Genomic DNA, 57,671 nt, shown 5'->3' with positions numbered 1-57,671 from the left:
ACTCGTCATCAGTCTGATCGGAGAGCGTCCGGGTGGAGACGCCCGCGCCTCACGCAGCATGTCAGCCTACTTCGCCTACCGGCTTGCAGATGACGAGGTTCTTTCAAAAGCACGCGCTTATAGCGGCAACAGTGACATGAGCTATGAATATTCCGTCATCTCGAACATCTATGACGGCGGCCTGCCGCCTCTGGAGGCAGGAAGCGTGATTGCGGAAAAAGCCGTGCGTATCCTGAAAGCGTGCGCCGCTGGCAACCGTCTGGAAACCATGAAGACTTCAGCACCACGTGAGCCTGTCCTGTCTGAAGCATAGCCGGTCCTCTGCTGGCTGGCACAAGGAGAAAGCGTCATGGCAACGCCTTTGGAAAATGCGGGAGAAAATACAACACTTCCAGCAAGCTGGCTGGCCGCCACTGGAGATGCCGCCGCCCAGATCGGACAACCGGATTTTCACACGCAACTGCTCGGCCTGCTGGCTTCTCTCATTCCCAATCAGGCTGCATGGGTCATTGCCTATGCGCCGGGCGTGCTGCCACACGTCCTCCACACAAATGATGTCGCATCCAGCGTGACGACCGATTACAACGCCACGTTCAGATGCTTTGACCCATTCTGGCATCTCTGGCGGCGTCAGACACAGGCCCCAGCCGTTACCCTTTCCACGCTTGATTCATCCATAAAGCCGGATGAATACACAAGAATTTTCCAGAAGAAACATGAGTTCTCGGATGAGCTCGGATTGCTTCTTCCGGTACAGAACAATGCCTGTGTGATGCTGTTTCTCCAGAAAGAAGAAAATCTTTTCACAAGTGAGGAGTTGCGCCTCGCCCATCTTGTCCAGCCGCTTTTCAACGGTCTGCACCGTGCTCATGTCTCGCAGACTCTTCGTCGTTTCAGCAGCGATATTCATGAAGGTTTCAGTTCGACATGCGGCTCACTGGTCCTCGACCGGCACGGCAACCGTCTTTATGGCAATGCCGCCTGGCAGGAAGCGGAGACACGCCACGGTCCCGCTCTGCTGCACGCCATTTACAAACTGTTGGGCGCATCCGGCCAGACCAGTCATACGGAACCGGAGCAGTTTGTATTACGTCTTGTGGCGCTCCCCGAAGACTGCATGCTTGCGCCGGGAGGTCGTCTGCTGGTTTTCAGCCCAATTCACTCTCCTACAACGTCCGATGATCTGCCTCATAAGGCCCTGAATCTGACACCGCGTGAACGTGAACTTCTACAACTGATCCTTCAGGGGCGTTGCACAGGGGAAATCGCCCAGCATCTGGGGATCAGCAAGGGCACCGTCAAAAACCACCGGCTCCGCCTGTATCGCAAGGCCGGCGTGACTTCCGAACGGGCGCTTATCAATCTTTCCCGTTCCATAAACGGCTGAAAGGAAAGGCTGGATCAAAAAATTATTTGTCTACCCCACATTTCTCTCTGATCTGATAAAGTTTTGGGGTTTTTGCAAAAGAACAGGAAACATCCCTCACTGCAGCCAGATAGTTTCAGAAATGCGTAATATCGGCCAAAATCAATTCATTCTTTAAAACCCTGCATTTCATGCTATTGTTTTTCACCAGACCCTATCTCATTCAATCACAACAGCCCCTGTCGCAAACTGCCTTGCCGCCTGAAGTGTATTTTGCAAAAGACAGGCGATGGTCATCGGACCCACACCACCGGGAACCGGTGTGATCGCGGCCGCACGCGAACTCACTTCGTCGAACGCCACATCGCCCACCAGCCGTGATCCCGATCCTGTCTCCACGCGGTTGATGCCGACATCAATGACGATCGCGCCGTCCTTCACCCAGTCGCCGCGCACCAGTCCCGCGTGACCCGCAGCAACGACAATGATATCGGCCCGACGCGTTTCTGCGGCGACATCACGTGTTTTCAGATGTGTGACCGTCACGGTGCAACCTGCCTGCTGAAGCAGACGCGCCATGGGACGCCCCACAATGTTCGAGCAACCAATGACCACGGCATGTAAACCGGCCAGGTTCGGCACAACGGAACGCAGCAGCATCATGCACCCCATGGGTGTGCATGGAATAAACCCGTCCTGTCGACCGACCGCCAGACGGCCTGCATTGACGATATGAAAACCGTCAACATCCTTCTCAGGATTTATCGCATCCAGAATAGCGTCCCGATCGATCTGCTCAGGAAGCGGAAGCTGCACAAGAATACCGTGCACCGACTGATCGGCGTTCAGTCCTGCAATCAGATCGAGCAGTTCATCCTGTGTCGTGCTTTGCGGCAGATGATGAGACACCGAGCGCATCGCAGCTTCTTCCGTCGCCCGCACCTTGTTGCGAACATACACGGCGCTGGCAGGATCTTCCCCCACCATCACCACCGCCAATGTGGGCAGCACGCCATGCCGAGCATGTAATCCCTGCGCCTGATCACGAATGTCGTGACGCAATCTGCGAGCGAAGGCCTTGCCATCAATCAACTTGGCATCTGACACCATAACAGGACTCTCTCCGTATCCGTCAGGAGTTGAACACGATGGTTTTATTTCCATTGAGGATGGTCCGCATCTCGATGTGATACCGCACGGCCCGGGACAGAACCCGGCGCTCGATGTCACGTCCCTTGCGGATCAGGTCCTCCGGGCTGTCGGCGTGCGAGATGCGCTCCACATCCTGTTCAATGATCGGACCTTCATCAAGATCGCTGGTCACGTAATGCGCTGTCGCACCAATCAGCTTTACGCCCCTGTTCCACGCCTGATGGTAGGGACGTGCGCCCTTGAAGCCCGGCAGGAACGAATGATGGATGTTGATGCAGCGTCCTGAAAAGGCCGACGCCATATCATTGGACAGAATCTGCATGTAGCGCGCCAGCACGACCAGTTCCGTCTGGCTCTCCTGAACAAGCGAGAGAATGCGGGCTTCCTGCTCGGTCTTCGTATCTTTCGTGATTGGCAGATAATGGAAGGGGATGCCGTAGAAATCGACATCCCGGTAGATTTCTTCAGGATGATTGGCGATGATCCCGACAGGATCGATCTGAAGCTCGCCGATCCGCCAGCGATACAGAAGATCTACAAGGCAGTGATCGAATTTCGACACAAGGATCATGACCTTGGGCCGATATGACTGGCAGTTCAGGCGATATTTCATCTGAAACTGGCTCGTCAGCGTCTCGACAATCCCGCGAAGATCGGCCTCCGTGCGGCCACCTTTCACGATATCAAACATGATGCGCATGAAGAAGCTGCCGCTGCCCGTATCATCGAACTGCTGCGCTTCAGTGATATTCGCCCCTGCTTCAAACAGGGTCTGGCTCAGGGCCGCCACGATGCCCGGGCGGTTCGGACAGCTCAGCGTCAGGATGTAGCCTTTGGCGTCAGGAGAGAGCGTTGTCATACACAGGAATCCGTTTCTGAATAGGAAAGACCGTTCAGGGCGACAGAAAAGTCATGGAACAGGCTTGCAGCGAGGCTCCGGAAGACAAGGAAAAGATAAGTTGGCGCATCCTCTGTTTGCCATATGATGACCGGGATATGCCCGGCCAGTGTGGACGCGACATGGTCCTTGCCGAACACTCTCGGATGCAGATCAATTGGCACAAGCCGTGATGCCACCTCCCGGACATTCGGACCGGACAATTTCAGGATGGCGCGGCTGTCGCTCTGTGATGTCAGCGCACAGACATCGCCACAGACTTCACGGAGGCGGGACAGCAGGCCCAAGCCTTCTACCGCGATGGCCAGCCACTGGCCGGGCCCGTTCCAGAGAAAGGTGCATCGACCATCCGCCGCATGCACTGCACGAGGATGTTCAGGAAGAATGACCCCGAACATCTCGTGAATTCTGTTGACAAGTTCATCCCGCCCCGCGCCCAAAAAGGCGCCCAGACTGACAGTCTCGGCGAACGGGGACTGCTCGAGCGTCATGCCGCCCACTCGTAAGGAACCGTATTTTACAGGCGGCACGGGGAACAACTGATCAGCCATGGAGACGCTCTCCTTTGGGATCGACAAACACCGGATCGACGATGCGGGCCGCAATGATCGTTCCGGCAAGCAGATTATGAACCGACACAATCTCGCCCTTACGGGCAGGACCATTGGTCAGGAAACCAAGACCAATCCACGATCCGACACTGGGTGACCAGGCGACCGAAGACAGCCACCCCTGATCCGAGGTCGCCGTGGCGGAAGCCCCCTGCGGCAGAAGATGTGAGCCTGCGACCAGCATGTCTTCGGGATTGACCGGCTGAATGCCGATCAGTGTGGGGCGGGCTGGATCCGTGAGTGCTGGCCGCTGCGCCATCCGGCTGCCGATAAAGTCTTTCTTCGTGGAGAGCAGACGTCCCATGCCCAGATCATGCGCCGTAGTCTGACCATTCAGCTCCGGTCCGGCGGGATGCCCCTTTTCGATACGGAGCACGCCGAGCGCCTCCGTGCCATAAGGCGCAATCCCGAACGGTTCCCCCACCTTCATCAACAGTCGCGCCAGAGCATCGCCATAGCGGGCGGGGACGGCCAGCTCATAAGCCAGCTCGCCTGAGAAAGAGAGGCGGAACAGACGGGCGGCCACGCCACCGCAGACGGTCAGTTCCGCAGCCGCCATGTAGGGGAAGGCTTCGTTGGAAAGATCGAAGGACGCATCGACAATCTTTTCCAGAACGGCACGCGATTTCGGCCCGGCCACGGCGATCTGCGCCCATTCGTCCGTCACCGAGATGAACTGCACATCAAGCTCCGGCCACAACCACTGATGACAGAACTCAAGATGAGCCATCACGCCGCCCGCATTCGCGGTCGTGGTCGTCATCACATAGTGATTTTCGCCCAGACGGGCCGTGGTCCCGTCATCATAGGCGAACCCGTCCTCCCGCAGCATCAGCCCGTATCGGACCCGTCCGACAGCCAGTTTCAGCCACGCATTGACGTAGATACGATTGAGAAATTCCGCTGCATCCGGCCCCTGAATGTCGATTTTTCCCAGTGTGGTAACGTCGCAGAAACCGACGGCCTCACGCACCGTGCGCACTTCGCGGCTGACCGTTTCCAGCCAGTCCGTTTCACCGGAACGCGGGAACCACTGCGCGCGCATCCACAGTCCGTTCGCCGTGAAGACCGCCCCCTGCTCTTCCGCCCATTGGTGTGTCGGTGGCAGACGAGTTGGTTTGAAATGCGTTCCCCGATGCGGGCCGGCCAGCGCCTCGATGGCGACCGGCTGAACCGGTGGCCGGATCAGAGTCGTTCCCGTCTGTGGGATAGTGCGTTCCGTGATTTCGGCAAGCAGCGCCAGAGCGTTGATATTGGAGGTCTTGCCCTGATCCGTCGCCATGCCAAGCGTCGTGTAGCGCTTGAGATGTTCGACCGAGACGAACCCTTCCCGCGCCGCCAGCGCGACATCCTTGGCCGTAACATCGTTCTGAAAATCGACGAACGCCTTGGCTTTTTTCGCAGACGGCACTCCCTTGAGCGCGTGAAACAGCGCCCGGATGGCGTACCGTGTCGGCTCAGCCTCCGGCAGCACCGGCAATGTCGCTGCAAAGCCACAGGCGACGGCGGCGCGCTGTCCGGCAACCGCGCCGTCATGAAGCGCTTCCGCCGTGTCGAACACACCGGCGGCGGCTCCTGCGGCGACCATGCCCGGCGGGAGCGTGGAGGGAAGAAACGCGCACAGATCGTCATGCCAGACAGGCCGGTTTCCCAGATGGGTAGCCAGCGCCACATTCGGCGACCAGCCTCCCGACATGGCGACAAGATCACACGCGATGGATCGGGCCTTGCCGGACGCATCCCGCACAAGAACGGCCTTTACACCGGAATGTCCGTAACAGTCGGCAATGGCCCCACCGGGGAAGAAAGCCGCCCCACATTGGCTGGCTACCTGAGCGCCACCACCCACTCCGGCGGGACGCGAGTCCACGATGGCGGCAATGGCCACGCCAGCACGGCGGAGATCCAGCGCCGTGCGCAGACCGTCATCGTTGCAGATGTACAGAACAGCTTTCCGTCCCGGCGATACGCCGAACCGGTTGAGGTAGGTGCGCACGGCCCCCGCCAGCATGACGCCCGGACGGTCATTGTTCGGGAAAACAACCGGGCGTTCGATCGCTCCCGTCGCCATCACGCATTCACGGGCAACGATCCGCCACAGCCGCTGACGCGGCTGACCGTCCTTCGGGAGCGCGACATGATCCGCAACGCGTTCCAGCGCACCATAGGTACCGCCGTCATAGGCGCCAAAAACGCAGGTGCGCGTCATCACCCGGACTTCCGGCATACCGGCAAGTTCCTGACGAACCTGTTCCGCCCACTGCCAACCGGCCTTACCATCGAGCGTCGCGCTTTCATCGCGCAGACGTCCTCCCGGCAGCGCATCCTGCTCACACAGGATCACGCGTGCGCCGGAACGACCTGCAGCCAGCGCCGCCGCAAGTCCGGCGGGACCGGAACCGACCACAAGCACATCGCAAAATGCCGTGGATTTTTCATAAAGATCGGGATCAGCCTCGTCCGCAGCCCGTCCCAGTCCGGCCGCACGGCGGATCATGGGTTCATACAGCTTTTCCCAGAAGGACGCCGGCCACATGAAGGTCTTGTAGTAGAACCCGGCTCCGAGCACGGATGTGAACAGGCCGTTCATACCCAATGCGTCGAAGGAGAGGCTGGGCCAGCGATTCTGGCTGGAGGCATTCAGCCCATCGAACAGTTCGACCACGGTGACGCGGGTATTGGGTTCCCGCCTTGCTCCGTCACGAAGTTCGACAAGAGCATTCGGTTCTTCCGGTCCTGCCGAAAGCAGACCACGGGGACGGTGATATTTGAAGGAGCGTCCGAAAAGACGCACCCCATGAGCCAGCAGAGCAGAGGCGAGCGTATCGCCGGGATGGCCGGTGTAGGTTTTGCCGTCAAAAGAAAAATGCAGGGTCTGACTGGTATCGACACCGTTGCCGCTTCTGACGCGAAAGATCTGTGCGGGAGCAGCGCTCATGCGATCTCTCCCTGACCTGCGTCCGTCTGGCGCTCTGTCAAAGCCACATCACGCGCATTGCGGACATCGAAAATCTCATGGGTCCGCGTATCACGCGTCACCACAAGCCAGGAGCGGCAGCCAGCACCGTGATACCATAACTCCTGATGACGCCCGCAGGGATTGTCACGCAGATAGACATAGTCCACCCACGCCTGCTCGCTGGCGTCCGCAGCAGGCCGCCGGACAGAGGCATCACCCCTGTAGGTAAATTCTTCAAGGCCACGGGAGCCGCAGGAAGGACAGGTCAGACGCATAGGAACCTCAATGCAGGTTGGGCTGCGCGCCCATGCCTTTTTCATCAATCACGGCACCGCGTGCAAAGCGATCCAGACGATATGCCGTCGCGACAGGATGCGGTTCATCCCGCGCCAGAAGGTGAGCGAAGCAGAGCCCCGACGCAGGTGTGGCCTTGAAGCCGCCGTAACACCATCCGGCATTCAGATAGAGGCCATCGACCGGCGTATGATCGATGATCGGGCTTCCATCCATCGACATATCCATGAGTCCACCCCAGTGACGCAGCAGCCTGACGCGACCGATCCGGGGCATCAGAGCCATGCCGCCTTCGCAGACATCCTCGATCACGGGAAGATTGCCGCGCTGGGCGTAGGAGTTGTAGCCGTCGATATCGCCACCGAAGACAAGACCACCTTTGTCGGACTGGCTGATATAGAAATGCCCGGCGCCAAACGTGACGACACAGTCGATAAAAGGCTTGAGGCCCTCACTGACGAACGCCTGCAACACATGGCTCTCGATCGGCAGCCTCAGTCCCGCCATCGCCGCGACACGCGAAGAATTTCCTGCGCAGGCCAGACCGATCTTTCCTGCGGCAATAAAGCCTTTTGTCGTCTCGATGCCGACAGCCCTGCCCTGCTCGATCCGCAGTCCCGTCATCTCGCAGTTTTCAATGATGTCCACGCCAAGACGATCCGCCGCCCGCGCGTAGCCCCATGCCACGGCGTCATGACGCACCGTGCCGCCCCGGGGCTGAAGCAGGCCACCCTTGATGGGAAAGCGCGCATCGTTGAAGTTCAGAAAAGGAATTTTCTCACGAACAGCCTCCGCATCCAGCAGCACGGCATCCGCGCCATGCAGGATCATGGAATTGCCGCGACGGATATAGGCTGCCCTCTGCGCGTCGTTATGAAAAAGGTTCAGCACGCCGCGCTGGCTGACCATTGCATTGTAGTTGATGTCCTGCTCCAGACCTTCCCAGAGCTTCATTGAACATTCGTAGAAAGGTTCGTTGCCGGGTAAAAGATAATTGGAACGCACGATTGTGGTGTTGCGACCGACATTACCGCCGCCGATCCAGCCCTTCTCCACGACAGCAATCCGTTTGCCGCCATAGCGTTTTGCAAGGTAATACGCCGTCGCCAGCCCGTGACCGCCACCGCCGACAATGATGAAATCATACGGACCAGACGGTTCAGCCTTGCGCCATGCGGGTTTCCAGCCTGTGTTCCCACGGCACGCTTCCCACAACAGGGAAAACAGGGAGTAACGGTTGGTCTGCATGATCGTCCCACGCTCTGTGCTTCATATCGTTTAGAAAACGATATGGCTTGTGACAGAATAATTTTTTCTTATAATAGGTCATGGCCATCAGAGATCTGCCTTTCGATCTTTCCTCGCTGAACGTCTTCCTTGCGGTCTGTGAAAATGGCAGCATGGCGGCGGCCGCCCGGGCATTGTCCGTGACGCAGCCAGCCATTTCCCAAACCATTTCAGAACTTGAATCCCGGCTCGGCACCAGACTGTTCGACCGCAATGTGCGCCCCCTCGCTTTGACCGCCACAGGGGTCGTCCTGCGTCAGAATGCGACCGGACTCCTTGCCGAAATGCGTCATATCGCGGTTGGCATTCAGGAAATGAAGCATGGCCGTGTTCCACAGTTACGGCTTGGCGTGGTGGATTCACTTTCCCGGGCCATTTTACCCCATCTTTCGGAATTCATGTACGAACGGGTCGGTCGTCTTGTCGTGCATGCGGGACTGACCGAATCTCACGGCACATCTCTCCTCACGCGCCAGATCGATCTCGTGATCGGTGTCGATGAAATGGAAGATGTCGCCGGTCTGGAGCGGTGGCCGCTGATCGAAGAGCCCTATCTCCTGCTATGTCCGGACAATGTTGATCCTCCCAAAACGACGGACGACATGCGTGCGCTCCTGCTCAACCACCCCTTCATCCGCTTTTCACAGCGGTCACGGACCGGTTCCGAAGTAGAGCGCTACCTGCGGCGACTACGGATAGACGTTCCCTTTCAGCAGGAATACGATCTTCCTTATGGGGTCTTCTCTGCATGTCGGGCCGGAGGCGTCGCCATCACCACCCCGCTCTGCCTGTATGAAGCCGGGTTCCGTGCCGATTCCAGCATGGTCTGCCACCCTTTGCCGGTCGGGTCTTTCCATCGCCATCTGACGCTTGTCGGACGGCGACGCGAGTTCGGGCGTCTTCCGCTTGATCTGATGCTCTATTTACGGGAGCGCCTGCACACGGGAATGACGAGGGATCTTGTTGCTCTCTTCCCTGAATTCAGCGATCAGATACGGATTCTATCCTGAGATCGATGGATCCATGTCGCTGGAGAACTGAGCTTAATGGCAACACCCCGCCGGACCTCTCAACGCAAGACAGCAGTCACCCAGACCGATGACCTTGCCACAGGGTCCTCCGCCACCCCGGCGCGCGAACTTACGCTTGAGGAATCACTGGGCGCGCAGATCAGGGAAAAACGCCGCAAGGCCGATCTGACTGGCACCGAACTTGCCAATGCAGCGGGCATCTCTCTCGGCATGCTGTCCAAGATAGAAAACGGCCAGATATCCCCATCCCTCGCCACGCTCCAGTCTGTTTCCCATGCCCTGAACATCTCGCTGAGCCAGCTGTTCGCCACGGCGGAGGAACAGCGCGACTGTTCTTTTGTGCGGTCCGGACAGGGCGTGACAATCGAACGACGCGGCACGAAGGCGGGTCATCAGTACAATCTGCTGGGACACCTGCTCAGCGGCCCGGTCGTGGTGGAGCCGTATCTCATCAGCCTGCATGAAGGCGCTGAGCCCTACGTCAGTTTTCGTCACGATGGAATCGAGGTGATCTACATGCTGACCGGCCGCCTGATCTATCGGCATGGAGACCAGACCTACGAAATGGGTCCAGGCGACACACTGATGTTCGACAGTCAGGCTCCCCACGGTCCTGAAAAATTTCTCACAGGATCAATAAGCTATCTTTCAATTATTACTTATTCACGACATACCGACTGACACAGGCAAACTTTCCTTAGAAGAAAACTTTATTCTTTTAAGTTGACAGTTTCGTACCCGTTCTGTTTAGGATCGCCATCATCAAACACTCTTCGGAGGTTTTCACGATGTGTGGCATCGTCGGTCTATTCATTAAAAACCCGGCTCTTCAGCCCGAACTGGGACGCCTGACGTCCCTCATGCTCAAGACCATGACAGAACGTGGGCCGGACAGCGCCGGTTTTGCTGTCTATGGTTCGCCGGCTTCCGGTCAGCGCAAGATGACTGTCCGTGGCATTTCAGCTGACAATATCGGCGACTTCGAATCCGGATTTCTCAAAGCAGCTGGTGGCAGCGCCAATGTCGCCAAGCATCAGGATCACGTCGTCCTGACCTATGCTTCCGATCTGGAGCCCGCCATCCGCGCCTTCGTCAACGGATTTGGACATGGCGTGCATTTCGCCTCAAGTGGTGAAAGCATCGAACTCTACAAAGGTGTCGGTCTTCCGGAAGAGGTGGCTGCCCGCTTCGATCTTGAAAAAATGCAGGGCACGCACGCCATCGGTCACACCCGCATGGCTACGGAATCCGCTGTCACCATCGCGGGTGCGCATCCCTTCTCCACCGGACCGGACCAGTGCCTCGTGCATAATGGCTCGCTTTCCAACCACAACACGCTTCGCCGTCGCCTCGTCAATGAAGGTCTGACCTTCGAGACGGAAAACGACTCTGAAGTAGCAGCAGGCTATCTCTCATGGCGTCTCTCACAGGGTGACAAACTCGATCAGGCGCTTGAATCTTCTCTGAAAGAGCTTGACGGTTTCTACACATTTGTAGTCGGAACCCGTGAAGGGTTCGCCGTTCTGCGCGATCCGGTCGCCTGCAAGCCTGCCGTCATGGCCGAGACGGACGATTACGTGGCTTTTGCCTCGGAATACCGCGCCTTCGCTGATCTGCCCGGCATTGAGAACGCCAAGGTTTTCGAGCCTGAGCCCCAGCGCGTTTATCACTGGGAGCATGCAGCATGAGCGGTGCTCGCAATACTCAGTTTTTTGATCTCGGCACATCGACCCTGCGCGAACTCAACAGCACTCTTCAGAAGGAAGGAGCCGAGGGCGCATGGGAAATCCATAACCCGGCAGGCCGCCATTCATTGGCGGTCGGACTGACAAATCCCGTTTCCGTCACCATCGACGGCCATGCCGGTTACTACGCAGCCGGCATGAATCAGCGTGCGAACGTCGTGATCAATGGCAACGCCGGACAAGGTGTCGCCGAAAACATGATGAGCGGCAGCGTGCATGTCAAAGGCAACGCCAGTTCCAGCGCGGGCGCCACTGCCCACGGTGGTCTTCTGGTCATCGACGGAGATGCCGGTGCGCGATGTGGCATTTCCATGAAAGGCGCTGACATCATCGTGCGCGGTTCCGTGGGCCACATGAGCGCCTTCATGGCCCAGAGCGGAAATCTGGTTGTGTGCGGCGACGCTGGTGAAGCGCTTGGTGACTCTCTTTATGAAACCCGTATCTTTGTCAGAGGAACAGTAAAAGGTCTTGGCGCGGACTGCGAGGAAAAGGACATGACTCCCGAAGACCTCCAGATCCTCACCGGACTGCTTTCAAAAGGTGGCATCACCGACATCAAGGCCGATGAATTCCGCCGTTATGGTTCGGCTCGCAAACTGTACCATTTCCGCGTTGACAACGCATCCGAATACTGAGGCAGCCATGACCGAAAATCATCATGACGTGACGAAGACTTTTCCAAGATATTCGGCAACATTCGACGAATTCACCATCTCGCAGATTCAGCGTGCAGCCGCAACCGGTATCTATGACATTCGTGGGGGCGGCACCAAACGCAAGCTGCCTCATTTTGACGATCTGCTGTTTCTTGGCGCGTCCATGTCGCGTTATCCGCTGGAAGGCTATCGCGAACGTTGTGGAACAGATGTTGTCCTTGGCACGCGTTTTGCAAAGAATCCCATCCACCTCAAGACACCTGTCACCATTGCAGGCATGTCTTTCGGTGCGCTTTCCGCTCAGGCCAAGGAAGCGCTGGGACGGGGCGCCAGTGCTGTAGGCACTTCCACCACAACGGGTGATGGCGGCATGACGCCGGAAGAACGAGGTCACTCCTCAACACTGGTCTACCAGTATCTTCCATCCCGTTACGGCATGAACCCTGACGATCTCCGCAAGGCGGACGCGATTGAAATCGTCGTCGGACAGGGCGCGAAACCGGGCGGTGGCGGCATGCTGCTCGGCCAGAAAATCTCGGCGCGTGTTGCAAAGATGCGTGACCTTCCCGAAGGGATTGACCAGCGCTCGGCCTGTCGCCACCCCGATTGGACCGGACCGGATGATCTTGAGATCAAGATCGAGGAAATCCGAGAAATCACCAACTGGGAAAAGCCGATTTACGTCAAGGTCGGCGCCAGCCGCCCCTATTACGACATCTCCCTTGCCGTAAAATCCGGTGCAGACGTCGTTGTGCTCGATGGCATGCAGGGCGGAACAGCCGCCACACAGGAAGTTTTCATTGAGCATGTCGGCCTGCCTATTCTGGCCGCCATCCGCCCGGCCGTGCAGGCTCTTCAGGATCTGGGGATGCACCGGAAAGTGCAGCTTATCGTCTCGGGTGGCATCCGTACCGGAGCCGATGTTGCCAAGGCGCTTGCTCTTGGCGCCGATGCCGTAGCCATCGGCACGGCGGCGCTGATCGCACTGGGCGACCAGAGCCCGGATCTCGCGGCGGAATATGCAAAACTTGGCGCAAAACCCGGCACCTATGATGACTGGCAGGATGGCCGCGATCCAGCAGGCATCACGACGCAGGATCCCGAGCTTGCCAAGCGGCTTGATCCGATCCTCGGTGGTCGTCGTATCGCAAACTATCTGTCCGTGATGACGATGGAAGCTCAGACCATCGCCCGGGCCTGCGGCAAGAGCCATCTGCACAACCTGGAACCGGAAGATCTCGTCGCCCTCAACATGGAAGCTGCCGCCATGACGCAGTTACCGCTCGCGGGGACCAACTGGTATCCCGGCAAGGCGGGTTTCTGAGGAGTTTTCACACATATGCGCCCTGCAACCGTCAATGTGGGGCCGTCAGAGGAAATGGACCACCCCTATGGCCAGTAGTCAGCAAAATACGAGTAATCTTGCAGAAATAGCCCGCGAAAAAAACATCCGTTACTTTCTCATTTCGTTTATTGATCTCCTGGGATCGCAACGAGCCAAGCTCGTTCCGGCCTCAGCCATCACCAGCACACAGAAAAATGGTGCCGGTTTCGCAGGTTTTGCCGCCTCGTTCGATATGTCTCCCGCCGATCCCGACCTCATCGCGATGGCAGACCCGGACTCCCTGATACAGTTGCCATGGAAACCGGAAGTCGCCTGGCTGGCCTCTGACCTGATCATGCATGGTGAAGCCGTTACGCAGGCACCGCGCAACACGCTCAAGCGCCTGATCGCCCGGGCCAAAAAGCATGGGATTGAAGTAAAGACCGGTGTAGAGTGTGAGTTTTTCCTGATTACCCCGGATGGGCAGCAGGTAGCGGACGAACATGATGCGTCAAGCAAACCCTGTTACGACGCTTCCGCGCTCATGCGGCGTTACGACATCATCGCAGAACTGTGTGACGCCATGCAGCATCTGGGCTGGGAGCCCTATCAGAACGATCATGAGGACGCCAACGGCCAGTTCGAGATGAACTGGAAGTATGCAGATGCGCTAACAACCGCAGATCGTCACGTCTTCTTCAAATTCATGGCGCGCGCTATTGCCGAGAAACACGGACTGCGTGCGACGTTCATGCCGAAGCCATTCATGAACCTGACCGGAAATGGCTGTCACGCTCATATTTCTCTGTGGAAAAATGGAGAAAATATCTGCTACGATCCGCACGATCCTCTGGAAATTTCCGAGAGCGGATACAATTTCGTGGGCGGCCTGATCCACAACGCCGACGCATTATGCGCAATTCTCAACCCTGTTGTAAATTCGTACAAGCGTATCAATGCGCCTCGCACCATTTCAGGCAGCACCTGGTCTCCCAATACCGTTACTTATTCGGGTGACAACCGCACTCACATGATCCGCGTGCCCGGCGGTGGCCGTTTCGAAATGCGTCTTCCCGATGGCGCCGCCAACCCCTACCTGCTTCAGGCTTCCCTCCTCGCTGCCGGACTGGATGGGATTGAAAACAAGCGTGATCCCGGAAAATCGCTCGACATCAACATGTATACGGATGGTCACAAGATCACGGATGCCAAGCGTCTGCCTTTGAACCTGCTTGACGCCATGCGCGCGCTCGACAAATCAACAGCTCTGCGCGCCATGCTGGATGATGGTCTTGTTGACCCTTACCTCAAGCTGAAAACAGCCGAATGGAACGCTCATTGCGGCCATCTGTCCGAGTGGGAGCGAATCTCGACACTCGACTGCTGATCAGCCTTCACTCTTCCAAACTTTACCACGAAACATCTTACCTGCAGCTGTACTTTCTTTCCTGTCCTGCATTTTTATTGTTGCATATCAGGAATGTTCCGTACACGAATTGAGAGGCTTTTCATCAGGTCATGAGGCTTCTCAATTTTCGTGAACACCAATGCAGTTCTCTCAACTCCTGAGCATTTCATGCATCAGGACGTCACGTCTTATTCCTTCCAGACATAGGAGCACGGACGCGCCATGCCCTTACGATCTTTCGTGTTTTTTCTGCTCTGTTCATTCCTGCTCATACCCGCGGCGTTCGCGGCAGATACGGAACCGGCTTTCAACACCGGTGACATGGCCTGGATTCTCAGCTCAACAATCTTTGTTTTTTTCATGCTTTTCCCAGGTATCTGCCTTTTTTACGGCGGCATGATACGCAAGAAAAACGTGCTGAGCATGTGCATGCAGGGTATCACCGCAGGCGCAATCATCAGTCTGATCTGGTTTATCTGCGGCTACAGCCTGATCTTTACGGCAGGCACGCCTTTCATCGGTGGCTTTGGCAAAGCGTTCATGCAGGGCGTGACTCTCACATCCTTCCTGCCAGACATTCCCAATCTACCGGAAATTGTGTTCGCCATGTTCGAACTCACTTTCATCGCCATCACGCCCGTCATCGTACTTGGCGCTACGGTTGAACGCTTCAAATTCTCCACTTCCATGGTCTTCATGGCTCTCTGGGCCATCCTGATCTACTGTCCGGTCGGTCACATGGCATGGGGACCTGATGGCTTCCTTGCTTCTACTGGCGCTCTGGATTTTGCCGGTGGTCTTGTCGTGCATGTCACAAGCGGCTCCTCTGCCCTGATCGCTTCCATCATGCTGGGACGCCGTAAATCCGACGGCATCAACAGCATGGCTCCAAGCAACATGGTCCTTACCGTGCTGGGCGGCTGTCTCCTCTGGGGTGGCTGGTTCGGCTTCAATGGCGGGTCCGCTCTGGGCGCCAACGCAACAGCCGGCATGGCGCTTCTCAACAGCCAGATCGCCGCCTGCGCCGCTCTCGTGGCATGGGTTCTGGCCGAATGGAAACTGCACGGCAAACCGAGCCTTCTCGGGGCCATTTCCGGAGCCATTGCAGGGCTCGTAATCATCACGCCGGGATGTGGCTTTGTTACACCCACGGGCGCCATGATCATGGGCGCGATCGGTGGCGTGGTGTGCCTGTGGGCCGTGAACGGGCTGAAACACCGCTTCGGATATGATGACGCTCTGGATGTCTGGGGTATCCACGGGGTCGGCGGCGGTCTTGGCGCCATTCTGACCGGTATCTTCGCTTCCTCGGCCATTGGTGGAGAAGGCAAGGACGGCCTGCTTTACGGTAACTGGAAACAGGTCATCGTACAGAGTCAGGACACCCTGCTTGTGGCCCTGTATACAATGGCGGTCACAGGAGGCCTGCTCTTCATTCTCGACAAGACCATGGGATTACGTGTTGAACCCGATGTCGAACTTGAAGGTCTTGACCTCGCGGAACACGGAGAAACCCTCCACGTCTGATTTGGTAAGGGTGATATGACAGGGCCACATCCTGAGATGTGGCCCTTCTTGTTTCAGTTCGCAAAATCTGTTTTCAGATCACCTTCGCTCTGTTCGATTATTTTTCCAATGCATCCTTTGCCCGGTACCACTGCTCAAAAAGAGGAACAGCCATCGGCGCAAATGTCTGAAAGGGATGTGAAGGAAACCGCAATCCGGTAAATTCTGAAAATCCCTCATATTTTCCGAGGAGTTGCAGAGCTATCTTGCGACCGAACCAGGTGGATCGTGACACTCCTGTTCCGCAATACCCCATCGCATAATGAATACCGTCCGGCGTACGACCCAGATGTGGAAATTCGTCGAATGTGTAACCGATGCGTCCTGACCAGGCGTGCGTGACACCTACATCCGCAATCTGCGGAAATACCTTGAGCATATCACTGGCAAGATGCGCATAGGATCGGGGATCCATCTCTCCTGCGTTTCTTCCTACACGACCGCCCCAGATGATACGCGATTCATCGGGCGCCTTACGGAAATAAGAAAAAACACGGGCGGAATTTCCGTAGACACGTCCGGACGGAAAGAGCGCATTTAACAGCTCTCTGTTCATCGGCGCTGTAGCAATAAGGGAGGATGTCACAGGCACAATCCGCTTGTGACAGAATTTATTGAAATTCTGACGATATCCGTTGGTGGCAATGATGACATTACGCGCCCACAGTGTTCCCCGATCCGTATGGACACTGAAACCCTCGGCTTCGGGCTGCACGGCTCTTACTGGCGTCTCACCGATGAGCTGTGCTCCGGCTTTTGCTGCCGCATCCGATAAGCCCGCGTGATAAAGCCCGGGATGGAGCGAAGCATCCTGCGGCAGCACCGAACCGCCAAAGAAATAATCCGTATCGATCTCTCTGTGCTGTTCCGACCGGGGGACCATAAAAGACTCGACTTGCGCATGTCGTCGCAAATCTTCCATGTCACGGGCCATGGCTTCATAATGGGAAGGTCTTACAGCACCGCGAAACCGCCCGCAGCGCACAAAGAAACACTCTATCTTCAATTCGTGGACCAGCGCATCGATATGATCGAGCATCGCAACGCCCTCACGCAGCATGGCCTCCGCTTTTTGGACACCCATCATTTCAATGAGCGTCGCCACTCTGAATTTCTGGTTACCTGATCCGACCTGACCACCGTTGCGTGTGGAAGCACCAAAGCCCAGACGCCCTGCCTCGAGAACAGTCACCGAGCGACCTTCTCGAGCCAGTGTCAAAGCCGCCGACAACCCGGTAAAACCCGACCCGACAACAGCCACATCAGTTTTTTCAGGAATCTGTTCGGGGCCCTCAGCCTCCTGCGGCAGAGATCGCCACCAGTAAGGCTCCATGGCAAGATCGGTAACATGCTCTTGTGCCAGATCTGCCAACGTGGTCACGTTTTTTTGCACTTCCCTGATTCCCGCAACAGCAGCAATTTCTCTTTTAAGAAAATATTTTTCTTATGGAGAAAATATACGCAACCTTGGCGGTCATATCAATAGTCCTGCCGACCCTGACCCGGTTGATCGTTCGCGCCGTAGATCAGGCAGGAGTGATCCGCGAAGACGTTCTGATTCAGACCATCTCACGGCAGCATGGTTTTGCCCGTGCCGGTCGTGAAATTCGCGAACGCATTCAGGAGGCAATTCCATCATCTCTTGGCCGGACAGACGACAGTATTGGCATATTCCTGTGGTCGGAACGGTTGCCTGTCGTCCCACGCCTACCCTTGGCATCCCTCACTTCAGAAAAGAGCGTGGACCCAGCAACACTGCCTCTTGCTGTCCTCGTGGACCTCGCCTGTCACGTGATCGCAAGCGGCTGTGAGGATGATGAAGCCATCGCGCGGATGCGCGATGCATGCGGCATGAGTCGCATGGGGAAAGCAACGCGCGCACGTTTCGCCGAGGCTCTGCATGAGGCTCGTCTCATGACCTGAACCAGACTACGTCACACGTTAATCCAAGGGATAGAAGAGAGGTGCGTCTCCCCGCATCTTTTCTGGTGGCTACGAAAACAGGGCAAATCAGGGTAAGACCCTCTGAATGAGTCTGGCGCCCTTACCTGAGAACAAAGCCACCTATCGCGGGGATATCGATGGCCTGCGCGCCTTCGCGGTCATCGCAGTGGTGGTGTATCACGTCTTTCCGCGCTGGCTGCCCGGCGGTTTCTGCGGCGTGGACGTATTTTTCGTCATCTCCGGGTTTCTGATCACACGTCAGATCAGCCGACGTGAAATCAGTTTCGCCTCATTCTACACCCGCCGCGTGCGTCGTCTCGCTCCCGCGCTTCTCTGCGTGCTGCTGGCCACAGTCGTCGCCGGGATGTTCTTTTTGCTGCCCAATGAACTCAGCGCGCTCGGCACGGCCTGCTTTGCTGGCGCGACATTTCTATCCAATTTTTTTTCTTGGCAGACACAGGGATATTTTGATCGTTCGGCCAGTCTCCAGCCTCTGCTGCATCTCTGGTCCCTCGGTGTGGAGGAGCAGTTCTATCTCTTCTGGCCTGCTCTTATTGCCCTGTCCCGCCGCAAAGCAATTTCTCTGGCAAAAGTAACTCTCGCCACTGGGTTGGTGTCTTTCGCTATAGGATCAGGTTGCGTGTTTCTCTCTCCCGCCACTGATTTTTACCTGCCTTTTTCCCGTATATGGGAGTTCATGGCAGGGGCTGGCCTCGTCCTCGGTGGACACGGGCTCGACAGACTCTCTCCTCGCTGGCGGGCTGCCTCAGGCGCAGGCGGATTACTCTGCCTTCTCATTGCTGCCTTCCAGCTCAGACAGGACTGGTTTTTTCCTTCACCCACCGCCCTTTTTCCGGTGTTAGGCGCTGCTCTGGCGATCGCTGCCGGTCCTGAAACATGGCTGGCGCGACATATACTCTCCTCCAGGCCAGCAAGATGGCTGGGGTCCATCAGCTACCCGCTCTATCTCTGGCATTGGCCGCTCATCGCGTATGAGCATCTTATTCATGGTGTCAGTCATACCCATAGAAGTACGGGATATGCGATCATCACGATTTCTGTCGTACTGGCGGCTCTTACAACGCGGTTCGTCGAAGCGCCTCTACGATGGAAAACGCCCGAACGACGCACCGTTATCGGCCTTCTTTCCGCACTGGCGGTCACTGCCGCACTGGGACTGACACTTCGGGCATGGCCAGGACACAGCACGGCGCTGGGACGCGACACACCCGGCGTCAATCTTGAGAAAATAAATCTTGCTGAACAGAACGGAATTTTTCCGATTACACCTCACATGCGTGTCGAGCATATACAGGGACTGACGGTGGGCGTCATCGGTTCAGGCCCTGAAGCCCCTGTCCTGTTTACCGGAGACAGTCTTCTGTTCCAGTGGGGGCCACGTGTGGATGCCCTGTTTGCGCAAGGTCGCCTGAAACGCACGGTCATTTTCATATCGGGACCGAGCTGTGCTCCCCTGCCTGTCGAGAAGCCTCAAAAAGACTTCATCTATTGCAATGCGATGCCTGCGGTACAGGACCGCATTCTGGCAAAATGGCCCGTGCATACAATTATTATGGGCGCACTCTGGGAACGGGTTTTCGGACCACCTGCAGAGTGGCCAATCAAAAAAATCAAGGCGGAGGAAAGACTCAGAGCTCTGTCGGAGAACGGACAACGCAAGATCGTTTTCATCATGCCAACACCCATCAGCCCCCGCTTCGATCCCGCCCATATGGTGACGCGACATTTCACGCATCTGAGTCTGGACAAGGATACCTTGCAGAATGGTGTTCCTCTCGCTCCCATAATGGCCGAACATGCAACGATAATATCTTTTCTGACCAGTATGGCCCAGGACACCGGCAGCTCCACACTGGATCTGACACAGGCGATCTGCGGATCAGTTGAGACCTGTTTTCCGCTCATGAATGATGGCACACCAAAATTTGCAGACCAGATGCATCTGCGACCGGATTTCACCCAAGGTCTCTCCTCCGGGCTGGATGATATTCTGATACGACCAACGCCGTGACACTTGACGCGAAACGGACATCAACACTGACAGGATATAAAAATGCAGTTTTCAGCTTCTGAAGTGACGATCGCCGTTATCGGGGCCAGTGGTCGGTCAGGATCGGCTCTATGCCACAGCCTTCTTGCAGAAGGCTATAAAGTGATTGCAGTCGTCAGGAACAGGAACAATCTTGTTCCTGAACTGTCCCGGCACTGTTCAGCAGTCAGGGAAGCAGACCTTACGGACCATGACCGTCTTTCAGCTGCTCTGAAAGACGCCGATATTGTCGTCAATACCGCTCATGCACGGTATATTCCCGCCATCCTTGCTGTCACCTCCGCGCCGGTCGTGGCGCTGGGCAGCACCAGAAAATTCACACGCTGGCCGGATGCCCATGGCAACGGAGTTCTCGCCGGAGAGCGCGCCCTCAGGGAAGATGGAAGACCCTCCCTGCTTCTACACCCAACGATGATTTACGGCGCTCAAGGTGAAAACAATGTCCAGCGTCTGGCGGCTCTTTTAAAGAAACTGCCTATCGTTCCCTTGCCCGACGGAGGACGTTTTCTTGTGCAACCCATTGAGCAGCGGGATGTCACACGCAGCGTCGTTGCCGCCATTCCCCTGATACTGTCTGGCGCAGTCAAAGGACCGGAAACTCTGGTCATCGCAGGTCCCAATGCAGTCACATACAGAAAATTTGTCAGTATGATCGCTCAGTTTTCTGAATCCAGAAAGATATGCATCATTTCTGTTCCGGACTGGTGTATCAGAATGGCAGCTTATATCTTGCGCAAACTTCCCGGCGTTCCCCGAATTGAAGACGCCGAGATACGCCGACTGACGGAGAATAAGAACTTCGATATTGCGCCCATGAAAGAAAGACTGGGGGTGACCCCCATATCTCTCCCGGAGGGGCTATCCAGAGTCTTCAGGAACTGATCGATTGGGCACGAATTTCTTACGAAACCGGCACACAGAGAAAGTGTCTATTGCAACGGAAGTATTTTATAAAATTTTCATTCAAGCTGAAGATCGTTTCCAATAATCAGGATCCCATCTAAGTGCCGAATTCAGGGAGTTTCCGGAAACAGCCATTTTTGTTTACCTTCGATCAGGCATGACTTTTCGAAGGGATTTTAAAATATCCTTTTTTACAATAATATTTTATTGGAACCATTCTTTCACAGGACACAACCCGCACGCATTACACCCAGAAGCGTTCAGTCAATCTATATTTTTTCTGCATATACGGCAGTCTTTTTGCAATTATACGATAACTGCAAAATAAAAACACTATTATTAAAAAAGAAGAGGCAACCGTTCACATCTCAAAAATACCTAATCTGCCAGAAAAAAACCGGTGAACAGGGAAATTTGAATGTGAAATTGGCAAGCGACCGTACATAAAAAACGGGGCGACTCTGGAGCCGCCCCGCAAAATAACGACTTCAACAAGGATTAGTTGTTGTTGCCGTTATTGTTGTCACGGTCATCACGATGTTCGCCACCATGCTTGCCGTCGTGCTTACCTTCATGCTTGCCGTGCTTGCCTTCATGATGGTGGCGGCCTTCGCCATTCTGGTCGCCAGAGTTGTTATCGCCATTCTGACGGTTATCGTCGTGATCACGACGGTCATCATGACGCTCATCGCCATTCTGGTGGTTGTATCCGCCCTGATCATTGTTCTCAGCGTGAGCGATCATCGGTGTGCTGAGGGTAAGGGCTGCAGCGATAAGTAGAAGCTTTTTCATATTCATCTCCTATGTGATGCAAATATGAAGTAATCCTCATTCAGGTTGAGAGAATGGCAAACATGTAACGGAAAGAAACGTCATGATACAAAGACCGAGGGAAAAGGCTGATTACCTCAGGAAAATACAGGCCTCGGTTTTTCTTGCATAGCTGCATTGCCCAGAAACAACACGTCAGGCACTCATTACAGAGCACAGGCGGACACAAGCGGATTAACCGTGCATTAAGGCACTTCCTGTTCTTCCACAACTTATTAACCGCACATTATAAAATCCATTCATTTCCGTTATCATCATTATTTACAAATTCATATAAAGAGAAAATTCCGCATTTATTGAATCATTTCACCAATTCAGAAAGAACTATTTTTAAAATACATAAACAAAATATCGAATTTGAAAAACAGGGCGCAGAAACAGAAAAGATCCTGTCTTTTTACAGATTTAGCCCTGTTCACAATCGAGGAACCCGTCATATGCTTTGCCATATCCCCTCCCAGCGAAAGGACGCCTCATGACCATCAAACGCCTTGCTCCGGAAGAACGCCTCAGCGGAGCCTCCATCTGCGGCAATATGGTTTATCTCGCCGGGCAGGTCGCCGATGACGCAACACTGGACGCGGAAGGGCAGACCGCCGACATACTCCGCCAGATCGACGCGCTTCTGGCCGAGGCGGGCACCAGCAAGAGCAATCTTCTGTCCGTGCAGATCTTTCTTGCCGACATCAATGATATGGCGGCCATGAACCGCGCATGGGATGCCTGGCTGGATCGCGACAACAAACCTGCCCGGGCAACAGTCGAAGCAAAGCTGGCGGACCCGAGCTGGAAAGTGGAAATCACCGGGATCGCTGTTATTTCCTGATACAGAAAAGAACTTCTTTAAATATCGCCCAGCGGCGGGGATAGACCTCAAAAGCGCTCTTTCCCCGCTTCCGTCACCCTACCCCGCGACGTTGATCAGAATCCGCCCTCGTGTCCGGCCATCCATCAGCGCATGAGCCGCTTCAATGGCCTTTGACAGCGGGTATTCACTCACCACATCCTCCAGACGCGTCACGTCGATCAGACCGGCAAGCCGTTCCCACGCCCTGATCCGCTGTTCACGGGGACACAGGGCGCTGTCGATCCCGAGCAGACTCACGCCACGCAGGATAAACGGAGCAACGGTCAAAGGCAGATCCATACTGCCAGCAAGACCACATGCGGCCACAGCCCCACGCGGACGGATGGCGGCGCAGACCGACGCCAGCACCTGCCCACCGACAACATCAACCGCACCAGCCCATTCGGCTTTTTCCAACGGACGTGTCTTCTGTGTAAACAACTCACGCCCGATCACCCGACTGGCGCCAAGACTTTCGAGATAGTCTTTTTCCGTCATGCGCCCCGTGACGGCGACGGCCTCATAACCAAGTTCGGAAAGCAGCATCACGGCAATACTGCCCACACCACCAGACGCGCCCGTCACCAGCACCGGCCCGTCAGTGGGCTTAACATCGGCATGTTCCAGCGCCATGACACAGAGCATGGCCGTATAACCTGCCGTGCCGAGAATCATGGCCTGACGGGTAGAGAACGCACTCGGAAGCGCTATCAGCCATTCAGCGTTGACCCGGGCCAGACCGGCGAGACCGCCCCAGTGTTTTTCTCCCACGCCCCAGCCGTTGAGCAGCACTCTGTCGCCGGGCTGAAAATCGGGCGAGCGGGATTCAACGACCGTGCCGGAAAAATCCACTCCCGGCACCATCGGCCAGGATTTCACGATCGGCCCCTTGCCGGTGATGGCGAGCGCATCTTTGTAGTTGAGGGTAGACCATTCGATCTTCACCAGCACATCGCCCGCAGGGAGCGCGTCCTGTGCTATCTGGCGAAAAGACGCAGTCTGCTCCCCGTCCTTTTTTTCAATGATGACAGCATCAAACATTATACAGGTCCTCGCTGTCCTGCCGGGCGGCTGTTCGGTAAAACCCTGTACGCAGATGAAAAAGGGGCCAGCAGAACCGTGCTCCTGCTACCCCCCAGCCAATCAATACAGGCTTATCATCACGCAACAGGTTCCATGATTGTGACCCGGCTGCGGATGTTCAGTTTTTGACCAGTTGCGCTCTGGCTTCGCCATTGGGGTGTTCGGTCGTATGCAGATTCACATACACTTTCCCTGCTTCAAGCTCCTCAACCTGATTGCTGTCGAGTTTGACCTTGCCTTTCAGCGGGCTGGTGTAAGGACCGTCGATGGGAGCGACGATACCGGCATCCTGATCCGGGGCGGCGGGACCATGGAAATGGGCGACGGTCACGGGACCGGACAGGCCGGACCACTGGATGCTGTAGGTCAGTTCATGCGTCCTGGCATCAAGAGTGGCGTCGACCATGCCTGCGGGATGAGAGGTCGCGGCATGCTCACCCGAGAAGTTTCCCATGAACATTTCGTCCTTCTCCGCGGCTGACGCCATGGAAGCCGACGCTGCAAACACAGCTGAGGCCAGGAAAGCATTCCTGATCGTTCTTTTGAAAGTCATATGGCTGATCTCCGGTTCGTGGTCCGATTAGGACACACAGAGTAACGCCGGAGAATAGGCTCTGTTTGATTGCACACGTAAATTTACCGTGCGCTAACATTCCCGTCGTACGGTCAGGACGATTTATTGAAGGACATAGGCCATGACGAGTTCAGCGTCCCTGAGCGGCACCGGCTACGCCCTGCTCGCTCTACAGCATCGCAGCCGCACCTCCGCAGCGCCAGCCAAAATCGCCGACACCAACATCAACGCGACCGGCCAGCGCTCTCATGGCGGCGGCCTTTCAATCGGTCTGGATTCCACAGGGAACGTTCTGACCAAGAGCAGCGCGGGCAAGGACGGAAAAACCGTAAAATCCGCCGCTGTCGATCTGTTCGGCTGAACAGATCGGCCTTCTTTACGCGAACAGCTTCAGATTCCAGGGCGTTCCCGCCACCTCCGGCGGCTCGGCCACAAGCGGGATGGCGTTGGGAAGCCGGACATTCGCCGGGAGGTGCATGGCGGACCGCAGAGCGCGGAACAGTGCGCCGTGGGCGACTATCAGCACCGTGCCCTGCTCGGTCAGAGCCCTGTTCAGGGCGGCGACGGCGCGGTCACGCAAGAAAGCGAATGGCTCGGCTCCGGGAGGAGTGTAAAGCCCCTCCACCCAGTCATCGTACCATTCGCCCATCGGGCAGCCTTCCTGCTCACCGAAGCAGACCTCTTCCAGCCCCACATCCATGGTGAGCACCGGACGAACACCGTAGCGTTCCTTCAGCGCGTCTGCCGCAACCTCCGCCGTGCGCAGGGCGCGGGCCAGCGGAGAAGAGACAATCCGGCTGATTCTCAGATCACCCAGCGCTTCCTGCGCCAGCAGACCACCGGCCTTGCGCGCCTGCTCCAGTCCGGTTTCATTGAGCGGTATATCGGTCCGGCCCTGCGACAGACCCTGCCTGTTCCAGTCCGTCTCACCATGACGGAGATACCAGTACCGTGTCGGGGTAATCACAAGGCAGTCCTCTGCTTTCTCAGTCAAACAGCGACGAGACGGAACTCTCGTCGGATACGGCCCGCATGGCCCGTGCGAGCAGGTTGGCTGTCGTGATCTGCCGGATGTTGTGGGCCGCTTTCACAGCTTCCGTCGCCTTGATGCTGTCTGTCAGCGTGAGCATCTCGATCGGAGATGCGCCAATCCGCTCGACCGCCTGACCGGTCAGCACGCCGTGCGTGACATAAGCGCCGACGGACGCCGCGCCATTGTTGATGATGGCCTGCGCCGCGTTGCAGAGCGAACCACCGCTATCCACGATATCGTCAACCAGCAGGCAGTGACGGCCCTTCACGTCACCGATGACATTCATGACCTCGGACACACCGGCGCGCTCGCGGCGCTTGTCGATGATGGCCAGATCGGTGTTCAGGCGCTGCGCCAGCTGACGCGCACGCACCACGCCGCCGACATCGGGCGAGACGATCATCAGATCGCGGTCGCCGTAACGCTCCTTGATGTCGCGCACGAACAGAGGCGCGGCATAAAGATTGTCCACCGGCACGTCGAAGAAGCCCTGAATCTGCATGGCGTGCAGGTCCATGGTCAGCACACGGTCAGCGCCGGCCTCGACCAGCAGGTTCGCCACCAGCTTGGCGCTGATCGGCGTGCGGGGACCAGATTTACGGTCCTGACGGGCGTAACCGAAATACGGCATGACGGCCGTGATCCGGCGGGCCGAACCGCGCCGCAGCGCGTCCAGCATGATCAGCAATTCCATGAGATTGTCATTCGTCGGCATGCAGGTGCTCTGCACGACAAACACATCCTCACCACGCACATTCTCGAAAATCTCGACAAAGACTTCCATATCGGCGAAGCGACGCACGGAGGCGTTGCAAAGCGACATATTGAGTTCAGCCGCTACAGCTTCGGCGAGCGGTAGGTTGCTGTTACAAGCGACGATCTTCATCTGCCGATTTTCCTGTGAAACTGCACCACACGACCCGCAACCCGGGTATTGCCGGGCCTTCTAGCAACGCAGGGACCTCCTGTCATCCGACCAACGGACAGAATGAGGCCATTTCGCATCAGGTGTGTCCTGATCACACAGCCCCACACTCCGCCACGAGGCGCAGCGGCCGTGCGGACAATTCCTCAAACTGCTCGGCCCGACAGGTCATGACGATGATCTGCATCCGGCTGGCGGCGTCTGTCAGAATATCGAACAGCGTCCTCATCCGCAGCGCATCGGAGAAGCACAGCGCGTCATCGAGAATCAGCATGGCGGGACGACCCTGTGCATGCAGGATGTCCGCAAAGCCCAGCCGGACCAGCACGGCAATCTGCTCGCGTGTCCCATCCGATAGCCTTTCGATATCCTCCTCCGTGCGTCCGCGACTCAACCCGGACACAGTGAAATCGGTTTGCAGATGGGCCGTCGCACGCGGAAACAGCATCTCGATCGCCGGCTGAAGCGCACGGGTCAGCGGCGCGAGATAGCGTTCGGTCGTCTCCCGCTCCGCCTCCATGAGCGTTTCCCTGAGAAGCCTGAGAACGGCAACCTCCTGCTCACAGGACTCGCGTTCCGTCCGGTGCCGCTCGATGTCGCGTTTGCAGGCGGCGATCGCCTCATCCAGACCGCTGCCTTCCGCCGCCTGAATCCGTACCTCCCGTGTCGTCACATCCTGTTGCAGACGCGCAAGACGGTCCCGCCGCCCCGCAATCTGGGTTTCCAGACGACTGATGGCCGCATCGACAAGAGCCTCCGGCTCGGAAGGCCGCTCCCCGTTCAGACGCTCCAGCGCCCGCTCCGCCGTATTCAGGGTCTCCCCCGCCTTCTCAAAACGCTCATTCAGCACCGCGTCCGGCTCACTGGCCTGCGCCGCGTCTTCCTCAACCTGCAGATTGTCCTGCCGATCCCTGAGCACACGACAGTCTGACCGACGTTCCTCCAGAAGCTTCCGCGCCACGTCCTGTTCGGCGATGGGGTCACGCAGGGCCTCGCGCGTCCGGACAATGTCCTGCTCCACGTCCTGAAGCGCCTGTCGGGCTGCCGCCAGACCGGCTCTGGCATCCTCCATGGATGCCGGAAGCGCGGCGGCATCGTCGCCCTGTGCTTCTCTCCATTGAACCAGTCCGGCTTCCGCATTGGCGATACGCTGACGCAGCATCGCCATGGCGCGGTCGGGCGTATCGGCCTGAAACGCCTTCATGGCCGCTTTCAGGCCCTCTTCCGCAGCGTTGCAGGCCGCCTCGGCCTGACGACGGCGCTCCATATCCGCGTGGGCCGCCGCCATATCCGCGCAGCCAGCCGCATCCAGCGCCACCTGAAACGCCTGCTGCGCCCGGTCAATCGCTTCCTGCATGACGGCGCGATCACGAATGGCCGGAATAATGCGGAACGTGCCGATACCTTCGATCTTCAGTTCAGCCGGATCGACCAGATCGAGACGCCCGGCTTCCACCGCCCGCCCATTGAGACGCACCCGCTCCGCAGCGCCGGGCTCCAGAGCGACCTCCAGCCCGGTCGCCTGAGCGCCAAGCGCGGTCTTTGCTTCAAAAACAGCCTTGTCCGCTGCCTGAATGGCCCGGAGACGTTTTTCATCCACCCTAAAGGCCATGAAAGCCGCACGGGTTTTTTCAACCTGCGCCGTCAGGCTTTCAAGATGATGCAGTTGCCGGTCCGCTTCATCCCGCTGTTCCTGCTGCTGGAGATAAACGAGCGCCTGATCCGCACGGCTGACGGCCTTGGCCGCCGCCATCCGACGCTCATCGAGTTTGCCAAGCGCATCACTCTGTTCCGCAAGCGCGGCCTCTGCCCGTTGCAGCCGCGCCGCCGCCTGACGATGCTCCTCATCGGCCTCAAGAGCTTTCTGCCGGGCGTCCGCCAGACGCTGCCGTCGGTCTGCCCGAAGCGCACGTTCATCCCGCAGACGGTTCCAGTCACGCTGTGCTGTTTCGACCGCCGCCTTTGCCTCGGCTTCGCGTTTTCCGAAGCGCAGCAGATCGTTTTTCCGGGTTCTGGCCTGCTCCAGTTCATCCTGCTCGGCCTGCTGGCGCGCCGGGTCCTGCTCCCGTCCCAACTGAAGACGTGTATGGGCGAGTTCTCTCAGATCCAGCTCAAGAGCGCTCTGCCGGCTTTCCAGAGTCGCCAGGGCGGCAGTGGCGGTTTCTTCGCCCGTCACCGCATCGGCATAGCGGCCCTGCCGTTTATTGTGACCGTTGACCAGCCTGCCCAGATCGTCCTGCACACGTTTCAGGATCCGGGCGGCGTCCGCGCCTCCGGTGATCTCCGCGAAGTCGGCGTTCAGGCAGGACTGCACGCTCTGTCGCGCCGTATCGCACAGTTCAGGCTGGATGAAGCTCTGGCCCTGCTCCACCCACAGAGCGGGAAGCAGCCCGTCAGTCTCGTTCTTTTTCGCAGCGCTCAGTCCGAGAAGGGTCTGCACTGCCGCGTCGGCGTCATCGCCTTCTTTCAACCCGGCAGAATCTGTCAGACGGGTAAAGCTCTTTTTCAGAAACTGTTTTTCAAAACGGTAGGTCTGACCGTTCAGTGTGAACTCCGCCAGAATACGGGGCGCGCCACCACCATATGGCTCGAAGGACCGTGTGGTTTTCGTGGAAGAACCCGGTTTGTAGAGGAACAGCGCCCGCAGAGCGGCCAGCATGGTCGATTTGCCGGACTCGTTCGAAGCGGCCAGCAGATTCAGCCCCGGTCCCAACCCGTCGAGACGGTGAATACCGGTGAAACGGCGGAAGTTTTCCACTTCCAGAGTGGTGAAGATCAGTCCGTTCGTGCTCATGCGCTTCGCTCACTCCGCCAGAGAACCGCCAGTCGTTGCAGGGCCGCCATGGCATGCTGCTGTTCAGGCCCCGGCGCAGCACTCAGTGTCTGCAAACGGATGGCCGCGCGACTGACAACACCCGCCTCGCCAAAGGTGGACAGATCCGCTTCCGACGCGACCAGTTCGGGACGTTTCCCCAGACGCAGCAGGCAGAGCGCCGCCTCGACGCCCGTCAGGATTTTCTCGTCGAAAAGCGTCATGTCTTCCAGCGTCAGATGCCCCTCCGCATCCAGCCAGACCAGCAGGGAACTCAGGTTCTGCGGGTCCAGCGATCGCAGCCGGTTTTCCAGCGCCTCGATCTCGTCGCGTGACGTGAGGGTGGCCTGCACCCGTTTCCACGAAAAGCGTCCGACCCGATGCGGTGTGATGGTCGGCACGGCGTTCGGTCCGTCAATCGAGACGACAAGAGCGGAACCGCCTCCGTCACCGCCTTTATCGAACCCGTCGATTTCCGGCGTGCCGGAATAGGCGCATCGCTCCCCGATCCTGTTGAACCCGTGCCAGTCGCCCAGAGCGAGATAGGCCAGCCCCGCCCTCGCAGCACGATCAAGCGCAATCAGGTTCGGCTGTTCGCCGGGCTGGCTTCCGAATTCACGAACCGACCCGTGCGCCATCCCGATCCGCATGACGCCTTCCGGCGTTTCAGCCTCATCCATCCAGAGCGTCGGGTCGTTCAGGGTATGGCGGCGGTTCAGCACGGAAGGCAGCAGCCAGACAGAGCCGTCAGGTGTCATTGCAACAGGATTTGGCTCCAGATGCAGGCGGATGTTTTCTGGAGGAGCGGAACGTCTGACCCGATCCCATACCCCATTAGGCTGAAGGAAATCGTGGTTACCGGGGATCAGATGCCAGCGCAGATCCGGAAACTGACGCATACGTTCCAGAGGCTGACGCAGGGTGCGGTCGGAGGGGGTCTCGTAATCGTAGATATCACCAGCCACGAGCACATCCGCGGCACCCTGCGCACGCGCCAGTTCACCAAGCCGGTTGATGACTTCAAGCCGTTCGGCCTGAAGGACGCGCAGCACCTCATCACTTGCGAAATTGAACGTCTTTCCGATCTGCCAGTCCGAACTGTGCACAAACCGCATAACGTCGTCTTTCCTTCCGTTGCCCGCTCTCAATATCAGCGAAAGCCGGTTTTGACTCGTGCGTTATGCGAAAGGCGGATCATGCCTGAAAGGGAAAGAGGCTGTTCTCGCTGTGTTTTGTTGAGAAATGACAGCAAAAGTTTTTGAATGTCGGTTTTTGAAAAAAGCTTCCCAAAAACTTCTTTGGAATTTTCTGGCGCTTTATGTTTGCGGGCAAACCGGAATCAAAGGAACTATGTTCCTTTGTGGGGCACGAGGCGAAGCCCCGTAAACCGCCCCTTTATTTTCCCTTTTACTGCGGCTTCGCAGGCCAGCCACCACCATAGCCGAAAGAACCACCGTAAGACGGCGGCGTCGGTGCAGCCTGTTGTGGAGCCGCCGCCTGTGGGGCGGGCTGCCCGGCCTGTGGCGCAGGCTGCTGAACCGGTTGCTGCTGCGGCGCCTTGCGCAGCTTGAGAATACCGCCCGGCTCAAAAGAGTAGATATAGTCGGCATGAGCGATGGTCGCAGGCCTGTGGGCCACCATCACACGCGTGACATTCATCTGCCGCAGCGAGTGCGCCACGATGGATTCCGTATGTTCGTCAAGATGGCTGGTGGCTTCATCAAGGAACAGGATCTGCGGACGCTTGTAGAGCGCACGCGCCAGAATGACGCGCTGTTTCTGGCCACCTGACAGAGCGCCACCCATATCGCCCACCAGAGTCTCGAAACCCATCGGCATACGTTTGATGTCTTCAAGAATGGCGGCCTTGGCGGCGCACTCGGTAATCAGATTCTGATCCGGGTCATCCGCAAAACCGCTGATATTGTCAGCAATGGAACCCGAGAAGAGACCGTCATCCTGCAACACGCCGGCGATACGCTCGCGATAGGTTTCCATCGACAGTATCGCCGTATCCACACCGTCAATGTAGATATTGCCTTCATCCAGCGCATGCAGACCCATCATGGCCTTGAGCAGCGTCGTCTTGCCGCAGCCTGACGGACCGACGATGGCGACACTGGACCCGGCGGGAATATCCAGATCGAGTCCGCGGAAAATCCAGGGTTCCTGCGCCGCATACCGCACAGACACGCCTCGGCAGGCAAGCGCCGCAGAGCCTTCATGATGCGTGCCGGGAATGCTTTCGGACACAGGCTCGGGTTCGGTCATGACGATATCAGCCAGACGGTCGGTCTGGATGTTCAGCATACGCAGCTTGAAGCCAGTATTGACCAGAGAGCCGACGCGGCTTGCGAACTGATCCTTATAGGACAGGAAGGCGACCAGCATACCGACGGACATGGAGCCGTCCATGACCTGATAGGCTCCCAGCACCATCATGATCAGACGATCCGCGCCAAAGATGAAATCACCAAGGCGACCATAGATCAGATCAAAACGCTGAAGCCGCAGTTTGATGTTGATGCTGTCGATAACGATATTCAGCCAGGTCGCGCGCCGACGCTCACGCAGGCCAAGCAGCTTGACGCTGGCCATGCCGCGCAGCGTCTCGATGAAATGACTCTGCTGACGGGCGCTGACGACAATCTGTTCTTCGGAAGCTTCGCGGTACGTCCCATACGTCACCAGACGCAGCAGGATATCGAGCGCCAGAGCGATACAGGCGACCAGCCCCAGCCAGCCACCATAGATAAACAGCATGACCCCCATGCCGACACCCATGATGCCGTCCATGACGGTCTGCACCATGTCGGTGGTCATGGTCTGCTGGATGGTGCCCAGCGATCCGAAGCGCGACAGCACGTCGCCGACATGCCGCTTGCTGAAATAATCAAGCGGCAGGCGGGTCAGATGATCGAACAGGCTGGTGTTCCACTCCAGACCAACGCGGGTGCTGAACAGGGTCACGGCCCAGGTACGGACGGAGCCGATGAACATCTGCAACAGAAGCAGAAGCGCCAGCCCAAAGGTGATGGTTTTCAGAAGATCATGATCGGCGGTAACAATGACTTCATCGATCACAACCTGAGACACCATCGGCGAGATCAGCGCGATGACTTCCAGACCGAGAGACAGGAAGAACAGCCCCATGAGCGCGCCGCGCAGTCCCGCGACGTGACGGAACAGATCACCCAGACGGATGGTTTCGCGCTCATCCTTCTTCTCGAAGGATTCATTGGGCGTCGCTTCCAGCGCAACGCCTGTGAACTCGCGGGAAACCTCATCCATCCCGATGGTGCGGTTGCCGACTGCGGGGTCATTGATGGTGATCCTGTCACCCTTGACCTCCGTGAGCACCACGAAGTGATTCATGCCCCAGTGCAGGATACAGGGCTTCTTGAGATTGACGAGATCGTCGAGATCGAGCCTGACCGCACGGGTCGAGAACCCCATATGATCGGCAATCTGGACGAGACTTCTGAGTGTCACACCCTGAATGGAAACCGAGTAGCGTCGGCGCAGGGTCGCCAGATCGATCTGATGGCCATAATGGGCCATGATCATGGCAAGGCAGGCGATGCCGCACTCAGCAGCCTCGACCTGAAGTATGACGGGTGTTTTCTTGCCGAAACCGAACTGGAGAGAGTTGAAGGCATCGCTCATTTGTCGACGAGCCCCCCACTGATGGCGTCAATACTGTGACGCATGCTGATCACCGGATCGAATATCCACTGATAGAGCCTGCGTGAATCGATGGCGATATCTGCTTCAACTTCCATTCCGGCTTCCAACGGTTTTTTATCGCCATAAGCCACGATGTAAGGCAGATCCGGCTTCACCCGGATACGATAGAGATCGCTGCCACCGGACCCATTGCCGCTGTCTTTCTTGTCCTTGCTGCCGGACGCGGACTGCTGCCCCTGTCCCGGTTGGGATTCCGTAATAGGCGCTCTGGTTATTTCCACAACACGTCCACGCGCCAGACCGAAACGCTGATAGGGAAAGGCCGCATAGTGCATGAGCACAGGCTCGCCTTCACGCAAAAAGCCTATGGAAGCGCTGCTGACATACAGTTCCGCATCCAGAGACCGTCCGGTCGGCAGGAGCGTGACAAGAGGCGTTCCGGCAGAGACCTGCTGACCAAGATTGCCGCGCACGGCGGAAAGAATGCCATCATCAGGCGCTTCGATGATGATGGTGCGATGGCTTTCACTCTCATCGATCTGCTTGTCGATATCGGAAATCTGTCGGTCCAGATCATTGATGTCGTGCGCAGTCTGGCGGTCATAGCGCATCAGCTTTGACGTATTGTCTGAAATCTTGCCTTCAGTGTCCGTGTAGGTCTGCATGAACTGGGCATGACTGCTGAGCAGCTGGGCGTAAGTATAGAGCTGGCTCTGAAACTGCGTTTCCGTGACAAGGTGAGCGCTCTGCGCATTTTTCATGCGGTTCACGGCCGCTTCCACCACCGGCAGCACCTTGGCGTCGTTGGAGAGCTGCATGCCCGTCAGGTTGTGCTGCTGCTGAAGATTGCGAATCTGATTGATCAGCGCCTGCTTTTCCACAGGCGCATCCGCAATACGGATTTCCTTCTGCTGTTCCAGCAGTTCGCGCTGTCTGCGCAACTGTCCCAGCACCTGCTCCTGCGTCGGTCCGGTCGAGGAGCGGGCTTCCAGATCAATGGTAAAAAGCTTCTGTCCCTTGTGGACATGCTGCCCTTCTTCCGCCAGCCGGGCGCTGATGATGCCTGCAGCGCTGGCGTCAATGGTGATCAGTCCTGTGGGGGGAAGCATGTAACCTGTCGCATGCACACGGCGCGTATAGATGCCGAAACATACGTACAGAACGGCCAGAAAAACCAGCGCCAGTGTAACCCAGGAAATAACGCGTATGGAGAGCGACTGTGTCGCCTGCACCTGCCCCAGCCACGCCTGTCGACGGGCGTCAAGCGCTTCCTGACGATAGAGAGAAGACATACAGAGTGAAGACCTTAAGGTGCAGACGGGACGGTCTTACAGCCTGCCATCAAAACAATAAAGAAAAACGAATAAAAAGAAAACATGTACAAAAACAGCAACAGATCAAAGCGTAGAAATCAATGGGGGCAGTCTTGCGACGCCCCCATCCGGATCTGATCTCAGCCAAGACCGCCGTTGCTGGCTGACGGCGGGAAATCAATCAGGTTCATGCTGGTGACGCAGCCCCAGCAATTCGTTGTGACAGCGCCACGAATCGAGGATTCCACATTGTTGAGCAGAGTTGTAGCCTGCTTCACGGTCATGCTCTGACCCATCGTGTAACCGGTCTGCACATCAGCGAACATGTTGCAGATAGCTGACTGAATGGTCGAGCAGCTGGCGCCGTTAAAGATATCGGCCTGAACATTGTACTGACCTGCCAGATAGCCGGCATAAGCAGCGATAACGGAAGCGCTCGGGCCACAGCTCGGGGCAACCGGATGATAACCACAGGGATTATAGCAGCAGCCACCGGAGACTTCCGTCATTTCTACAGATGTAAGTTCACGCATTTTCATTCGATCTCCGTAATGATGGAACCGACCCCGATCGGGCTGCGCCTGACCTTTCTGGCCGGTTTTATAGCGATGTAAGGCCAGGGCCGCCCATCACGCTGGCTTTCTGTTAATGTTTTTTCAACACTTCTTCCAGCGAATAAATCATCAACAAAACCGTTAAAGCACTCTGATGTACAATCGCAACAAACAAAATAAACCCTTATGATGTCAGTGCATTAACGAAAATTTTTTGAACACGAATCGCCTGCATTATACAGGCAGCAATAAATTGTCAGATTAATGTTTGTGTTTTACAAACATTTACGTTTTATTTTGTTGACAGATTTTGCACCGTGTCGTTAATCAAAAACAAACAGCCGGTAACTGCCGGACACACGATCAGGAGTGATCAGACATCATGGTTACACAAGCGACATCAACGCAGTATGCTGCCTACACCGCTGGCACCGGCACCGAGAGCGATCCTTATGTACTCGCCTCCAATTCCGGTACGATTACTCTTGAAACCGGCAAGTATTACGTTCTTGAAGGCGGCGCGACGATTGGTACAGCCGTCATTAATGACTCCAACGCTTCCGGTTCCACAGGCGGCATTGATGTCAACGGCGCTCATCTGACCATCGACTCAGACGGCAAGGGCACCAGCGTCGCCGGCAAGATCGACATGAGCGGCCAGGGTTCGTCTCTGGTGCTGAACAACGACACCGGCAAATGGTCCTACGAAGCCAACCTTGTGGGCGAGGACATCTCCGCTGGTGGCAACCAGTATTATACCTATCCTGCGCTTCAGAACGCGACGATCACCAACTTCGGTTCGGGCGCGTCAATGTGCACAAATAACATTCCCGGCGGATTTGGCTCGTCTATCGGTATCGCTGGCAGCTACACTGACAGTTCCACGCTGATTCTGAAACACAGCACCTCCATCCCAGTAAACGCCAGCGCCTCCAACCCACACGCCAACAACGGCTCAGGCTATTATGGCGTGTCCGTTACGGGTGTTGGCGGCACCGCCTCCTGCCCGACATCAACCCAGTATTTCTATCCGCAGAACGGAGGAAACTGCATTGATGGCTGCTTCCTGCCAGGAACTCATATCCTGACACGCGACGGAGAGAAGCTGGTCGAGACGCTGGTTGAAGGTGACGAAATTGCCGTCATCGAGAATGGCCAGACCGTTTTCCGTCCGCTCGCATGGCTCGGCCGTTCGCATGCTGATGTCGCCGCGCTCGGTTTCGATGTCGATGCGTATCCGGTCCGCATCCGCAAGGACGCATTCGGTGCAGGCGCTCCGCACCGCGATCTGCTCGTCACCTCCGAGCATTGCATCCACATCGACGGCAAGTTTGTTCCGGTCCGTATGCTGGTCAACGGCGCTTCGATCCTGATCGACCGTTCCATCACAGCCTTTGATTTCTATCATGTCGAACTTGAGCAGCATGGCGTGATCGTTTCCGAAGGTCTGGAAACCGAAAGCTATCTCGACACAGGCAACCGCGGCACGTTCGAAAACTCCACGGTCCGTGCGCTGCGTCCTCACTTCGCCGGCGGTTTTGTCATCACAGGCGGCAAGAGCTGGGAGAACGATGCAGGCGCTCCGCTGGTGACGGATCAGGCGACAGTCGAGCCGATCTGGAAGACCGTTGCAGCACGCGCCGAGACGCTTGGTCTGTCCGTTGCAGGCGGCGCCGCAGAAACAACGAACGATCCGGACATCCGCCTTGTGGCTGAAGATGGTCGTGAAATCCGCGCTGTCCGTCACACGGGCAACACCTACAGCTTCATGGTGCCCTCGACGGTCGCCGACGTCCGCATCGTCTCACGCACGGCGCGTCCGTCCGAGATGGTTGGTCCGTTCTGCGATGACCGTCGTGACCTCGGCGTTGTCGTGGGTGAAGTCACTGTCACCAACGGGCGCGATCGCGCCGTTCTGACCGACCATCTCAGCGACGCCGACATCAGCGGCTGGCAGGCTTATGAAGGTGGCGTGGGCCGCTGGACTTCCGGCAATGCCCTTCTGTCGCTTGGTTCCGCTGGCGAAGGTCTCTTTGCCCGCATGGTGGAAGTCGAAGTTCTGGTCGCCGGCCCCTATCGCATCGGTGATGCAGAGCAGGCCGCCATTCAGGTCGCCTGATCGGATCTGAAATTTCCGACAGCTATGCCTCTGCTGAAAGAGCAGGGGTGAAAAAGGGAGGCATTGCCTCCCTTTTTTTATTGGCCAATACTCTCAAGAAAGAGACACTTCGAAACTTACCTTCTTTGTCCGACATGATTCTTTATTTTCCGGACGCATCCACGAGAAGATTTTTCGTTATGGAAAGCGGGAGAACCACACAGCACCTATCATCTGCAGACACTGCCACTTTTTTCGCTGAAATGATCGCAATCAAAATAAAGCCTCTTTTACAGCCTAATGATCGTTTCCCGAGCAACATTCAAAACACCGTCCTACGTGCTTCGTTCATTTCCGCGAAACTGTTTCGCTGCACACTTACCCATTATCGGAGGCGCGTGTCCGAGCCGGAAAAGAGGGTCGGCGACACAGGAGGAAACAGGGACACATGGGTCTGTTCGGCACGATTAAACCCGGCCTGAGGAAATCTCAGGCGGCCATTCTGCATCTTGATCTGCTTGGATCCATGGCCGTTCAGATGCTTGACGGAACAGCCCTGACGCCGACAGGCGCCAAGACCCGCGGACTGCTCGCCATTCTCGCTTTGTCTGACCGTCGTCCCGTCACACGGAAAACTCTGGCGCATCTGCTCTGGAGTCGACGTTCCGATGAACAGGCGCGCGCTTCGCTCCGACAGGAAATCCACAGACTGTCAGAGGCGCTCAGCCCTCTTGGCACGGACATTCTGGATATCCAGCGCCACGCCCTGACGCTGAAACCCGTTCTCACCACCGTTGATGCAGAACGCTATCTCAACGCTTCCCCTTCCGGCATCCTGAAGCTTCCCGAAACCGACGCCACTCTTCTGACCGATCTCGAGGCCGTCGACCCGGCGCTCGATGAATGGCTGGCACAGCAACGCAATCGCCTGCGCCACCACATGACAACGGTTCTGGAACAGGCCGAGTCATCCCTTCCCGATCCGGAACAACGGATCGCCGCCGCAAACAGACTGCTCCGTCTTGACCGGCTGAATGAAAATGCCTGGAAAACCCTGATGCGCGAGCTGGTCAGGACAGCGGACACCAGCGCAGCACTTCTGGCGGCGGAACAATGCCTTGCAACCTTCCGCGACTCTCTCGCGAATGAGCCGTCCGCCGCGACCAGATTACTGATCGACGAGCTGCGTGCTTCTCAGGGCGCAGGCCGATCCAGCTCCCATTCCGACATGCTGTCAGGAAGAGTCGCTTCCTGTGAAGCCACTTTCTCCTCAGAGAGACCCAGTCACGGCGCTACGAATGGCGCCGCGCACACCGCGGAAGGCTGGGGCACAGGCAACCAGACAATCGCCAGCATCGGATTCTCCCCTCTCCAGCCCGAGCTTCTGACTGCCATCACGCCAGATCTTGAAAATATCCTGGATGAGACAGCCGTCGGTCTCGCCAATCAGGGTTTTCTGTCAGTCTTCCCACCTTTTCACACGCCGCCCATGCGTGAGTCTTCGAAGGTCGAAACAAGAGCATCCGGCGATTATCTGGTGCAGACTAAAATACAGACCAGCCTTCTGCCCGGCGCCACGGAAGGAACGCTGAGCCAGCAGGTCAGACTGATCGTCCGTGTGACCGATCAGCGGCGGGACGGCATGATTGTCTGGGCCGAGCGTTTTCCGATCATCCCTGGAAACTGTGACACCGTAGCCGCCCTGCTGACCTCAGAAATCGGCTGGCGAATCGCTCTGGCGGAAGCACGGAATTCCGCCAGCCGCCACGCTGACGAACTGACACCTCTGGAAGCCGGACTGAGGGCATTCGCGTTCATCAACCGGAAGGAACCCGCCAGCTTTCTTCCCGCCGAGAAGCTGCTTCAGAGTGCGCTCAGGCGTGATCCCCAACATCCTTTTTTACTGATGACCGCGGCCCTTTTCGGACTTGTCCGTTCCTATGAGCAATGGGCTCCGGAAAGGATTGAGCGTGAACGCGCCGCAGCGATCGAGGCGGCGCGCGGACTGATCCGTGTCATTCCGGAAACGATCACCGGGCGACTGATACTGGCCAGACTGCTGCTGGACAGGCCATCGGAACGCGAAGCCGGACTGCGTCTGATCGAAGAAACGAAACCCTTTGCTCCGTCACTGGGTATCACCATCGCAATTGAAGCCTATGCCCTGCTGATGCAGGACAGGCCTCTGGAAGCCGCCGCCTGTCTGAAGACCTTCCGTAGAAGTCATCCCACCCATCCGTTCGTCGATCTGTTTGATACGGATGTGGTGCTCATCTTCCTGCTGGGCGGCAACGCACGGGAAGCCGTGGAACGGTCACGCATCGCATTCAGCATGTCGCCGACCCGTATCTCCATGCTGACGCTTCATCTGGCCGGTCTTGCTGCACTTGAGAAAGCGGATGATGAGTCCGTTGTGGCTGAACAGACAGAAGCCCGCGCCCAGCTCCTCCGGCTGATGCCGGACTTCTCTCTGGAGGCCGTGCGCACTCACTACGCCTACCTTCCGCCGACCCAGCTTGCAGCGTTTCTCACACTGCTGGAACGTGCCGGAATTCCGGCCACACCGCTGGCCTTCGCTGGCCGGAAGAAGCCAGCGCTTGGCGGAACCTCTTCAACGGGATATGAAAGCTCCTCAGTCGTACCCAGTTCTTCCGTGCCCTGAATACCAGAAGGTCTTGCACCGGGTGGGGGCGGCTGGCGGGTCTTGCTTCAGGAGTTGCAACACCAAATGGCCACCACGCATGTTAGTCAGTCTTTGTCGCTACCCACCCGCCTCGCTCTTCTGACGCCTGCAATGGCCGTGCTGCTCGGGCTGACCGCCTGCTCAGGCGGCGACAAGGCCAGTGACCTGACCGCTCCCCGGAACCAGCTTCTCAAGGAAGACCGCAGCGCCACAGGCGGCGACGACCAGCTCAGCGGCGGCGTGAACGCCTATCTCTGGCGCGGCGCACTGGACACACTGTCCTTCATGCCGATCTCCACGGCGGACGCGGTCGGCGGCTTCATCCTGACCGACTGGTACACCCCTCCGGCGGCTCACGGCGAGCGCTTCAAGATCACAGCCTATGTGCTGGACAAGCGTCTCCGCTCTGACGCCCTGCGGGTGAGCGTGTTCCGGCAGGTCTATGAAGGCGGCGAGTGGACCGACGTGCCGCCGGCCGCGAACACCTCATCCGACATCACTTCCAAGATTCTCGCCCGTGCGCGTCAGCTTCGCGCCGATAACGGCAATAACGACAACTGATCCCGGACAGCCGTCCGCTCCGGTCGGGCTCACCTGAGCCCGGCTTTTTCCTGTGGAACGCCCCAGCGGGGCAGCCCGCATCCTGTTCTTTCCGCCATTCTGGACCGATGCCATCATGACTGCCGACGATACCCCCGCAAGCTACGATTTCCGCTCGGTGGAGACCCGTTGGCAACAGGAATGGGACAAGGAAGGTGTGTTCACCGTTCCCGACGTGCCGCCTGCCGACAAGCCGAAATACTACGTACTGGAGATGTTCCCCTACCCGTCGGGACAGCTTCACATGGGACATGTCCGCAACTACGCGCTGGGCGATGTCGTCGCCCGCTATAAGCGCGCGCGCGGCTTTTCCGTGCTGCATCCCATGGGCTGGGACGCTTTCGGCCTGCCCGCCGAGAACGCCGCCCGCGAGCGTGGCGTGCACCCGAAAGAATGGACGCTCGCCAACATCGCCGCGATGCGCGAGACGCTGAAGCGCCTCGGTTTCTCCCTGAACTGGGATCGCGAAATCGCCACCTGTCTGCCGGATTATTACGGCAAGCAGCAGAAGATTTTCCTCGACTTCCTGAAAGCCGGTCTCGTTGACCGTCGTGAGTCTTGGGTCAACTGGGACCCGATCGACAACACGGTTCTGGCCAACGAGCAGGTCGTGGACGGCAAAGGCTGGCGCTCCGGCGCGCCCATCGAGAAGAAGAAACTCTCGCAGTGGTTCCTGAAAATCACGCAGTTCGCGCCGGACCTGCTGGACAGCCTCAAGACGCTGGATCGCTGGCCGGAGCGCGTCCGCACCATGCAGGAGCGCTGGATCGGACGCTCCGATGGCGCGCGCCTGCGCTTCCCGCTGGCACATCCGCCTGCCGGTTTCAATGAAGACCTGAACGCGGTCGAGGTGTTCACCACCCGCCCGGACACGCTGTTCGGCATGTCGTTCCTCGCCATCGCGGCGGATCACCCGCTGGCGGCCAAGGTCGCCGAGACCAATCCGGAAGCGGCCGAGTTCATCGCTGAATGTCGTCGCATGGGTACGTCGGTGGAAGCGGTCGAGACCGCCGAGAAGCGCGGCTTCGATACCGGCCTGAAGGTCAGCCATCCTTTCCTGCCGGACGCCTCCTTCCCCGTATGGATCGCCAATTTCGTGCTGATGGACTACGGCACCGGCGCCCTGTTCGGCTGCCCGTCCGGCGACCAGCGTGACCTCGACTTCGCGCATAAATACAATCTGCCGGTCGTCCCCGTCGTCCTGCCTGCTGGCGAGACACAGGACAGCTTCACCATCACCGACAAGGCGTGGACCGGTGACGGCACCATGATCAATTCGGGTTTCCTCGATGGCCGGACCACCGACGAAACCCGCAAAGAAGCCATCCAACGTCTGGAAGGACTCGGCGTCGGCACCGGCGTGGTGAACTGGCGTCTGCGCGACTGGGGCGTGTCCCGTCAGCGTTACTGGGGCTGCCCGATTCCCATCATCCACTGCGAAAGCTGTGGCGCGGTCCCCGTGCCGGACGAGCAGCTTCCGGTCGAACTGCCGGAAGATGTGACGTTCGATCGTCCCGGCAATCCGCTCGACCACCATCCGGCATGGAAGCATGTGGACTGTCCGAAGTGCGGCAAGCCCGCGACACGTGAGACCGACACGTTCGACACGTTCGTGGACAGTTCGTGGTATTTCGCCCGCTTCACAGCACCACACGCCGCCACACCGACCAACAAGGCGGCGGCTGATGGCTGGCTGGCCGTGGACCAGTATATCGGCGGCATCGAGCATGCGATCCTGCATCTGCTCTATGCCCGCTTCTTCACCAAGGCGATGAAGGCCACCGGCTATCTCGACGTCTCCGAGCCGTTCTCCGGCCTGTTCACACAGGGCATGGTGAATCACGAGAGCTACAAGGACGTGAACGGCGCGTGGCTCTATCCGGAAGAGGTCGTGCGCAGCGGCACGGGTGCGACGCACCACGAAACGGGCGAGCCGGTCACCATCGGTCGCGTCGAGAAGATGTCGAAATCCAAGCGCAACACGGTCGCGCCGGTCGCCATCATCGACCGTTTCGGCGCGGACACGGCGCGCTGGTTCGTGCTGTCCGACAGCCCGCCGGAACGCGACATGGAGTGGACGGAAGCCGGCGTGGCCGGGTCCGGTCGTTTCGTGCAGCGTCTGTTCCGTATCGTGAAACAGGTGGCCGCAAGCTGCCCGGTCGATGCCGCACCTTCCACCGGCGATATGCCGGAAGCGGTCGATACGCTCCGTCGCACGACGCATCGCACCATCGCTGCTGTCACGGAAGCGCTGGAAGCGTTTACCGTGAACGTCGCCGTCGCACGTCTGCACGAACTGACATCCGCTCTGGCCGACGCCGAGAAGAAAGCCGGTGAAGACGGCATGGCCTTCGCCCGGCGTGAGGCCGCCCGCACGCTCTGCCTGCTGACCGCGCCGATGATGCCGCATCTGGCGGAAGAACTGTTCTCCACGCTGGAGCCCGGCAAGGGGCTGGTGGCTCAGCAGGCATGGCCACAAGCCGATCCCACGCTGCTGGCCGTCACCCGCGTCAAGCTGGCGGTGCAGATCATGGGCAAGCTGCGCGGCACGATCGAGGCCGAGCCGGACGAGGCGGCGGACGCCGTGATCGCCCGCGCCGAAGCCGAGCCGAACGTGGCGCGGCTGCTGGAAGGCCAGAAAATCGTCAAGCGCATCCATGTGCCGAACCGCATCGTCAATTTCGTGGTGGCGAAGGCAGGATGATGACCGACCGCAGCTTTCTCTCCCGCTGGCTGCGCAGGCAGACGGTTCCGGTCATGCTTGCCCTCCCGCTCCTTCTGAGTGGCTGCGGTTTTCACGCGCTTTACGAAGACACGAAGCAGCATCCCGGCGTCAGCGAGAAGATGAAGCGGGTCTATATCGCCAGCATCCCCGACCGGTTCGGGCAGATGACCCGTCTGGCGTTGCAGCAGGAATTCGCTGGAGCGGGACCGGAAGATCCCGATGGCTATACGCTGCAGGTCAATCCAAGTATGGAACTCGAATCCATCGACGTGCATGAAGACAATACATCCGGACGCATGCGTGCTGTCGGACGGGCGCACTGGTCTCTCTACACGGTGGAACAGTCACCCCGCCTTCTTGCACAGGGTGAAACCACAACCATGGACGGCATAAACAACACGTTCGAACAGTATTTCGCGCAGAATCTGAACATGGAGACGCTTCAGGCCCGTATCGCGAAGACACTGGCGGAAAGCGTCACGCAACAGGTGGCGATCTGGTTCGAGACTCAGGTTGCAGGCGCAGCCAACAACAAGCCAGCCGCGGTCTTCTATCCCAACACCGACCTGATGCCGCGTTCGGACACGGAACAGCCTGTTGACCGGGCGGGTCCGGACGGCGTGCCAGCCATGGCCACCGGACGTCTTGATCCAAACAATGACGATCCGACCAATTGATCCGATGATCACTGACCGAATGAGCGTGGAGGCTGTCCCTCCATCGCTTTTCGTTCCGTGGTGAAGATTGATTCCCGCTCGGTCGGGAAAGTGCTGGGCGCACCGGACAACTGGCGCTTCGTGCTCCTGCATGGTGATGATAGTGGCCTGATCCGGGAACATGCGGCCGCTCTGACACGCCGTTCCGCAGGCTCGCTCGACGACCCGTTCCGGGTCTCCCTGCTCGCCCGCGACGATCATCCCCGTTTTGAGGAAGAAGCGACGGCGCTATCTCTTGATGGCGGTCGCCGGGTTGTCTGGGTGCGTGAAGCGACCGATGGACTGGCGACCGCCGTCACATCGGTTCTCGACAGTCCGGCGAACAGCCTGATCATTCTGGAAGCCGGCGCTCTTCCGGCACGAGGCAAACTCCGCAAGCTGGCGGAAACCCGACAGGATTCCGCCTCCATCGGCTGCTACCCGGAAGAAGGCCGGGCGCTCGAAGGGTCCGTGCGCCGGATGCTGGAAGAGCGACATGTCCGGATCAGCAGCGAGGCGCTGGGTTGGCTGGCTGGCCGCCTTGGCGCGGACCGGGCCGGGGTCCGCAATGAAGTGGAAAAACTGGCGCTCTACGCTGGCGAAAACGGCGAACTGCATCTCGACGATCTGATGCTCTGCATTGGTGATTCCGGCTCGGCTTCCGTCGATGACGCCGTCTTTCTCGCCATGGAAGGCGACAGGGCCGGTGCGGACCTTGCGCTGGAACGGGCGTTGTCCGAAGGCGCGAATCCTGTGGCCGTCGCCCGTGTTCTGCTCAGCCACATTGGACGCCTGCGCCGCGTGAAGGCGGAGCTCGAACGCGGGCAGAGCCGGGCGGACGCCATGAAGGCGCTCCGTCCTCCCGTCTTTTTCAAGAAGCAGCAGTCATTCGAACGGGCGCTGGACGTCTGGTCGCTCCCGGCCCTGCTGGATTTGGCCAGACGGACACAGGCGTTCGAGTTCGCCTGCAAACAGACCGGCTCCATGGACATACTGCTGTGCCGTCGTCACTTGGCCGCAATCGCCGCCAAGGCCGCACCAGGCCGCCGACGCTGACAGATCAGTCTTCCGCCAGACCGGCATGAGCTTCGGCAGGAGACGCCTCTTCCTCCACAATGACGCCCTCCGCCTCTTCAACCGGTGTGGGACGAGGCGCCAGCAGATCGGCTGTATTTTCCGCAGGCCGTCTTGGCGAGGTCGGCATGTCGCCCATCAGTTCCTCCCGGCGCGGCAGGTCATTGAGGCTTTTCAGCCCGAAATGGCGCAGAAAGTCGGGCGTTGTGCCCCACAACACCGGGCGTCCCGGCACTTCCTTGCGGCCACGCGGTGCGATCAGTGATTCCTCGATCAGCGTATCAAGCGTGTTCTGATTGACGCTGACCCCGCGAATTTCCTCAATCTCGGCGCGGGTGCAGGGCTGGTGATAGGCAATGATCGCCAGCGTCTCCATCGTCGCCCGCTGAAGCCTGCGCGGCTTGGGCATGACCCGTGTCAGGCGGGGCGCAAGATCGGCGGCGGTGCGGAACTGCCAGCCGCCAGCCACTTCCACCGGCACAACGCCGCGCCCTTCATAACGGGACACAAGGGACGTCAGCACGGCGCGAACATAGGCTCCGATATCATCCACAGCATCGGGGATCAGCCCCTGCCCTTCGAGCAGTCCCAGAACGGCCCGGGCGCTCACGGGGTCAGTGCTGGCGAAAATCATCGCCTCCACAAGCCGGACCGCTTCGTCAGAAGGCGTTGTCTGGGCTGGGGACTGCCTTTCGCTCTGAACGAGCGCTGCGATCACAGCAGCCTTTTCGTCCACAGACCCGACAGCTTCGGAAGCAGGGTTTTCCATCAGAACATCGACCTGCGCAGAGATCTGCTGTTCGGCCAGAGGATGGCTCTCCGGGGACAATCCAGCCGGAGCGACGCTGTCTTCGTCCGGTGACTGCACGGTGTCATTCATGCCTTTTCCCCCTGCGGCCTGAGCATGATCCGCCCGAACGCCTCTTCCTGTTTCAGTTCCAGCATGCCGCTCTTGGCCAGTTCCAGACCGGCGATCAGCGTGCCCGCCATCGCCGCACGTCGGATTCGCACGCCTTCGACCTCATCGGTGCCGTCGGGAAGATCCGGCATGAAATCGTCCAGCGCATTCCAGCCCGGTGGCGTGCTGCCCAGCAGCTTGCGCAGCCGGGCCAGCGCATCCTGTACGGACCAGAACCGGATGGTGCGCGGCGTGTAAATCCGATGGCGCGCCGAACGACGGATGACGGCCATATAAGCCCGCATCAGCTGTGGCACGTCGAGCGCCAGACCGGACCGGTCGATTTCAACAAGTGTTTCGCTTGCGCCCCGGGAAAAGACATCGCGCCCAAGCTGCGGGCGAGCCGCCATCCATTCGGCGGCCGCTCCGATACGGGCCAGTTCCTCCAGCCGGGCGGCGAGAAGTTCCGCCGCATCCTCGGCTTCCTCGTCGGGACCATCTTCCGGTGGCAGCAGCAGGCGCGATTTCAGCCAGGCCAGCCACGCCGCCATGACCAGCCAGTCGGCGGCAAGCTCCAGACGGATCGACCGGGCGGACTCCACAACGGCGAGGTACTGTTCGACAAGCTGGAGGATCGAGATCCTGGCCAGATCGACCTTCTGCGCCCGCGCAAGGTCGAGCAGCAGATCGAGCGGCCCCTCGAATCCTTCCAGATGCAGCAGGGGTGACCGAAGCTCTCCCGCTTCTTCCTGCACTCCTGCCGTGCCATCGCCTTTTTCCGGACCGCATACGCCACGGAAGCCGAAGTCAGAGACCATGAACTCAGGGGCGCAGGACGTTACAGGCATGCCCATGTTCACGCAGGCTGTCACAGAACGACCGGGCGGACGCAATGCTGTCGAAACCCTTCGTGCGCAGACGGTAGAAAATCGCGTTGGTGTGGGTCACCTTCTCGATCACCGGAGAGCGTCCAGCCAACAGAGCAGGAGAAGCGCTCCTGATCCTGTCCCATTCCTTGAGGGCCGCATCCTGTGAATTGAGAGCGGCAAGCTGGACGCCATAAGGCCCGGAGGTCACGGCAGGAGCTGCCCGGGTTGCTTTCGCCGTTTCAGATTTCTCTGCGACCGGCTTCGACTCGGTGCTTGTGGATCTGGCAGTCGGGGCAGCCGGCTTTCTGGCTTCCGGCGCAGCCTCTTCAATCGCTCCGTTACCGACCTCCGCAGCGGGAGCCTCGTTTTCGGCGGAGGAAGACGCGGTCGTGCTGTCCTCGCTCGGCAGCCCCTTGCCGGGAACCGCTTTTTCCGGATCGACAGGCGTGCCTGACTCTTCCGATGCAGGAGCCTGCTCGCCCCCGGCTGCAGCGGTCTTTTCGTCCGCAGGGGCAGCGTCCTTGCCGGTTGCGTCCTGCGGCGATGCGCTCTCTGTCACGGCGCCCTCTTTCGCAGCAGCGCCATAGCGGGCCGCCAGCGCCGCCGGGTCAGGCTGCTCAGGAGACGGCGCAAGATGTGTCGCGCCCTGCTGTTCTGTCTCCATGGGCGGCGGCATCATGTCGTTGAGTTCCATCCCGCCCGGATCGAGAGGTTTTTCACGAATGGGTTCGGGAGGCGGTCCAAACACGGGAATGCCGCTCTGATGGTGGCCGATCAACGACCAGCCACCCACGCCAACCAGCAGCAGAGCGCCGAGCCCCACCGCGCCATAGGTCAGCGCGCGCGTTGTCCTGTCCGCAGGCAGAAACGAGGCGAGCGAAAACGCCCTGGCGCTCCGGTTACGGCGCGGCGGGGCAGGATCGTCGTCATAATCCGTCGCCATGCGCTCGCGGGCACGGCTGAGACGGTCTTCGTGTGGGTTGGGTGGCGGGGAATCGGTCTCGGTCATCGCATTTCCTCGACGGGCTCAACACCCATGACAGCCAGACCGGAGCGGATGGCCATGGCCGTCGCCGCTACCAGCGCCACACGGGCCAGTGTTCCTTCACGGTCATTTTCCTGCAGGAAGCGCAGGGTCGTCTCATCGCGTCCCCGGTTCCACAGCGCATGGAAGTCGGCAGCCAGATCACCCAGATAAAAGGCGATGCGATGCGGCTCGCGGGCGGCTGCGGCCCCTTCGATCGTACGGGGCCAGCTGGCGATCCGACGCAGCAGCGCAATCTCGGCGTCGGCAATGAGCAATTTGAGAGAGACCGTTTCCAGTGCAGCCGATGTGACAATATCCGCACCGAGCATCTCCTCGGCGGCACGCAGGACCGAGCGGCAGCGGGCATGGGCATACTGCACATAGAACACCGGGTTGTCGCGGGTCTGCGCCACCACGGCGTCCAGATCGAACTCCATCTGCGCGTCGCTCTTGCGGGTCAGCATGGTGAAGCGCACGGCGTCCTTGCCGACTTCATCCAGCAGGTCGCTCAGCGTCACGAACGTGCCCGCGCGCTTGGACATGCGGACCGGCTGGCCGTCGCGCACGATATGCACAATCTGGCACAGCGGCACTTCCAGCGGCACCTTGCCATCGGTCAGAGCCTTTACGGCTGCCTTCATGCGGCTGACATAGCCACCGTGATCCGCGCCCAGCACGTCGATCAGCACCTGCTCGCCACGCTCGACCTTATCGAGATGGTAGCCGATGTCATTGGCGAAATAGGTGTTGGTGCCGTCCGACTTGCGGAGCGGACGGTCCACGTCGTCGCCGAATTCCGTCGAGCGGAACAGGGTCTGCGGGCGGGCTTCCCAGTCATCCGGCAGCTTGCCCTTGGGCGGCTCCAGCACGCCTTCGTAAAGCAGGCCCTTCGCCTCAAGCGCCTTGATGGCACGGTCGGTGACGCCGTCCGCCAGCACCTTCGCCTCGGAGGTGAAGACGTCGTGCTTCACGCCGAGGGTCAGCAGGTCTTCGCGAATGCCGTCCATCATGCGGGCGACGGCGAAATCCTTGACCAGTGTGAACCATTTCTCTGCGGGTGCTGGCTTTGCGCCGTCCTCGGCGAGGGAAGTGCCGTGCGCTTCGGCCAGAGCCTGCCCGATGGGGATCAGATACTCGCCCTGATATTGCAGGCCATTCGGTGTGATGGCGTTGAACGCCTCGGCATCCATCGTCGAGCCGATGGCCTGGAGGTAGCGCCAGTAGGTCGCCCATGCCAGCGCCGCGACCTGATTGCCCGCGTCGTTGATGTAGAATTCCTTGGTGACGTCGTAGCCCGCCTTGGCCAGCAGATTGGCCAGCGCATCGCCGACCACCGCACCACGACAGTGACCGACATGGATCGGGCCGGTCGGGTTGCAGGAGACGTATTCGACGTTGACCTTCGTCCCCTTGCCGATCTGCGAGTCACCAAAGCCCTCGCCGGCTTTCAGCACGGAGGGGATGACGTCCTGCAGAACGGAATGGTTGAGGGTGATGTTGACGAAGCCCGGCCCGGCTGCCTCGGCGGAGGCGATGCCCTCGACGCCGAGCAGCGATGTCGCGATGTCAGCCGCAATATCGACGGGTTTGCGGCGGGCCGGTTTGGCGGCAATCAGCGCCGCGTTCGTGGCCATGTCACCATGAGCGGGGTCGCGTGTCGGGGTCAGTTCCACACGGGCGAGAAGATCCTCGCTGATATCCGGCACGATGCGACGCAGAACATCCAGTACATGTGCGCGGTAACGTTGGAACAGACAATCAGACATGCGTGCGGGCTCCCCCTTTTTGTTTGGCGCGTTTTTCTTCAGCGCCGTTTGATCCAGCGGATGTCGTCATACAGCGCAATGACGGGAAACGCGACTGCGGTGGGATCGAAAGGACGATAAACCCGATCAGCGTCGCAGGTCGGTCGCCAGTTCATCACCGAACCCGCCCGCGTCACGGAAAAACTCCCGCAACAGCTCCAGAAACGCCCGCACATTGGCGTTGGACTGCTGACGCGGCAGCATGACAGCGTAAAGATCGACCTTCTCACCATAAAAATCAGGCAGGATTCGGACCAGCCGCCCACTGGCTATATCCCGATAAACGTCACTCAGCAGTTTATAGGCGATTCCGCGTCCGGACACCGCCCAGTCATGGATGATCTCGCAGTTGGTGCTGGAGAGCTTCGGGTTCACCGTCACCACATGCTTCTCGTTCTCGTTGCCCACGGCCCATTTGTTGAGGACGGTCATTGTCTTCTGCCGCCGGATGCACAGGCATTCATGGCTGACGAGGTCATCCGGGGTCTGTGGCACCGGTCGATTCTCGAAATAGCTCGGGGAGGCGCAGAGCACCCTTCGCGTGGTGGCGAGAAGCGTGACGATTGATCCGGGCGTGTCGGGCAGACCAAGGCGGATATTGATATCCAGAAGACCGTCGCCGGGGTCGTGTATGCCTTCACTGGCCAGCACGAGGCTGATCTGAAGCTGGGGATAGCGTTCGCTGAACACCTCGATGAATGGCGCGATCTGCCGACGCCCCAGTTCCATCGGCGCTCCTACGATCAGGCTGCCCTGTGGCTCGCCACTGGATGAAGCGATCTCGTTTTCGAGTGTGTCGATTTCCGCGACAATGACCAGAGCCCGCTCATAATAGACCTGCCCGGCTTCACTGAGACGAAAAACGCGGGTGGTTCTGATGATGAGCGTCACACCGAGTCGCGCTTCAAGGGTCGCGAGCCTTCGGGAGATGACGGCGGGCGACGTGCCCACGGCGCGGGCGGCGGCGGTGATGCTCCCCGCATCGACGAGGTTGATGAAAAATCTCAGATCGCTGGCTTCGCCCTGCATGTCACTGGTCCATTGTTGCGTCAGCTGAAAAAGCGTTTTGTTTTTAAGGCCGCTACCGGATCACCATTTCTTGAGCGCATACTCCACTCAAATCAGAGGAGTTATGACGTGAATATCGTTCAGGAGAAAAGTCCCAAGACGGCAGAGCTGAAGTCTGCTGCGACAGACGCCGTCGTTTCGGATGAAAAAAACAAACATTTGTCTGAGCTGGTTGGCGAGGACCTCAAGAAGGCCCTGATCGGCACATGGCAGCTTGTTTCCTACCAGGTTGAGTTGCAGGAGACGGGTGAATTCATTGATGCGATGGGCGCGACCCCGCGCGGTCGTGTCATTTTCACGCCCGACAACTGGGTGGCTTTCAATCTGGAAGGCAGCAACCGCACGCCCGCGGAAACCGTGGATGATCATCTGGCGCTGCTGAACACGCTGGTGGCCTATATCGGTCGTTACCGCATTGAAGGAAACCAGTGGGTCACCACGGTGGAGACCGCCTGGGCGCCGCAGTGGGTCGGCACCGAACAACGTCGCACGGTGACGGTGGATGGTGAGTTCGCCAGTGTCATCACACCGTGGCGGAAAATGCCGAACTGGGGTGGCGGCAAGATGTCCCGCAGCATCATCCGCTTCCGCCGGGCTCATTAAAGCATTGCTCCATCATCGCACCGGCAGGCTTGGCTCCGGTGCGATGATGACCAGCAACGAAGCGGTCTGACGCGGTCATTTCTAAATGAGGTGCGAAACCTTCGGAGACGGCAATTTGCAAGGCGCGTGAGCCGGGCGAAAAGGTCGATCGCTCCATGAAGAGAGGACGAAACGTTTCCTCCACTATTCGATGGGTGCTGTCATTACAGCGACCAAAGAAAATTGTTGATTTAAGAAATTTCCAATCAATCCTTTTCTGCGCAGTCAGTCCAGCGTCGTTTGCAATAACAGATTGAACCCGTGTCGCCAGTTCAGCACTCTTGACAAAGTTCGTGATTTTCAAAGCGATCTCGGAAACCGTCTCGAATAAAATCCAACGTCCCTGAGCCCCATCCCCTTGAAAGCTGTCAGATCAGAGCAATGATCGGTTCATCGAATGAATCGGAATGGTGTGTCCCTACAGATCTTAAGCGGTGACGAGCTCTTTCCTTATTCTTTCAAGAATGAGCAAACCATTTTTCTGAAACGTATCCTGACCATAATGCGTTCTTACCTCATGCATGGCCTGTTTTCCCAAGCGTTCCAGCATGGAGGGGTCAGAAAATATCTTTTCAAGACTGGAACAGATCGTTTCAGGCAGAACATCCGTCAGGACAAACCCTGTTTCATGGTCACGCACACTTTTCTGAAGTTCTCCAACGGGTGTGGCGATGACCGGAAGACCTGCCGCCATGGCTTCATGAGCCGCAAGACACATTCCCTCAAATAATGATGGCTGGACATACACATGCAGGCCACCAAGAAAGGCCGCCGTATCCTGTTTCGATAAAAGACCGACCAGAGACACTTCATTTTGCATCTCGTAGCGATTGATCATGCCCTGAAGTTCAGCCCTCTGGTGTCCTTCTCCGACAATCGTAAGGCACACACGGTCTGCCAAACCGGGGTTTCTTTCCCGAAAAAGGTGCAATCCTTCCAGCAGAACGAAATAATTTTTCTGCTCCGCCAGCCTGCCGATGCTACCCAACCGCAGCATTCCCTCACCCTTCCAGTAATCTGGAACCGAGACCGAAGTATCGCAGCAATAAAGCGGCCAGGACATGATGTGATTTTTCGGCACACCCACATCGGTTTCCAGAAAGTCTGCCACAGTAGGAGAGTCCGCGATCCAGAGCTCTGAGTAATTTTGAATGGCTTTGGTATAGGATCGGACAGTCGCACTATGTTTCCAGCTGACAACAGGAACACCTGTCAGCTTTCCTGCTATCTGGCCGACAAAAGTCGCTGCGCTCAGAGAGGTCCAGATAACATCCGGCTTTGACCTGCGAATTATTTTAACAAGGCTGATTATATTTCTTATTTTACTGCGTTTTCGATTTGCCATGACTGTGTAGGGAAGCCCGGCTTCATCCAGACGGCCGGCTCCCAGCATATCGCGTGGCTCACAGCTTACGATATCAACGGTGTGTCCATATTTCTGAAACACTTCAACAATCTGGGGGATAACGAACTGAGTGCCGCCATTCTCAAGACTCGTAATTAAATAAAGGATTTTCACAATTTAAATATAACCTTTTCGCAGAGCCTAGGATAATTCCGTATTGTCTCCATTGATGAACAACAATGATATCCATCAAATGCACCTTATATATTGGGTTCGGCACTTTACAATTATATTCGCATGGATGCATCGCTCGGAATATTTAGATCTTCACCAAGTGGTCAACGCTGCTGCGGGCACTGATAGAAAAGGTTGTGCTGACACCCGGTCCGAACCGGGGCGAGATCGACGCGATGCTGTATGGGGAACTGGGGACGATCCTGAACTGGATCGAGCGGCAAGCCATTGGAAAGGCTGAAAAAAGAAACACTCCCGGAGCGATGCTCACGGGAGTGCCGGTATTCTATGGTTGCGGGGATAGGATTTGAACCTATGACCTTCAGGTTATGAGTTAGGGATTTAAGCCTACGCCCCTCCCCGCCCCAGCCGACAGAACTACGCCTTACCACGCAGAACCCTTTATTTTCCTTGAAAAAACGTCCCATCAGGCTACGCAATTGTCGTACCGGCTACGCCCGGTTTCGCATTCATCTGTTTCCTATGTGTTTCCTGCGATGAGGGCAAGCATGGCCAAGCTCAGCAAGAAAACCGTCACCTCTGCCGACCCGACAGAGAAGGATTATTTCCTCTGGGATGACAGCATTCCGGCCTTCGCAGTCCGGGTGTGGCCATCCGGCCGAAAGGTGTACGTCATTCATTATCGCGCCGGCGGCCGCATGCGCCGCTACACGATCGGACAACATGGGAGCCCATGGACGGCCGATCTAGCGCGTGAAGAAGCCATCAAGGTTCTTGCACGGGTTCATAGCGGCGAGAATCCCTCGGATGCTCGTGTAGAAGAACGCAAGGCGATGACCGTCAGGGAATTCAGCAACCGTTTTCTGGGCGAATATGTGGATGTCCACCTCAAACCAACGACCCAGAGCGAGTATAAGAGAGCTGTGGATCTGTTCATCGTTCCCAAATTCGGGACATGGCGGATGGCCGATATATCGCGGGCGGACGTCTCCGAATTCCATGGCGATATGCGACATATCCCTTATCAGGCCAATCGGACGCTCGGCGTACTGTCCAAAATGTTCAGCCTGGCAGACCTATGGAGCATTCGGACTGACGGTCTCAATCCGTGCCGCGGCGTTCAGCGCTATAAGGAAGAGAAGCGGGAGCGCTATCTAACCCAAGAAGAATATGCGCGCCTCGGCGCCGCGCTCAATGAAGCAGAGGATATGCCTGAGGCCGTCTGGGCAATCCGTCTGCTCGTCCTGACAGGTTGCCGGCTACGTGAAATCCAGACTCTGCAATGGAGCCACGTTTTCTTCGACCAATCCGAATTCAGGCTCCCTGACAGTAAAACAGGGGCTAAAATCGTCCTGATCGGACAAGCGGCCGTGAACGTAATCAAAGCCATCACCCGGCTGGAGGACAATCCTTATGTCATTACTGGACGGGAAAAAGGTGGCTATTTGACTGACCTACAAAAACCCTGGCGCCGCATTCGCAAAGCCGCGGGTCTGGACGACGTCAGGATTCATGATCTGCGCCATTCCTTCGCTTCTGACGCACTGGAAATGGGAGCTGACCTGACGATGATCGGTCGTATGCTGGGACATAGCGATATCAAGACGACAGCTCGTTACGCTCACTTAAAGCGGGAGAACGTGAGGCTCTCAACCAATCTTGTTTCCGAGAAAATCTCCGCAGCACTGCTGGGATGCTGAAAATAACAAACATCAACTCAGCGCTACTTGCGTGCAATGAATGGTTCGTTGCAGAAATTACAAAGGAAATAGATAATCTGATCTTTACGCGATTGAGGTCAACTTCGCCCTCACCCAGATCGCTCGAATGATCTCCATACTTATGAGGATCATGGTTATCGCCCCCCTGCTCGGCCCCTTGGCTGGCGGTCAACTTATCGAGCTGATTGGATGGCGTGGAATTTTCTGGACTCTCAGCGTGGTTGGAGTTTTGACACTATTAAGCATTCAACTGCTTCCGGAACGCTTCCTCTCTCGCTGCGGCAATGCCGCCCGTTTCATGATTGTATAAGAAGCAACCGTAGCATGGCGGGTTACGCTCTCCACTACCTGCTAGTCGGCAAAAAGATACCGAACTGTATCATTGGCGATGCAGTCATTCCACGGTGGATGAAGCACGTAATAGGGCATTGTCATCTACTCTGGCAAAATCCAGACCTCCTTGGGCTGCCCTGATACGGTATTCGGCCAGCCGGTATAAAGTGCGAGTTGGGTAACGAGGCCTGAAATGTCACGCGGCGTCACGCCGTGCTGAAGCGTGAGCTGAACATGGGACGTCAGTTGTGCCGCTTTGCCCGTGGCGATCAGCACGGACAGAGTGACGATGCTACGATCGAGGGGACTGACAGATTTTTCGCGCCAGACTTCTCCGAACAGCACTTTGTCCGTATAGTCGGCGAGCCCCGGAGCAAGAGCCTGCATGGCTTTGGGAGCGACCGAAGACCGCTTCTGAGAGAGCCGGTCCTGCTCCCATCGTCAGAGCCGCTGCTGCGGTTGGCATTATTTTCATGTCGCTTTCTCCGCGCATCGTCATGTGGTCATCGTTTTTTTCAAGGGAAAGAGATGCGCCATTTTCAGACGCCAGGCGGCATTTTCTGTGTTACTGAGAGCCTTGCGATATCGTGCGTGAGTTATCCCTCTGTCAGAGAAGCCATGTCGATGACAAAGCGGTAGCGTATGCCGTTGGTTCGTAGAAGCCTCCTATGAAACGGTCTACCAATATCCAGAACGCGCCCCAATTCCTTATCCGCTATCAGGCTCTCGACCATGTCCAGATCGCTGCCCTAACTGTGTAAAGCGCTTACCACATTATCCTGCGCCTGTGCGGCATCGTGCTCTCGTGATTTTCCGCCGCGTACCTCGTGATATCCTCTCACCAGAAGATGTTGGTCCGCACCCGTTATGAGGACGCTGCCGCAGAAAAGGGTTTAGTGCTCCATTTGCATACTTTTCTTCCGATCAAGCCGATAGCCCGTTACAAATGCGTTGGCCCGTTCATTCAGACGAACCCATTCTGACAACATGTCAGGGCCTATATCTAACTTAGACGCGATCAACAGCATTGCAGAGTAAAGTAGCTGATGATTTCTATTTTTTTGGATCATACAAACCGCACGTTCACGAAATTTGGGTAGAGAATGTTTCGGTTTATTAGTAATTACCATCTTTTATGTCACGGGCACTCCTACCTTCATAAAACTCAGAATGCTTTACTTCCTGAAAAGACGATCTAAGCGTAATCGTCCCCGACTATCACTCAGCCTTACGGCCGTTAAAACGGCAGCTAATGTAGCACCGATCATATTACCGCTGACAATCAGGCTCATCAGAACAATCTGATACTTCGAAGCTTCCATCGGGTTCATTCCCGCAAGAATCTGTCCTGTCATGATACCCGGCAATGTAATGATACCTGCAGCAGCCATCTGATTGAGCGTTGGAATTAACGCGGCACGAATTGCCTGCCGAATGGAAACATTCATTGCCTCCGTCCTGGTCGCACCCAGTGTCAGTCGTGCCTCTATGGCCGAACGTTCGCGCGATATCGTCGAAAGCAGTGTATTCATTGTCAGGCTAACAGCATTCATGACATTGCCCAGCAGCAGCCCTGTCATCGGAATTGCTGTGCGTGCCTGATACCATGGATGCGGCTGTAACGCCGTTAACAGACCAAGCAAGACGACAATCACTGTGCCGATAATGGTACTGCCACCTCCTATGCCAAAGTGCCAGTCTGGCGTCAGGCGCACCAGCTGCCGCGTACCAACCTCATATGAAGCGGCTGCAAACATGAAAACAAGCATCGCTATCGTCAGCCACACAGAGGAGCGACCAAAGATCAACAACAACACACTGCCGGCCAGAACCAATTGTACTACCATCCGCAAAGCCGCTATAAACAGCGCCTTCTGGATACCCAACGAGAACACGAGCGATAGTATTATACTGCCGAAAATCATTCCTCCTGCCAGTAACATGTCACCCGGAGTCATTAAGATAGCCGTCAAAACGCAACCCCGCTAAAATGGCCGTCGACGATATCGCAACGCTGATCCGCCATCCGCGATGCCTGCGCGAGATCATGCGAGACAAGAATAATTGTGGCTCCCTCTTCCATTCTGGCACGCATGACGGCTTCAACTAAGAGCGTAGTTCTACTGTCCAACGCCGAGCACGGCTCATCCATCAGCATGACCTGAGGGGCATTCAACAATCCGCGCACCAGAGCAAGGCGCTGCCGCTCACCTGTAGAGAGACGATGTATGGGGTCGTACAGCACACCGCGCCGCAAACCCAGATGTTCCATCAGAACGTAGGTTTGATCGTTGTCTGGCAGATGATCGAGTACGACATCGCTCCACCATCCTGATTCTGCTGGAAGATATAAAACCTGCTTCCGCCATGAGTGGGACGGCATAGCCGAACAGAAACGGCCATTCAAAGCCACATCCCCTTGATGAGGATCAAGATCCGCCATCATGCGCAACAAGACAGATTTTCCTGTCCCGGACATGCCAGTCACCACCAAGCATGTGCCTGCCGGTACATCAATATTAAACGGTCCCGCATGGGCATTACGTAACCCTCTCGCAGAAAATCCACGAGTAAGGACATCAACTGACGGTCGGAGCGCCTGATGAGAAAAATGTGAAAACATTAACCCTGCCACATTCATCCAACATAAGGCTTGTCGGTTCGTAGAAACAACCTGCGGGAAGCAACAAGCCGCATAATCAACCAAGTAACCACCATGTTCTTTCCGACGTCTGCAGCGCTCAAGAAGACCTTTAAGGTGGATGTTTTTATCTTCTATTTTCTTTCAATTATTTGGCCTTAGAATTTTAAGGCCATCTACTCATCATCCCGGCATATTCGCTACACCAACAAAAGAGGAAAAAGACTTTGTGACAATTTCACAAACCAAGATACTGCGACCTTCTCCATCGACGCGGATTTCTCACACTTGAGGCAATTTCGGGTCATTTTGTAGAATTCAGTCATCCCACAGGAGCCCGATCTGGAATATTGACGATATTCTGCTTCTGGCGGCGGG

51 protein-coding genes (1 of these 51 running past the window's edge) are annotated in these 57,671 nt (G+C 57.6%); 24 read left to right on the top strand and 27 right to left on the bottom strand.

From position 1 onward, the window contains the following. Both eutB and GVI59_RS18795 read left to right on the top strand, forming a co-directional pair. Positions 1 to 313 carry the 3' portion of an ethanolamine ammonia-lyase subunit EutB gene (gene eutB, locus GVI59_RS10460; RefSeq protein WP_173574227.1) on the top strand. Its footprint begins 1,901 nt before the window's first position, so only the last 313 of its 2,214 coding nucleotides appear in the window; its start codon lies off the left edge, out of view; it ends in the stop codon at positions 311 to 313. A gap of 36 nt (positions 314 to 349) precedes the next feature. Continuing rightward, a complete protein-coding gene (locus GVI59_RS18795) occupies positions 350 to 1,387 on the top strand; it encodes a helix-turn-helix transcriptional regulator (protein ID WP_198912154.1) in 1,038 nt (345 codons plus the stop codon). Between the two features lie 198 nt (positions 1,388 to 1,585). Here GVI59_RS18795 and folD read toward each other — a convergent pair whose 3' ends face one another. The 6 genes from folD to GVI59_RS10425 are packed head-to-tail and all read right to left on the bottom strand — an operon-like array spanning position 1,586 to position 8,528. Then, on the bottom strand, positions 1,586 to 2,476 hold the full coding sequence (gene folD, locus GVI59_RS10450) for a bifunctional methylenetetrahydrofolate dehydrogenase/methenyltetrahydrofolate cyclohydrolase FolD (protein WP_173574226.1): 891 nt from the start codon (positions 2,474 to 2,476) through the stop codon (positions 1,586 to 1,588). 22 nt (positions 2,477 to 2,498) lie between these two features. After that, complete coding sequence (gene purU, locus GVI59_RS10445) at positions 2,499 to 3,377, bottom strand: formyltetrahydrofolate deformylase (RefSeq protein ID WP_173574225.1); 879 nt, start codon at positions 3,375 to 3,377, stop codon at positions 2,499 to 2,501. Then, positions 3,374 to 3,967, bottom strand: a complete 594-nt coding sequence (locus tag GVI59_RS10440) for a sarcosine oxidase subunit gamma (protein WP_173574224.1) — start codon at positions 3,965 to 3,967, stop codon at positions 3,374 to 3,376. Before GVI59_RS10440 ends, purU begins: the two co-directional genes overlap by 4 nt. Continuing rightward, positions 3,960 to 6,965, bottom strand: a complete 3,006-nt coding sequence (locus tag GVI59_RS10435) for a sarcosine oxidase subunit alpha family protein (RefSeq protein ID WP_173574223.1) — start codon at positions 6,963 to 6,965, stop codon at positions 3,960 to 3,962. The genes GVI59_RS10440 and GVI59_RS10435 overlap by 8 nt, the downstream gene beginning before the upstream one ends. Next, a complete protein-coding gene (locus GVI59_RS10430) occupies positions 6,962 to 7,261 on the bottom strand; it encodes a sarcosine oxidase subunit delta (protein ID WP_173574222.1) in 300 nt (99 codons plus the stop codon). Before GVI59_RS10430 ends, GVI59_RS10435 begins: the two co-directional genes overlap by 4 nt. 7 nt (positions 7,262 to 7,268) lie before the next feature. Beyond that, entirely contained in the window at positions 7,269 to 8,528 is a 1,260-nt protein-coding gene (locus tag GVI59_RS10425) for a sarcosine oxidase subunit beta family protein (protein WP_173574221.1), read from the bottom strand. Between the two features lie 80 nt (positions 8,529 to 8,608). Here GVI59_RS10425 and GVI59_RS10420 point away from each other — a divergent pair, with 80 nt between their 5' ends. From GVI59_RS10420 to GVI59_RS10390, 7 genes are all read left to right on the top strand, one after another. Continuing rightward, positions 8,609 to 9,577, top strand: a complete 969-nt coding sequence (locus GVI59_RS10420) for a LysR family transcriptional regulator (RefSeq protein ID WP_173574220.1) — start codon at positions 8,609 to 8,611, stop codon at positions 9,575 to 9,577. Between the two features lie 36 nt (positions 9,578 to 9,613). Further along, a complete protein-coding gene (locus GVI59_RS10415) occupies positions 9,614 to 10,279 on the top strand; it encodes a helix-turn-helix domain-containing protein (protein WP_173574219.1) in 666 nt (221 codons plus the stop codon). A gap of 107 nt (positions 10,280 to 10,386) precedes the next feature. Then, positions 10,387 to 11,286 carry a class II glutamine amidotransferase gene (locus GVI59_RS10410; protein ID WP_173574218.1) on the top strand — a complete coding sequence of 300 codons (900 nt, stop codon included), beginning with the start codon at positions 10,387 to 10,389 and terminating at the stop codon, positions 11,284 to 11,286. Further along, complete coding sequence (locus tag GVI59_RS10405; RefSeq protein ID WP_173574217.1) at positions 11,283 to 11,978, top strand: GltB/FmdC/FwdC-like GXGXG domain-containing protein; 696 nt, start codon at positions 11,283 to 11,285, stop codon at positions 11,976 to 11,978. Before GVI59_RS10410 ends, GVI59_RS10405 begins: the two co-directional genes overlap by 4 nt. Before the next feature lie 7 nt (positions 11,979 to 11,985). Then, complete coding sequence (locus GVI59_RS10400) at positions 11,986 to 13,323, top strand: FMN-binding glutamate synthase family protein (protein WP_173574216.1); 1,338 nt, start codon at positions 11,986 to 11,988, stop codon at positions 13,321 to 13,323. Positions 13,324 to 13,390: 67 nt separating this feature from the next. Then, positions 13,391 to 14,710, top strand: a complete 1,320-nt coding sequence (gene glnT / locus GVI59_RS10395) for a type III glutamate--ammonia ligase (protein ID WP_173574215.1) — start codon at positions 13,391 to 13,393, stop codon at positions 14,708 to 14,710. A gap of 243 nt (positions 14,711 to 14,953) precedes the next feature. After that, positions 14,954 to 16,258, top strand: a complete 1,305-nt coding sequence (locus tag GVI59_RS10390; protein ID WP_173574214.1) for an ammonium transporter — start codon at positions 14,954 to 14,956, stop codon at positions 16,256 to 16,258. Positions 16,259 to 16,355: 97 nt separating this feature from the next. On the opposite strand, the gene GVI59_RS10385 is transcribed toward GVI59_RS10390, so the two are convergent. Further along, the gene (locus GVI59_RS10385) at positions 16,356 to 17,678 is read right to left on the bottom strand and encodes an NAD(P)/FAD-dependent oxidoreductase (RefSeq protein WP_338422092.1); all 1,323 of its coding nucleotides are present in this window, start codon (positions 17,676 to 17,678) and stop codon (positions 16,356 to 16,358) included. An 86-nt stretch (positions 17,679 to 17,764) separates the two neighbouring features. Between GVI59_RS10385 and GVI59_RS10380 the strand changes: the two genes are divergently transcribed. The 3 genes from GVI59_RS10380 (at position 17,765) to GVI59_RS10370 (ending at position 21,194) form a co-directional block, all read left to right on the top strand. Then, complete coding sequence (locus GVI59_RS10380) at positions 17,765 to 18,220, top strand: DUF3320 domain-containing protein (RefSeq protein WP_242013058.1); 456 nt, start codon at positions 17,765 to 17,767, stop codon at positions 18,218 to 18,220. 106 nt (positions 18,221 to 18,326) lie between these two features. Next, the gene (locus GVI59_RS10375) at positions 18,327 to 20,273 is read left to right on the top strand and encodes an acyltransferase family protein (protein ID WP_173574211.1); all 1,947 of its coding nucleotides are present in this window, start codon (positions 18,327 to 18,329) and stop codon (positions 20,271 to 20,273) included. A gap of 42 nt (positions 20,274 to 20,315) precedes the next feature. Beyond that, complete coding sequence (locus tag GVI59_RS10370) at positions 20,316 to 21,194, top strand: SDR family oxidoreductase (RefSeq protein WP_173574210.1); 879 nt, start codon at positions 20,316 to 20,318, stop codon at positions 21,192 to 21,194. Positions 21,195 to 21,713: 519 nt separating this feature from the next. On the opposite strand, the gene GVI59_RS10365 is transcribed toward GVI59_RS10370, so the two are convergent. Further along, complete coding sequence (locus GVI59_RS10365; RefSeq protein ID WP_173574209.1) at positions 21,714 to 22,007, bottom strand: hypothetical protein; 294 nt, start codon at positions 22,005 to 22,007, stop codon at positions 21,714 to 21,716. A gap of 514 nt (positions 22,008 to 22,521) precedes the next feature. On the opposite strand from GVI59_RS10365, the gene GVI59_RS10360 reads away from it, so the two are divergent. Beyond that, complete coding sequence (locus GVI59_RS10360) at positions 22,522 to 22,872, top strand: RidA family protein (protein ID WP_173574208.1); 351 nt, start codon at positions 22,522 to 22,524, stop codon at positions 22,870 to 22,872. A gap of 78 nt (positions 22,873 to 22,950) precedes the next feature. Here the strand turns inward: GVI59_RS10360 and acuI are convergent, their stop codons facing one another. Both acuI and GVI59_RS10350 read right to left on the bottom strand, forming a co-directional pair. After that, on the bottom strand, positions 22,951 to 23,934 hold the full coding sequence (acuI, locus tag GVI59_RS10355; RefSeq protein WP_173574207.1) for an acrylyl-CoA reductase (NADPH): 984 nt from the start codon (positions 23,932 to 23,934) through the stop codon (positions 22,951 to 22,953). Between the two features lie 160 nt (positions 23,935 to 24,094). Then, complete coding sequence (locus GVI59_RS10350; protein WP_173574206.1) at positions 24,095 to 24,529, bottom strand: CHRD domain-containing protein; 435 nt, start codon at positions 24,527 to 24,529, stop codon at positions 24,095 to 24,097. Between the two features lie 142 nt (positions 24,530 to 24,671). On the opposite strand from GVI59_RS10350, the gene GVI59_RS10345 reads away from it, so the two are divergent. Further along, positions 24,672 to 24,911, top strand: coding sequence for a hypothetical protein (locus tag GVI59_RS10345; RefSeq protein WP_173574205.1), 240 nt, complete (start codon positions 24,672 to 24,674; stop codon positions 24,909 to 24,911). 15 nt (positions 24,912 to 24,926) lie between these two features. On the opposite strand, the gene GVI59_RS10340 is transcribed toward GVI59_RS10345, so the two are convergent. From GVI59_RS10340 to GVI59_RS10310, 7 genes are all read right to left on the bottom strand, one after another. Continuing rightward, positions 24,927 to 25,517 carry a histidine phosphatase family protein gene (locus tag GVI59_RS10340; protein ID WP_173574204.1) on the bottom strand — a complete coding sequence of 197 codons (591 nt, stop codon included), beginning with the start codon at positions 25,515 to 25,517 and terminating at the stop codon, positions 24,927 to 24,929. A 19-nt stretch (positions 25,518 to 25,536) separates the two neighbouring features. Then, positions 25,537 to 26,469 (bottom strand): ribose-phosphate pyrophosphokinase, encoded by a 933-nt coding sequence (locus GVI59_RS10335; protein WP_173574203.1) that lies wholly within the window; start codon positions 26,467 to 26,469, stop codon positions 25,537 to 25,539. Between the two features lie 133 nt (positions 26,470 to 26,602). Beyond that, the gene (locus tag GVI59_RS10330; RefSeq protein ID WP_173574202.1) at positions 26,603 to 29,302 is read right to left on the bottom strand and encodes a hypothetical protein; all 2,700 of its coding nucleotides are present in this window, start codon (positions 29,300 to 29,302) and stop codon (positions 26,603 to 26,605) included. Then, entirely contained in the window at positions 29,299 to 30,435 is a 1,137-nt protein-coding gene (locus GVI59_RS10325; RefSeq protein WP_173574201.1) for a metallophosphoesterase family protein, read from the bottom strand. Before GVI59_RS10325 ends, GVI59_RS10330 begins: the two co-directional genes overlap by 4 nt. A gap of 292 nt (positions 30,436 to 30,727) precedes the next feature. Continuing rightward, positions 30,728 to 32,986 carry a peptidase domain-containing ABC transporter gene (locus GVI59_RS10320; RefSeq protein ID WP_173574200.1) on the bottom strand — a complete coding sequence of 753 codons (2,259 nt, stop codon included), beginning with the start codon at positions 32,984 to 32,986 and terminating at the stop codon, positions 30,728 to 30,730. Then, on the bottom strand, positions 32,983 to 34,299 hold the full coding sequence (locus GVI59_RS10315) for an HlyD family secretion protein (RefSeq protein WP_173574199.1): 1,317 nt from the start codon (positions 34,297 to 34,299) through the stop codon (positions 32,983 to 32,985). Before GVI59_RS10315 ends, GVI59_RS10320 begins: the two co-directional genes overlap by 4 nt. A gap of 161 nt (positions 34,300 to 34,460) precedes the next feature. Then, positions 34,461 to 34,853, bottom strand: a complete 393-nt coding sequence (locus GVI59_RS10310; protein ID WP_173574198.1) for a hypothetical protein — start codon at positions 34,851 to 34,853, stop codon at positions 34,461 to 34,463. A gap of 403 nt (positions 34,854 to 35,256) precedes the next feature. Between GVI59_RS10310 and GVI59_RS10305 the strand changes: the two genes are divergently transcribed. The 6 genes from GVI59_RS10305 (at position 35,257) to holA (ending at position 44,731) form a co-directional block, all read left to right on the top strand. Further along, complete coding sequence (locus GVI59_RS10305; protein ID WP_173574197.1) at positions 35,257 to 36,993, top strand: Hint domain-containing protein; 1,737 nt, start codon at positions 35,257 to 35,259, stop codon at positions 36,991 to 36,993. Positions 36,994 to 37,420: 427 nt separating this feature from the next. Beyond that, positions 37,421 to 39,634: an AfsR/SARP family transcriptional regulator gene (locus GVI59_RS10300; RefSeq protein ID WP_173574196.1), complete on the top strand. Its 2,214-nt coding sequence runs from the start codon at positions 37,421 to 37,423 to the stop codon at positions 39,632 to 39,634. Positions 39,635 to 39,700: 66 nt separating this feature from the next. After that, the gene (locus GVI59_RS10295) at positions 39,701 to 40,216 is read left to right on the top strand and encodes a DUF3576 domain-containing protein (RefSeq protein WP_173574195.1); all 516 of its coding nucleotides are present in this window, start codon (positions 39,701 to 39,703) and stop codon (positions 40,214 to 40,216) included. Positions 40,217 to 40,331: 115 nt separating this feature from the next. Next, entirely contained in the window at positions 40,332 to 42,959 is a 2,628-nt protein-coding gene (gene leuS, locus GVI59_RS10290; RefSeq protein ID WP_173574314.1) for a leucine--tRNA ligase, read from the top strand. After that, positions 42,956 to 43,657 carry a hypothetical protein gene (locus GVI59_RS10285; RefSeq protein ID WP_408736614.1) on the top strand — a complete coding sequence of 234 codons (702 nt, stop codon included), beginning with the start codon at positions 42,956 to 42,958 and terminating at the stop codon, positions 43,655 to 43,657. Before leuS ends, GVI59_RS10285 begins: the two co-directional genes overlap by 4 nt. A gap of 60 nt (positions 43,658 to 43,717) precedes the next feature. After that, the gene (gene holA, locus GVI59_RS10280) at positions 43,718 to 44,731 is read left to right on the top strand and encodes a DNA polymerase III subunit delta (protein WP_173574312.1); all 1,014 of its coding nucleotides are present in this window, start codon (positions 43,718 to 43,720) and stop codon (positions 44,729 to 44,731) included. A gap of 4 nt (positions 44,732 to 44,735) precedes the next feature. Here holA and scpB read toward each other — a convergent pair whose 3' ends face one another. The 5 genes from scpB to GVI59_RS10255 form a co-directional block, all read right to left on the bottom strand. Next, positions 44,736 to 45,629 carry an SMC-Scp complex subunit ScpB gene (scpB, locus tag GVI59_RS10275; protein ID WP_242013057.1) on the bottom strand — a complete coding sequence of 298 codons (894 nt, stop codon included), beginning with the start codon at positions 45,627 to 45,629 and terminating at the stop codon, positions 44,736 to 44,738. Beyond that, positions 45,626 to 46,501, bottom strand: coding sequence for a segregation and condensation protein A (locus GVI59_RS10270; RefSeq protein WP_173574194.1), 876 nt, complete (start codon positions 46,499 to 46,501; stop codon positions 45,626 to 45,628). Before GVI59_RS10270 ends, scpB begins: the two co-directional genes overlap by 4 nt. Then, positions 46,470 to 47,525 carry an SPOR domain-containing protein gene (locus GVI59_RS10265; protein WP_173574193.1) on the bottom strand — a complete coding sequence of 352 codons (1,056 nt, stop codon included), beginning with the start codon at positions 47,523 to 47,525 and terminating at the stop codon, positions 46,470 to 46,472. Before GVI59_RS10265 ends, GVI59_RS10270 begins: the two co-directional genes overlap by 32 nt. Next, positions 47,522 to 49,309 carry an arginine--tRNA ligase gene (gene argS / locus GVI59_RS10260; RefSeq protein WP_173574192.1) on the bottom strand — a complete coding sequence of 596 codons (1,788 nt, stop codon included), beginning with the start codon at positions 49,307 to 49,309 and terminating at the stop codon, positions 47,522 to 47,524. The genes GVI59_RS10265 and argS overlap by 4 nt, the downstream gene beginning before the upstream one ends. 126 nt (positions 49,310 to 49,435) lie before the next feature. Continuing rightward, positions 49,436 to 50,377: a LysR substrate-binding domain-containing protein gene (locus GVI59_RS10255; RefSeq protein ID WP_173574191.1), complete on the bottom strand. Its 942-nt coding sequence runs from the start codon at positions 50,375 to 50,377 to the stop codon at positions 49,436 to 49,438. Positions 50,378 to 50,485: 108 nt separating this feature from the next. Between GVI59_RS10255 and GVI59_RS10250 the strand changes: the two genes are divergently transcribed. Then, complete coding sequence (locus GVI59_RS10250) at positions 50,486 to 51,019, top strand: lipocalin-like domain-containing protein (RefSeq protein ID WP_173574190.1); 534 nt, start codon at positions 50,486 to 50,488, stop codon at positions 51,017 to 51,019. On the opposite strand, the gene GVI59_RS10245 is transcribed toward GVI59_RS10250, so the two are convergent. Together GVI59_RS10245 and GVI59_RS19385 are read right to left on the bottom strand one after the other, a co-directional pair. Beyond that, positions 50,994 to 51,362 carry a hypothetical protein gene (locus GVI59_RS10245; protein ID WP_173574189.1) on the bottom strand — a complete coding sequence of 123 codons (369 nt, stop codon included), beginning with the start codon at positions 51,360 to 51,362 and terminating at the stop codon, positions 50,994 to 50,996. The genes GVI59_RS10250 and GVI59_RS10245 overlap by 26 nt on opposite strands. A 123-nt stretch (positions 51,363 to 51,485) precedes the next feature. Continuing rightward, positions 51,486 to 52,577, bottom strand: coding sequence for a glycosyltransferase (locus GVI59_RS19385; RefSeq protein ID WP_173574188.1), 1,092 nt, complete (start codon positions 52,575 to 52,577; stop codon positions 51,486 to 51,488). A gap of 197 nt (positions 52,578 to 52,774) precedes the next feature. On the opposite strand from GVI59_RS19385, the gene GVI59_RS10235 reads away from it, so the two are divergent. The 3 genes from GVI59_RS10235 to GVI59_RS10225 all read left to right on the top strand — a co-directional run bounded on the left by GVI59_RS10235 (position 52,775) and on the right by GVI59_RS10225 (position 54,629). Next, positions 52,775 to 52,948 (top strand): hypothetical protein, encoded by a 174-nt coding sequence (locus tag GVI59_RS10235; RefSeq protein WP_242013056.1) that lies wholly within the window; start codon positions 52,775 to 52,777, stop codon positions 52,946 to 52,948. Between the two features lie 198 nt (positions 52,949 to 53,146). Next, on the top strand, positions 53,147 to 54,298 hold the full coding sequence (locus tag GVI59_RS10230; protein WP_173574187.1) for a site-specific integrase: 1,152 nt from the start codon (positions 53,147 to 53,149) through the stop codon (positions 54,296 to 54,298). A 91-nt stretch (positions 54,299 to 54,389) separates the two neighbouring features. Continuing rightward, a complete protein-coding gene (locus tag GVI59_RS10225) occupies positions 54,390 to 54,629 on the top strand; it encodes a hypothetical protein (protein ID WP_338422094.1) in 240 nt (79 codons plus the stop codon). Between the two features lie 125 nt (positions 54,630 to 54,754). Here the strand turns inward: GVI59_RS10225 and GVI59_RS10220 are convergent, their stop codons facing one another. From GVI59_RS10220 to GVI59_RS10210, 3 genes are all read right to left on the bottom strand, one after another. Continuing rightward, on the bottom strand, positions 54,755 to 55,039 hold the full coding sequence (locus GVI59_RS10220) for a carboxymuconolactone decarboxylase family protein (RefSeq protein ID WP_077929795.1): 285 nt from the start codon (positions 55,037 to 55,039) through the stop codon (positions 54,755 to 54,757). Between the two features lie 788 nt (positions 55,040 to 55,827). Continuing rightward, the gene (locus GVI59_RS10215; protein WP_173574186.1) at positions 55,828 to 56,625 is read right to left on the bottom strand and encodes an ABC transporter permease; all 798 of its coding nucleotides are present in this window, start codon (positions 56,623 to 56,625) and stop codon (positions 55,828 to 55,830) included. Next, positions 56,622 to 57,359, bottom strand: a complete 738-nt coding sequence (locus GVI59_RS10210) for an ABC transporter ATP-binding protein (RefSeq protein WP_242013055.1) — start codon at positions 57,357 to 57,359, stop codon at positions 56,622 to 56,624. Before GVI59_RS10210 ends, GVI59_RS10215 begins: the two co-directional genes overlap by 4 nt. Positions 57,360 to 57,671 lie beyond the last annotated feature (312 nt).

The sequence above is a fragment of the Acetobacter sicerae genome, from assembly GCF_011516765.1.
GTDB classification, from domain to species: domain Bacteria; phylum Pseudomonadota; class Alphaproteobacteria; order Acetobacterales; family Acetobacteraceae; genus Acetobacter; species Acetobacter sicerae.
The sequence above is the reverse complement of the archived record's forward strand: the minus strand, read 5'-3'. Positions and strand labels throughout refer to the sequence as shown.

Excerpts from the sequence above, each read along its gene's own strand:
- GVI59_RS18795 (WP_198912154.1), top strand. The coding sequence starts at position 350 with ATGGCAACGCCTTTGGAAAATGCGGGAGAAAATACAACACTTCCAGCA.
- folD (WP_173574226.1), bottom strand. The coding sequence starts at position 2,476 with ATGGTGTCAGATGCCAAGTTGATTGATGGCAAGGCCTTCGCTCGCAGA.
- purU (WP_173574225.1), bottom strand. The coding sequence starts at position 3,377 with ATGACAACGCTCTCTCCTGACGCCAAAGGCTACATCCTGACGCTGAGC.
- GVI59_RS10440 (WP_173574224.1), bottom strand. The coding sequence starts at position 3,967 with ATGGCTGATCAGTTGTTCCCCGTGCCGCCTGTAAAATACGGTTCCTTA.
- GVI59_RS10435 (WP_173574223.1), bottom strand. The coding sequence starts at position 6,965 with ATGAGCGCTGCTCCCGCACAGATCTTTCGCGTCAGAAGCGGCAACGGT.
- GVI59_RS10430 (WP_173574222.1), bottom strand. The coding sequence starts at position 7,261 with ATGCGTCTGACCTGTCCTTCCTGCGGCTCCCGTGGCCTTGAAGAATTT.
- GVI59_RS10425 (WP_173574221.1), bottom strand. The coding sequence starts at position 8,528 with ATGCAGACCAACCGTTACTCCCTGTTTTCCCTGTTGTGGGAAGCGTGC.
- GVI59_RS10420 (WP_173574220.1), top strand. The coding sequence starts at position 8,609 with ATGGCCATCAGAGATCTGCCTTTCGATCTTTCCTCGCTGAACGTCTTC.
- GVI59_RS10415 (WP_173574219.1), top strand. The coding sequence starts at position 9,614 with ATGGCAACACCCCGCCGGACCTCTCAACGCAAGACAGCAGTCACCCAG.
- GVI59_RS10410 (WP_173574218.1), top strand. The coding sequence starts at position 10,387 with ATGTGTGGCATCGTCGGTCTATTCATTAAAAACCCGGCTCTTCAGCCC.
- GVI59_RS10405 (WP_173574217.1), top strand. The coding sequence starts at position 11,283 with ATGAGCGGTGCTCGCAATACTCAGTTTTTTGATCTCGGCACATCGACC.
- GVI59_RS10400 (WP_173574216.1), top strand. The coding sequence starts at position 11,986 with ATGACCGAAAATCATCATGACGTGACGAAGACTTTTCCAAGATATTCG.
- glnT (WP_173574215.1), top strand. The coding sequence starts at position 13,391 with ATGGCCAGTAGTCAGCAAAATACGAGTAATCTTGCAGAAATAGCCCGC.
- GVI59_RS10390 (WP_173574214.1), top strand. The coding sequence starts at position 14,954 with ATGCCCTTACGATCTTTCGTGTTTTTTCTGCTCTGTTCATTCCTGCTC.
- GVI59_RS10375 (WP_173574211.1), top strand. The coding sequence starts at position 18,327 with ATGAGTCTGGCGCCCTTACCTGAGAACAAAGCCACCTATCGCGGGGAT.
- GVI59_RS10370 (WP_173574210.1), top strand. The coding sequence starts at position 20,316 with ATGCAGTTTTCAGCTTCTGAAGTGACGATCGCCGTTATCGGGGCCAGT.
- GVI59_RS10365 (WP_173574209.1), bottom strand. The coding sequence starts at position 22,007 with ATGAAAAAGCTTCTACTTATCGCTGCAGCCCTTACCCTCAGCACACCG.
- GVI59_RS10360 (WP_173574208.1), top strand. The coding sequence starts at position 22,522 with ATGACCATCAAACGCCTTGCTCCGGAAGAACGCCTCAGCGGAGCCTCC.
- acuI (WP_173574207.1), bottom strand. The coding sequence starts at position 23,934 with ATGTTTGATGCTGTCATCATTGAAAAAAAGGACGGGGAGCAGACTGCG.
- GVI59_RS10350 (WP_173574206.1), bottom strand. The coding sequence starts at position 24,529 with ATGACTTTCAAAAGAACGATCAGGAATGCTTTCCTGGCCTCAGCTGTG.
- GVI59_RS10345 (WP_173574205.1), top strand. The coding sequence starts at position 24,672 with ATGACGAGTTCAGCGTCCCTGAGCGGCACCGGCTACGCCCTGCTCGCT.
- GVI59_RS10335 (WP_173574203.1), bottom strand. The coding sequence starts at position 26,469 with ATGAAGATCGTCGCTTGTAACAGCAACCTACCGCTCGCCGAAGCTGTA.
- GVI59_RS10330 (WP_173574202.1), bottom strand. The coding sequence starts at position 29,302 with ATGAGCACGAACGGACTGATCTTCACCACTCTGGAAGTGGAAAACTTC.
- GVI59_RS10325 (WP_173574201.1), bottom strand. The coding sequence starts at position 30,435 with ATGCGGTTTGTGCACAGTTCGGACTGGCAGATCGGAAAGACGTTCAAT.
- GVI59_RS10320 (WP_173574200.1), bottom strand. The coding sequence starts at position 32,986 with ATGAGCGATGCCTTCAACTCTCTCCAGTTCGGTTTCGGCAAGAAAACA.
- GVI59_RS10315 (WP_173574199.1), bottom strand. The coding sequence starts at position 34,299 with ATGTCTTCTCTCTATCGTCAGGAAGCGCTTGACGCCCGTCGACAGGCG.
- GVI59_RS10310 (WP_173574198.1), bottom strand. The coding sequence starts at position 34,853 with ATGCGTGAACTTACATCTGTAGAAATGACGGAAGTCTCCGGTGGCTGC.
- GVI59_RS10305 (WP_173574197.1), top strand. The coding sequence starts at position 35,257 with ATGGTTACACAAGCGACATCAACGCAGTATGCTGCCTACACCGCTGGC.
- GVI59_RS10300 (WP_173574196.1), top strand. The coding sequence starts at position 37,421 with ATGGGTCTGTTCGGCACGATTAAACCCGGCCTGAGGAAATCTCAGGCG.
- GVI59_RS10295 (WP_173574195.1), top strand. The coding sequence starts at position 39,701 with ATGGCCACCACGCATGTTAGTCAGTCTTTGTCGCTACCCACCCGCCTC.
- leuS (WP_173574314.1), top strand. The coding sequence starts at position 40,332 with ATGACTGCCGACGATACCCCCGCAAGCTACGATTTCCGCTCGGTGGAG.
- GVI59_RS10285 (WP_408736614.1), top strand. The coding sequence starts at position 42,956 with ATGATGACCGACCGCAGCTTTCTCTCCCGCTGGCTGCGCAGGCAGACG.
- scpB (WP_242013057.1), bottom strand. The coding sequence starts at position 45,629 with ATGAATGACACCGTGCAGTCACCGGACGAAGACAGCGTCGCTCCGGCT.
- GVI59_RS10270 (WP_173574194.1), bottom strand. The coding sequence starts at position 46,501 with ATGGGCATGCCTGTAACGTCCTGCGCCCCTGAGTTCATGGTCTCTGAC.
- GVI59_RS10265 (WP_173574193.1), bottom strand. The coding sequence starts at position 47,525 with ATGACCGAGACCGATTCCCCGCCACCCAACCCACACGAAGACCGTCTC.
- argS (WP_173574192.1), bottom strand. The coding sequence starts at position 49,309 with ATGTCTGATTGTCTGTTCCAACGTTACCGCGCACATGTACTGGATGTT.
- GVI59_RS10255 (WP_173574191.1), bottom strand. The coding sequence starts at position 50,377 with ATGCAGGGCGAAGCCAGCGATCTGAGATTTTTCATCAACCTCGTCGAT.
- GVI59_RS10230 (WP_173574187.1), top strand. The coding sequence starts at position 53,147 with ATGGCCAAGCTCAGCAAGAAAACCGTCACCTCTGCCGACCCGACAGAG.
- GVI59_RS10220 (WP_077929795.1), bottom strand. The coding sequence starts at position 55,039 with ATGCAGGCTCTTGCTCCGGGGCTCGCCGACTATACGGACAAAGTGCTG.